The organism is Marinomonas profundimaris, from assembly GCF_000508165.1.
GTDB classification, from domain to species: domain Bacteria; phylum Pseudomonadota; class Gammaproteobacteria; order Pseudomonadales; family Marinomonadaceae; genus Marinomonas; species Marinomonas profundimaris.
Genome location: NZ_AYOZ01000023.1, coordinates 115,343 through 173,013 on the forward strand (window position 1 = coordinate 115,343; position 57,671 = coordinate 173,013).

The 57,671-nt window shown below is 46.8% G+C and carries 54 protein-coding genes (2 of these 54 running past the window's edge); 23 read left to right on the forward strand and 31 right to left on the reverse strand.

Translation table 11 applies throughout. The features are described 5' to 3' along the window. Together D104_RS29705 and D104_RS29710 are read left to right on the forward strand one after the other, a co-directional pair. Positions 1-154 carry the 3' end of a GntP family permease gene (locus D104_RS29705; protein WP_024024288.1) on the forward strand. 1,205 nt of this gene lie to the left of the window's left edge, so only the last 154 of its 1,359 coding nucleotides appear in the window; its start codon lies off the left edge, out of view; it ends in the stop codon at positions 152-154. Positions 155-238: 84 nt separating this feature from the next. Further along, complete coding sequence (locus D104_RS29710) at positions 239-1,396, forward strand: glycerate kinase family protein (protein ID WP_024024289.1); 1,158 nt, start codon at positions 239-241, stop codon at positions 1,394-1,396. Positions 1,397-1,423: 27 nt separating this feature from the next. Here the strand turns inward: D104_RS29710 and mnmE are convergent, their stop codons facing one another. The 4 genes from mnmE to rpmH form a co-directional block, all read right to left on the reverse strand. Further along, positions 1,424-2,803 (reverse strand): tRNA uridine-5-carboxymethylaminomethyl(34) synthesis GTPase MnmE, encoded by a 1,380-nt coding sequence (gene mnmE / locus D104_RS29715; protein WP_024024290.1) that lies wholly within the window; start codon positions 2,801-2,803, stop codon positions 1,424-1,426. A 149-nt stretch (positions 2,804-2,952) separates the two neighbouring features. After that, positions 2,953-4,608: a membrane protein insertase YidC gene (gene yidC / locus D104_RS29720; protein ID WP_024024291.1), complete on the reverse strand. Its 1,656-nt coding sequence runs from the start codon at positions 4,606-4,608 to the stop codon at positions 2,953-2,955. A gap of 94 nt (positions 4,609-4,702) precedes the next feature. After that, positions 4,703-5,101, reverse strand: a complete 399-nt coding sequence (gene rnpA, locus D104_RS29725) for a ribonuclease P protein component (protein ID WP_024024292.1) — start codon at positions 5,099-5,101, stop codon at positions 4,703-4,705. Between the two features lie 8 nt (positions 5,102-5,109). Continuing rightward, entirely contained in the window at positions 5,110-5,244 is a 135-nt protein-coding gene (rpmH, locus tag D104_RS37205) for a 50S ribosomal protein L34 (RefSeq protein WP_084035504.1), read from the reverse strand. Positions 5,245-5,754: 510 nt separating this feature from the next. Between rpmH and dnaA the strand changes: the two genes are divergently transcribed. From dnaA to gyrB, 4 genes are all read left to right on the forward strand, one after another. Beyond that, positions 5,755-7,311: a chromosomal replication initiator protein DnaA gene (dnaA, locus tag D104_RS29730; protein WP_024024293.1), complete on the forward strand. Its 1,557-nt coding sequence runs from the start codon at positions 5,755-5,757 to the stop codon at positions 7,309-7,311. 32 nt (positions 7,312-7,343) lie between these two features. Beyond that, a complete protein-coding gene (gene dnaN / locus D104_RS29735; protein ID WP_024024294.1) occupies positions 7,344-8,441 on the forward strand; it encodes a DNA polymerase III subunit beta in 1,098 nt (365 codons plus the stop codon). Between the two features lie 94 nt (positions 8,442-8,535). Next, positions 8,536-9,642 (forward strand): DNA replication/repair protein RecF, encoded by a 1,107-nt coding sequence (gene recF / locus D104_RS29740; RefSeq protein ID WP_024024295.1) that lies wholly within the window; start codon positions 8,536-8,538, stop codon positions 9,640-9,642. Next, a complete protein-coding gene (gene gyrB / locus D104_RS29745; protein ID WP_024024296.1) occupies positions 9,643-12,066 on the forward strand; it encodes a DNA topoisomerase (ATP-hydrolyzing) subunit B in 2,424 nt (807 codons plus the stop codon). Positions 12,067-12,163: 97 nt separating this feature from the next. On the opposite strand, the gene D104_RS29750 is transcribed toward gyrB, so the two are convergent. Next, entirely contained in the window at positions 12,164-13,063 is a 900-nt protein-coding gene (locus D104_RS29750; RefSeq protein ID WP_024024297.1) for a homocysteine S-methyltransferase family protein, read from the reverse strand. A 276-nt stretch (positions 13,064-13,339) separates the two neighbouring features. Between D104_RS29750 and D104_RS29755 the strand changes: the two genes are divergently transcribed. The 4 genes from D104_RS29755 to D104_RS29770 all read left to right on the forward strand — a co-directional run bounded on the left by D104_RS29755 (position 13,340) and on the right by D104_RS29770 (position 16,839). Next, positions 13,340-14,146 (forward strand): transporter substrate-binding domain-containing protein, encoded by an 807-nt coding sequence (locus tag D104_RS29755; RefSeq protein WP_024024298.1) that lies wholly within the window; start codon positions 13,340-13,342, stop codon positions 14,144-14,146. 69 nt (positions 14,147-14,215) lie between these two features. Then, positions 14,216-15,163: an amino acid ABC transporter permease gene (locus D104_RS29760; RefSeq protein ID WP_024024299.1), complete on the forward strand. Its 948-nt coding sequence runs from the start codon at positions 14,216-14,218 to the stop codon at positions 15,161-15,163. After that, positions 15,159-15,917: an amino acid ABC transporter ATP-binding protein gene (locus D104_RS29765; RefSeq protein ID WP_327026063.1), complete on the forward strand. Its 759-nt coding sequence runs from the start codon at positions 15,159-15,161 to the stop codon at positions 15,915-15,917. The genes D104_RS29760 and D104_RS29765 overlap by 5 nt, the downstream gene beginning before the upstream one ends. Before the next feature lie 37 nt (positions 15,918-15,954). Next, a complete protein-coding gene (locus tag D104_RS29770) occupies positions 15,955-16,839 on the forward strand; it encodes a LysR substrate-binding domain-containing protein (RefSeq protein ID WP_024024301.1) in 885 nt (294 codons plus the stop codon). A 77-nt stretch (positions 16,840-16,916) separates the two neighbouring features. Here the strand turns inward: D104_RS29770 and D104_RS29775 are convergent, their stop codons facing one another. After that, a complete protein-coding gene (locus tag D104_RS29775; protein WP_024024302.1) occupies positions 16,917-17,762 on the reverse strand; it encodes an SDR family oxidoreductase in 846 nt (281 codons plus the stop codon). Positions 17,763-17,846: 84 nt separating this feature from the next. Between D104_RS29775 and D104_RS29780 the strand changes: the two genes are divergently transcribed. After that, a complete protein-coding gene (locus D104_RS29780; RefSeq protein WP_024024303.1) occupies positions 17,847-18,272 on the forward strand; it encodes a winged helix-turn-helix transcriptional regulator in 426 nt (141 codons plus the stop codon). Between the two features lie 53 nt (positions 18,273-18,325). On the opposite strand, the gene D104_RS29785 is transcribed toward D104_RS29780, so the two are convergent. From D104_RS29785 to D104_RS29795, 3 genes are all read right to left on the reverse strand, one after another. Continuing rightward, positions 18,326-19,075, reverse strand: a complete 750-nt coding sequence (locus tag D104_RS29785) for a siderophore ferric iron reductase (protein ID WP_024024304.1) — start codon at positions 19,073-19,075, stop codon at positions 18,326-18,328. 24 nt (positions 19,076-19,099) lie between these two features. Continuing rightward, positions 19,100-21,238, reverse strand: a complete 2,139-nt coding sequence (locus D104_RS29790; RefSeq protein ID WP_024024305.1) for a TonB-dependent siderophore receptor — start codon at positions 21,236-21,238, stop codon at positions 19,100-19,102. A gap of 117 nt (positions 21,239-21,355) precedes the next feature. Then, a complete protein-coding gene (locus D104_RS29795) occupies positions 21,356-22,222 on the reverse strand; it encodes an AraC family transcriptional regulator (protein WP_024024306.1) in 867 nt (288 codons plus the stop codon). 251 nt (positions 22,223-22,473) lie between these two features. Between D104_RS29795 and D104_RS29800 the strand changes: the two genes are divergently transcribed. Beyond that, complete coding sequence (locus D104_RS29800) at positions 22,474-23,601, forward strand: MFS transporter (RefSeq protein WP_024024307.1); 1,128 nt, start codon at positions 22,474-22,476, stop codon at positions 23,599-23,601. Positions 23,602-23,674: 73 nt separating this feature from the next. Here the strand turns inward: D104_RS29800 and gmhB are convergent, their stop codons facing one another. The 7 genes from gmhB to def form a co-directional block, all read right to left on the reverse strand. Then, positions 23,675-24,232 (reverse strand): D-glycero-beta-D-manno-heptose 1,7-bisphosphate 7-phosphatase, encoded by a 558-nt coding sequence (gmhB, locus tag D104_RS29805; RefSeq protein WP_024024308.1) that lies wholly within the window; start codon positions 24,230-24,232, stop codon positions 23,675-23,677. A gap of 39 nt (positions 24,233-24,271) precedes the next feature. Next, the gene (gene ybaK, locus D104_RS29810; protein WP_024024309.1) at positions 24,272-24,745 is read right to left on the reverse strand and encodes a Cys-tRNA(Pro) deacylase; all 474 of its coding nucleotides are present in this window, start codon (positions 24,743-24,745) and stop codon (positions 24,272-24,274) included. Between the two features lie 27 nt (positions 24,746-24,772). Continuing rightward, positions 24,773-26,221 carry a TrkH family potassium uptake protein gene (locus tag D104_RS29815; RefSeq protein WP_024024310.1) on the reverse strand — a complete coding sequence of 483 codons (1,449 nt, stop codon included), beginning with the start codon at positions 26,219-26,221 and terminating at the stop codon, positions 24,773-24,775. A 99-nt stretch (positions 26,222-26,320) separates the two neighbouring features. Beyond that, positions 26,321-27,694, reverse strand: coding sequence for a Trk system potassium transporter TrkA (gene trkA, locus D104_RS29820; RefSeq protein WP_024024311.1), 1,374 nt, complete (start codon positions 27,692-27,694; stop codon positions 26,321-26,323). A gap of 385 nt (positions 27,695-28,079) precedes the next feature. Continuing rightward, positions 28,080-29,444 carry a 16S rRNA (cytosine(967)-C(5))-methyltransferase RsmB gene (gene rsmB, locus D104_RS29825; protein WP_024024312.1) on the reverse strand — a complete coding sequence of 455 codons (1,365 nt, stop codon included), beginning with the start codon at positions 29,442-29,444 and terminating at the stop codon, positions 28,080-28,082. Continuing rightward, positions 29,441-30,427 (reverse strand): methionyl-tRNA formyltransferase, encoded by a 987-nt coding sequence (gene fmt / locus D104_RS29830; RefSeq protein ID WP_024024313.1) that lies wholly within the window; start codon positions 30,425-30,427, stop codon positions 29,441-29,443. The genes rsmB and fmt overlap by 4 nt, the downstream gene beginning before the upstream one ends. Before the next feature lie 83 nt (positions 30,428-30,510). Continuing rightward, a complete protein-coding gene (gene def / locus D104_RS29835) occupies positions 30,511-31,026 on the reverse strand; it encodes a peptide deformylase (protein ID WP_031214952.1) in 516 nt (171 codons plus the stop codon). A 252-nt stretch (positions 31,027-31,278) separates the two neighbouring features. Between def and dprA the strand changes: the two genes are divergently transcribed. After that, positions 31,279-32,574 (forward strand): DNA-processing protein DprA, encoded by a 1,296-nt coding sequence (dprA, locus tag D104_RS29840; RefSeq protein WP_024024315.1) that lies wholly within the window; start codon positions 31,279-31,281, stop codon positions 32,572-32,574. 94 nt (positions 32,575-32,668) lie between these two features. Here dprA and D104_RS29845 read toward each other — a convergent pair whose 3' ends face one another. Beyond that, on the reverse strand, positions 32,669-33,088 hold the full coding sequence (locus D104_RS29845) for an RNA-binding S4 domain-containing protein (protein ID WP_024024316.1): 420 nt from the start codon (positions 33,086-33,088) through the stop codon (positions 32,669-32,671). A 44-nt stretch (positions 33,089-33,132) separates the two neighbouring features. Here D104_RS29845 and cysQ point away from each other — a divergent pair, with 44 nt between their 5' ends. After that, on the forward strand, positions 33,133-33,972 hold the full coding sequence (gene cysQ / locus D104_RS29850) for a 3'(2'),5'-bisphosphate nucleotidase CysQ (RefSeq protein WP_024024317.1): 840 nt from the start codon (positions 33,133-33,135) through the stop codon (positions 33,970-33,972). A gap of 79 nt (positions 33,973-34,051) precedes the next feature. On the opposite strand, the gene D104_RS29855 is transcribed toward cysQ, so the two are convergent. Beyond that, complete coding sequence (locus tag D104_RS29855) at positions 34,052-34,642, reverse strand: TetR/AcrR family transcriptional regulator (protein WP_024024318.1); 591 nt, start codon at positions 34,640-34,642, stop codon at positions 34,052-34,054. A 139-nt stretch (positions 34,643-34,781) separates the two neighbouring features. Between D104_RS29855 and fabF the strand changes: the two genes are divergently transcribed. Further along, positions 34,782-36,050, forward strand: coding sequence for a beta-ketoacyl-ACP synthase II (gene fabF / locus D104_RS29860; protein ID WP_024024319.1), 1,269 nt, complete (start codon positions 34,782-34,784; stop codon positions 36,048-36,050). Between the two features lie 79 nt (positions 36,051-36,129). Here fabF and D104_RS29865 read toward each other — a convergent pair whose 3' ends face one another. The 4 genes from D104_RS29865 to D104_RS29880 all read right to left on the reverse strand — a co-directional run bounded on the left by D104_RS29865 (position 36,130) and on the right by D104_RS29880 (position 41,409). After that, entirely contained in the window at positions 36,130-37,452 is a 1,323-nt protein-coding gene (locus D104_RS29865; protein ID WP_024024320.1) for a TRAP transporter large permease, read from the reverse strand. Further along, on the reverse strand, positions 37,445-38,002 hold the full coding sequence (locus tag D104_RS29870) for a TRAP transporter small permease subunit (RefSeq protein ID WP_024024321.1): 558 nt from the start codon (positions 38,000-38,002) through the stop codon (positions 37,445-37,447). Before D104_RS29870 ends, D104_RS29865 begins: the two co-directional genes overlap by 8 nt. 91 nt (positions 38,003-38,093) lie before the next feature. Beyond that, positions 38,094-39,119 (reverse strand): TRAP transporter substrate-binding protein, encoded by a 1,026-nt coding sequence (locus D104_RS29875; protein ID WP_024024322.1) that lies wholly within the window; start codon positions 39,117-39,119, stop codon positions 38,094-38,096. A gap of 400 nt (positions 39,120-39,519) precedes the next feature. Then, positions 39,520-41,409, reverse strand: coding sequence for a methyl-accepting chemotaxis protein (locus D104_RS29880; RefSeq protein WP_024024323.1), 1,890 nt, complete (start codon positions 41,407-41,409; stop codon positions 39,520-39,522). Between the two features lie 415 nt (positions 41,410-41,824). On the opposite strand from D104_RS29880, the gene D104_RS29885 reads away from it, so the two are divergent. After that, the gene (locus D104_RS29885; RefSeq protein ID WP_024024324.1) at positions 41,825-42,763 is read left to right on the forward strand and encodes a LysR family transcriptional regulator; all 939 of its coding nucleotides are present in this window, start codon (positions 41,825-41,827) and stop codon (positions 42,761-42,763) included. 11 nt (positions 42,764-42,774) lie between these two features. Here the strand turns inward: D104_RS29885 and D104_RS29890 are convergent, their stop codons facing one another. Then, positions 42,775-43,716 (reverse strand): LysR substrate-binding domain-containing protein, encoded by a 942-nt coding sequence (locus D104_RS29890; RefSeq protein ID WP_024024325.1) that lies wholly within the window; start codon positions 43,714-43,716, stop codon positions 42,775-42,777. A gap of 118 nt (positions 43,717-43,834) precedes the next feature. On the opposite strand from D104_RS29890, the gene D104_RS29895 reads away from it, so the two are divergent. Next, positions 43,835-44,035 carry a hypothetical protein gene (locus D104_RS29895; protein WP_024024326.1) on the forward strand — a complete coding sequence of 67 codons (201 nt, stop codon included), beginning with the start codon at positions 43,835-43,837 and terminating at the stop codon, positions 44,033-44,035. A 141-nt stretch (positions 44,036-44,176) separates the two neighbouring features. Here D104_RS29895 and gabT read toward each other — a convergent pair whose 3' ends face one another. Further along, entirely contained in the window at positions 44,177-45,454 is a 1,278-nt protein-coding gene (gene gabT, locus D104_RS29900; protein WP_024024327.1) for a 4-aminobutyrate--2-oxoglutarate transaminase, read from the reverse strand. A gap of 113 nt (positions 45,455-45,567) precedes the next feature. Continuing rightward, positions 45,568-47,031, reverse strand: coding sequence for an NAD-dependent succinate-semialdehyde dehydrogenase (locus D104_RS29905; protein ID WP_024024328.1), 1,464 nt, complete (start codon positions 47,029-47,031; stop codon positions 45,568-45,570). A 410-nt stretch (positions 47,032-47,441) separates the two neighbouring features. Between D104_RS29905 and D104_RS29910 the strand changes: the two genes are divergently transcribed. Beyond that, positions 47,442-48,110 (forward strand): GntR family transcriptional regulator, encoded by a 669-nt coding sequence (locus D104_RS29910; protein ID WP_031214956.1) that lies wholly within the window; start codon positions 47,442-47,444, stop codon positions 48,108-48,110. Between the two features lie 173 nt (positions 48,111-48,283). Here the strand turns inward: D104_RS29910 and D104_RS29915 are convergent, their stop codons facing one another. Genes D104_RS29915 through D104_RS29925 form a run of 3 tightly spaced genes read right to left on the reverse strand, consistent with a single transcriptional unit; the run spans position 48,284 to position 51,489 of the window. Further along, positions 48,284-49,552 (reverse strand): NAD(P)/FAD-dependent oxidoreductase, encoded by a 1,269-nt coding sequence (locus D104_RS29915; protein ID WP_024024330.1) that lies wholly within the window; start codon positions 49,550-49,552, stop codon positions 48,284-48,286. A 36-nt stretch (positions 49,553-49,588) separates the two neighbouring features. Continuing rightward, entirely contained in the window at positions 49,589-50,524 is a 936-nt protein-coding gene (locus tag D104_RS29920; RefSeq protein ID WP_024024331.1) for a 4-hydroxyproline epimerase, read from the reverse strand. After that, positions 50,512-51,489, reverse strand: coding sequence for a dihydrodipicolinate synthase family protein (locus D104_RS29925; RefSeq protein WP_024024332.1), 978 nt, complete (start codon positions 51,487-51,489; stop codon positions 50,512-50,514). The genes D104_RS29920 and D104_RS29925 overlap by 13 nt, the downstream gene beginning before the upstream one ends. A gap of 237 nt (positions 51,490-51,726) precedes the next feature. On the opposite strand from D104_RS29925, the gene D104_RS29930 reads away from it, so the two are divergent. Then, positions 51,727-52,059: a hypothetical protein gene (locus tag D104_RS29930; RefSeq protein ID WP_024024333.1), complete on the forward strand. Its 333-nt coding sequence runs from the start codon at positions 51,727-51,729 to the stop codon at positions 52,057-52,059. 58 nt (positions 52,060-52,117) lie between these two features. Here the strand turns inward: D104_RS29930 and D104_RS29935 are convergent, their stop codons facing one another. The 3 genes from D104_RS29935 to lpdA all read right to left on the reverse strand — a co-directional run bounded on the left by D104_RS29935 (position 52,118) and on the right by lpdA (position 54,354). Continuing rightward, positions 52,118-52,498 (reverse strand): helix-turn-helix domain-containing protein, encoded by a 381-nt coding sequence (locus D104_RS29935; RefSeq protein ID WP_024024334.1) that lies wholly within the window; start codon positions 52,496-52,498, stop codon positions 52,118-52,120. Positions 52,499-52,509: 11 nt separating this feature from the next. Beyond that, a complete protein-coding gene (locus D104_RS29940; RefSeq protein ID WP_024024335.1) occupies positions 52,510-52,809 on the reverse strand; it encodes a type II toxin-antitoxin system HigB family toxin in 300 nt (99 codons plus the stop codon). A gap of 135 nt (positions 52,810-52,944) precedes the next feature. After that, the gene (gene lpdA, locus D104_RS29945) at positions 52,945-54,354 is read right to left on the reverse strand and encodes a dihydrolipoyl dehydrogenase (RefSeq protein WP_024024336.1); all 1,410 of its coding nucleotides are present in this window, start codon (positions 54,352-54,354) and stop codon (positions 52,945-52,947) included. Positions 54,355-54,492: 138 nt separating this feature from the next. Here lpdA and D104_RS29950 point away from each other — a divergent pair, with 138 nt between their 5' ends. The 4 genes from D104_RS29950 to aroE form a co-directional block, all read left to right on the forward strand. Continuing rightward, the gene (locus D104_RS29950) at positions 54,493-55,056 is read left to right on the forward strand and encodes a TetR/AcrR family transcriptional regulator (RefSeq protein ID WP_024024337.1); all 564 of its coding nucleotides are present in this window, start codon (positions 54,493-54,495) and stop codon (positions 55,054-55,056) included. 83 nt (positions 55,057-55,139) lie between these two features. Then, a complete protein-coding gene (gene lpxM, locus D104_RS29955; RefSeq protein WP_024024338.1) occupies positions 55,140-56,078 on the forward strand; it encodes a lauroyl-Kdo(2)-lipid IV(A) myristoyltransferase in 939 nt (312 codons plus the stop codon). 120 nt (positions 56,079-56,198) lie between these two features. After that, positions 56,199-57,146, forward strand: coding sequence for an oxygen-dependent coproporphyrinogen oxidase (hemF, locus tag D104_RS29960; protein ID WP_024024339.1), 948 nt, complete (start codon positions 56,199-56,201; stop codon positions 57,144-57,146). A gap of 46 nt (positions 57,147-57,192) precedes the next feature. Continuing rightward, positions 57,193-57,671, forward strand: partial view of a shikimate dehydrogenase gene (gene aroE / locus D104_RS29965; protein WP_024024340.1) — the 5' portion only. The gene runs 331 nt beyond the window's last position; only the first 479 of its 810 coding nucleotides appear in the window; it begins with the start codon at positions 57,193-57,195; its stop codon lies off the right edge, out of view.

Below are 57,671 nucleotides of genomic sequence, written 5' to 3' on the forward strand. Positions count from 1 at the left end.
GGTCTCTCATGCCAACGATAGCTTCTTCTGGGTAGTCACTCAATTTAGCCGTATGAGCGTATCACAAGCTTATAGAGCTCAAACGATGGCGACGCTAATTCAGGGTGTTACGGCAATGTGTCTTGTGTACATTCTGAGCTTGTTCTTACTTTAATAGATTGTTTTCGCGCTTATTTTGATAAACGGATAGGCGCACTTCTTGCTTTGGTTTAAAAATCAAAAGCATAAAAGGACAAGTATGAAAATCATCATTGCACCGGATTCTTTTAAAGAAAGCTTAACCGCACTTGGCGTCGCGAATGCGATAGAAGTGGGTTTTCGCCACGTTTTTCCTGACGCGGAATACATCAAAGTGCCGATGGCTGATGGCGGTGAAGGCACGGTGCAATCCATGATTGACGCAACACAGGGGCAATTCATTGACCTTGAAGTCACAGGGCCGCTGGGCAGTCAAGTTATGGCGCAATACGGTATTTTGGGGGCGCCTGACGGTCAAGAACCGACCACCGCCGTGATCGAAATGGCGTCTGCTTCGGGGTTACATTTGGTGCCGCGTGATCAACGTAATCCTTTCTTAACGACCAGTTTTGGTACTGGCGAGTTGATCAAAGATGCACTCGATCGGGGCATAAAACACATTGTTTTAGGGCTTGGTGGCAGTGCAACCAATGATGCAGGTGTCGGTTTGGCACAAGCATTGGGCATTCAATTCCAAGACGATAACCATCAAGAACTGCCCTTTGGCGGCATGGCGCTCGCACAATTGAGCCATGTTGATTTGAGCCAAGCGCACCCTCTTCTAGCCGAGTGTCGCTTCGATGTTGCTTGTGATGTTGATAATCCTTTGTGTGGTGAACGCGGAGCATCCGCGATTTTTGGTCCGCAAAAAGGCGCAACCTCCGACATGATTGAGCAATTAGACAAGACGTTAGCGCATTTTGCCGATGTTCTGGTGCAAAGTGGTTTTGCTGATCATCGCCTCGATCCTGGCGCCGGTGCAGCAGGTGGTATGGGATTGGGCGCGAAAGTCTTTCTGAATGCTGAGCTAAAACCAGGCATTGAGATTGTCATGGACACCGTTGGTTTAGCGAATAAGTTACAGGGAGCAGACTTAGTGATTACTGGCGAAGGTCGGATTGACGGTCAAACGGTCTTTGGTAAAACCCCCATGGGCGTTTTAAAACAAGCCAATGCTCAGAAAATTCCAACCATTGGCATTGCGGGCAGTTTGGGCAACGACGCCGATGCCATTTTGGCTTACGGCATGTTGGCGATATTCCCGATTATCCCCGCACTGGACAGTCTCGATAATGTGCTATCTCAAGCGGAGAGTAATCTGATCAATACATCACGCAACATTGCGTCGATTCTTAAACTAGGTCGTAACTTACTTTAATCTGCCTTTTTTTGCTGAGGAAATAGGTTACTTCCCGATACAAAACGAGCCAAAGATGCGGCCAAGCAAGTCATCACTGGTAAACGCGCCGGTGATTTCACTTAACGCTTGTTGCGCTTCTTTTAAATCTTCCGCGAGCAATTCCCCTGCGCCGTAGCCGTGAAGTTGTTCATCTCCGGCGTCTAAAAAGCGTTTTGCCTTGTTGAGTGCTTCGATATGTCGACGACGAGCGATAAAACCGCCCTCTGTTGTGCTGTCGAAGCCCATAACGGCTTTTAGGTGATCGGTAAGATCATTAACACCCTCACCTGTTTTTGCTGACAAGGAGATCACAGGGACGCCTGAGACTATTTCGATCCCCGTGCTCTCTTTGGTTAAATCGACTTTATTTCGAACCAGCGTTAAATGTTCGGTGCCGCCAAGCTTGTCGATGAAATCGGGCCAAATCTCGTTTGGGTCTTTGCTGTCGATGGATTGGCTGTCGACCATCATTAAAATACGATCGGCTTTGCTGATTTCATCCCACGCGCGCTGTATACCGATGCGCTCAACTTCGTCTGGACTGTCACGTAAGCCCGCGGTGTCGATAATGTGCAGCGGCATGCCATCTAGGTGAATGTGCTCGCGCAAGACGTCACGTGTTGTGCCTTCGATGTTGGTCACGATGGCGGATTCTTTCCCGGATAAGGCGTTTAGCAAGCTGGATTTTCCGGCGTTTGGACGACCTGCGATTACGACGTTCATGCCTTCTCGAATCAAGGCGCCTTGGTTGGCTTCTTTTAAAACGGTTTGCAGTTTGGCTTGAATCCCAGCCAATTCCGCGGCGACTTTTCCGTCACCGATAAAGTCGATTTCTTCTTCTGGAAAATCAATGGCCGCTTCCACGTAAATACGCAGATGAATCAAGGCTTCGACCAGTTCGTCCACGCGTTTTGAGAAGGCACCTTGCAAGGAGCGTAACGCGCATTTCGCGGCTTGTTCTGACGTGCTGTCGATCAAGTCAGCGATGGCTTCCGCTTGCGTTAAGTCCATTTTGTCGTTTATAAAAGCGCGTTCTGAGAACTCGCCTGGACGCGCCAAGCGTGCGCCAAGGGCAACACAGTGGCTCAATAGCATGTCCATAATCACTGGACCGCCGTGACCCTGCAGTTCAAAAACGTCTTCGCCTGTGAAGGAGTTCGGTCCCGGGAAATACAAGGCGATTCCTTCATCGAGTTGTTCTTGATCCGTCGTTTTGAAAGGCACGTAATGGGCATAACGCGGTTTCGGTTCAAAGCCGACAATTTGCTTTGCGATGGCAAGGCTTTTGGGGCCAGATAAACGAATAATTCCTACGCCACCTCGGCCGGGAGCGGTGGCTTGTGCGGCGATCGTGTCTTGGTCTGTGGCGTATTGGAAATCGGTCATAATCAAACTCTGTGCGATGAACGGGAAAAAAGGAATGAGTAGTAATTATCGCCATTGTCCATTAGCAAGGAAATCATGGCAATCTAAACGTAAAAAAGGCCTCCCATTGGGAAGCCTTTTTTATCGAAGAGCAGATTAACGCGAGTGCGTTACGCTTCTCGTTCGATACGTTTGGTAATGATGTACTGCTGAATGATCGACAAGCTGTTGTTTGTTACCCAGTACAAAACGAGACCAGCTGGGAACCACAAGAAGAAGAACGTAAATGCGATAGGCATAATCTTCATGATGCGAGCTTGCATTGGATCTGGAGGCGTTGGGTTCAACATTTGTTGTCCCATCATACTTAGGCCCATCAAGATAGGCAGTATGAAATACGGATCCATTACTGCTAAGTCATTGATCCAAAGGAAGAATGGAGCGTGACGTAATTCAACCGATTCCATCAATACCCAGTACAAAGAAAGGAAAACCGGCATTTGCACCATGATTGGTAAACAGCCGCCCAACGGGTTAATTTTCTCTTTTTTGTACAGCGCCATCATGGCTTGCGACATTTTCTGGCGATCATCACCGTACTGTTCTTTCAGCTTGGCAATTTCAGGACCAAATTTGCGCATTTTTGCCATTGAACGGTAGCTTGTGGCTGACAACTTAAAGAAGATGGCTTTTACACAAACAACGATCAGGATGATAGAAATACCCCAGTTGATTACAAAAGACTGAATAAGCGTCAGTAACCAGAACAAAGGTTTTGCTAAGAACCACAACCAGCCGTAATCAACGGTTAGGGCGAGGTTTTCGGCTGTATCTTCAAGGTGATCTTGTAGTTTTGGTCCAACGTAGAACGTTGAGCTCAATGTTCCTTGCTTACCCGGTGCGATTTCAACAGGAGAGCCCGTAAAGCCGATGATGTTGTAGTCACCGTTTGTACGCGCTTGCAATGTTACTTTTTGACCTTGTTCTGGAACCCAAGCGGAAACAAAGTAATGTTGCAGAACCGCAACCCAACCTTTCGTTGTGGTTGTTTTCACCGGTTCTTCTGCCATATCAGAGAAAGAAACCTTGCTGTATTTGGTTTGCTCATCCGAAATTGCACCACCCAAATAAGGCTGTAAGCCCATGCTGGTGGCTTGGCTTGGGTCTGGTGTGTTGTCACGTTTTATCTGTGCAAACAAATTACCACGCCAAATAGAAGACGTGGTGTTGTCTACGGTGATCAATTGACGAATACGGTATTTGCCTTGCGTGAAGCGGAAGGTTTTTGTGTATTTCACGCCTTTTGCATCGGTGTAATACAGATTCACATCAAGAGAATCTTCGCCTTTCGCCAAGGTGTAAGACGTTTTTTCTGATTGGTAAACAGGGCGACCTTCTGTTGAAGCGTCAGGACCATTTTGACCAACCAAACCACTTTGCGTGACATAAGTACGCTCAGTGCCGTCTTCCAATATGACCAAAGGATCAGGTTTACCTAATTCTTTTTTGTACTGAAGAAGCGCCGCTTCAACCAGATCACCACCGACTGGATTGATCGCAACACGTAATGTATCTGTGGTGACTTCAATCAATTTCCCCGGTGCGATTTGAGTCGCATTTTGTGGAATTTCGGCATTGGCTTCGGTTGTGCTTTGAATTGCCAATGGCAAATCATCGCTCGTTTGAGTGTTTGTCTCAGATTGAGACTGAGTGCTTTGAGCTACGCTTTGAGTGGACTGAGGACCATAATCTTGGCTCCACTGTAAAAACAGCAGGTAGCCACTGATAAAAAGCGCACCCCATAAAAAGTAACGTCTGAAATCCATGGTATTCAACTAATTTGTTTGGTTGGACAATAGGTTCACAGAACCCTTATAAAAATCACGCGCTATTAAACCAGCCTTTGGCAGTTTTTTCAGCCTATTTCTGCTTAGAGTGATCGCGTTTTTTATTTTGAGAAGGTTTTAGTGCTTTTTTCGCCAATTGATCCCATGCTTTTTCTAAGCGTTTGTGCAGATCTGGGTTTTCTAACTCTTTAATGCCTTGTCGAGCTAGGAAGACAATATCCAGACCTTCAAGGGGAGTTTTATGATGGCGAAAGGAATCGCGTACCAAGCGTTTGATACGATTCCGGCCTACCGCACGTTTATCCGTTTTTTTAGACACAATAAGACCCAACCGAGTTTGGTTATCATCTCGTTTTCGTGCCAATAAAAGGAATTCGCCTGCGAAGACTTTGGAGGAGGTGTCGTTAAAGACAGATTGATAATCCCCGGCATTCAGAAGTCTGACATGCCGGGGAAAACAATAGTCGGTCATCAGCGGTTTTATGCGCTTAGTACCTTGCGGCCGCGGGCACGACGGCGAGCGACGATTTGGCGTCCGCTTTTAGTAGCCATACGAGCACGGAAACCGTGGTTACGTTTGCGTTTTAATACGCTAGGTTGGAAAGTTCTTTTCATCTTTATTCTCTCACTGAATGCAGTGTTTGAGTTTTGAGGGTTAGCGACCGCCAAGCCTCTTCATTTGATTGTCAAATCAGGGCGCGGATTTTAGAGCCTTTCTTCAGTAAATTCAATGCTTAGAGCGCGCTAATTAGTAAATAATTCACTGCACAATTGATTAACTACTTACACACAGACTTCTACCCTAATAGTGGATAAAAAATTCAAATATAAATTTTTCTATCCACAGGACAGTGAAAATAATAAATTATGTGTATAAAAATCAAAAAGATAATTTAACTTTTGCTTGTGCGTAAAGTGAAAATAAGCTTAATTTTATGTGTGTATAACTAGCCTATTTATGCACACCGTTAATATTTATCACCCGCTGTGCGTAACTTTACCTGTTATTAACATTTTTTTATTTCTGCTGTCGGAGGGCTTTTTTCTATTTATATGTGGATAACTTAAAATAGCCGAGGTAAAATCTGCCGCTTGTCTGTCACTCAACCAGGGAGTACGTCTACAGTGTCTTTGGAGCATTGGAATCTTTGTCTGCAGCGTTTGCAGGGTGAGTTTTCCACATCTCAATTCAACACCTGGATTCGTCCATTGCAGGCTGAAATGATGCCGAATGGAGAGTTGTGCCTAAGTGCACCGAACCGATTTGTGTTGGATTGGGTGAGTAACAAATATCAAACGCGCATAAAAGAGCTGTTGTCTGAGTTTGCTGGCGATGATCTTGCCCCAGCCTTAAAGCTGGCGGTTAAAGCTCAAAACTTTGCCCAAATAAATTCGACATCTCCTCCTCCCCCTCCTGTTCCAAGCGAACCGATTGCCAGCCCTTTGAATAATGAAGTGGCTCGAGAATCCGGTTATCGTCCCGGTTTTGGATTAATGGATGACGAAGAAGGGTCGCCACCAGCGGGTCTGGAATTCGAAGCCCCATTAACCCTGTCTGCTAATGGCAGAGGCTTGCGTGGCGAGCTTGAACCTTACGAACAAGGGCAGCTTCCTTTAGCGGCACCGAAACGTAAAGTTCAGGTAGAAGGCGGGATCAATCATGGTGCGAACCTAAACAACTCCTTTACCTTTGATAACTTTGTCGAAGGTAAATCGAACCAACTTGCTCATGCGGCGGCGTTACAAGTCGCTGAAAATCCAGGCGGTGCGTACAATCCACTCTTTATATACGGTGGCGTTGGTCTGGGTAAAACTCACTTAATGCAAGCCGTGGGTACAGAGCTGATGCGTCACAATCCGAATGCCAAGGTGGTTTACCTGCATTCTGAGCGTTTCGTTGCCGATATGGTAAAAGCGCTGCAATTGAACGCGATTAACGATTTCAAACGTTATTATCGTTCTGTGGATGCCTTGCTGATTGACGATATTCAATTTTTTGCCGGCAAAGACCGTACGCAAGAAGAATTTTTCCACACTTTTAATGCGTTATTAGAAGGTGGACAGCAGATGATTCTGACGTGCGATCGCTATCCAAAAGAGATTCAAGGTCTGGAAGACCGTCTTAAGTCTCGATTTGGCTGGGGGTTAACGGTTGCTATTGAACCGCCAGAATTAGAAACACGAGTGGCGATTTTGATGCGTAAAGCAGATGAAAGTGGCATCAAGTTGTCTTATGATTCTGCTTTCTTTATTGCTCAGAAAATCCGCTCTAACGTGCGAGAATTAGAAGGTGCGTTAAAACGTGTTATCGCCAACTCCCATTTTACAGGGCGAGCGATTACACCGGATTTTGTTCGTGAGTCGTTAAAAGACCTTTTGGCCTTGCAAGACAAGCTGGTGAACATTGATAATATCCAGCGAATTGTGGCGGAATACTACAAGATTAAAATCAGCGATCTACTGTCGAAGCGTCGTAGTCGATCCGTTGCGCGTCCTCGCCAAGTGGCGATGTCGTTAGCAAAAGAATTAACGAATCACAGCTTGCCAGAAATTGGCGACGCGTTTGGTGGTCGCGACCACACGACAGCGTTGCATGCGATTCGTAAGATTAAAGAACTGCAAGATACCGATTCGGATATCCGAGAAGACTACAAACAATTGATGCGAATTCTGACCACCTGATGGTCTAAGACTTTGAGTTTACGAGGAAAATAATGAAATTTTCAGTCGTCCGCGAGACACTTCTTAAGCCACTTCAACTAGTGGCAGGCGTTGTAGAGCGCAAGCAAACCATGCCTGTCTTGGCCAATGTATTGGTGGAAGTTAAAGATCAAATATTAACCCTTACCGGTTCGGATTTAGAGGTAGAGTTAATTGGTCATGTACCATTAGATGAATGCGAAGAAGGCCGTATTACGGTGCCTGCTCGTAAGCTAATGGACATTTGTAAAAGCTTACCTGACAGCGCCGTGATTGAATTCACACTGGATGAGCAAAAAGCCGTGATCCGCTCAGGCCGTTCACGTTTTAGCTTATCGACGCTTCCTGCTGATGAGTTTCCAAACATTCAAGACATGCAAGGTGATTTGACGGTTTCTATTTCTCAAAACAGCGTGCGTCGTTTGATCGACCGTACTGGCTTCGCCATGGCGAACCAAGATGTACGTTATTACCTAAATGGTATGTTGTTAGAAGTCGCGGATGGTCAGTTGCGTGTTGTTGCAACCGATGGTCACCGTTTGGCAACCGCTGTTGAAGATGCACAAGTGAGCGGTGATGTTGCTCAGGTAATCGTACCGCGCAAAGGCGTGTTGGAATTGAACCGCTTATTGAACGACACAGATGAGTTGGTTGAACTTGTTATAGGTACAAACCATATTCGCGCGAAAGTGGCGGATTATGTGTTTACGTCTAAATTGGTCGACGGAAAATTCCCTGATTACCATCGTGTTATTCCTCGAAATAACGAGAAAATCGTCATTGCAGACCGCTTAGAACTGCGTCAGGTTTTTCTTCGTGCATCGATTCTATCGAACGAAAAATACCGCGGCGTACGTTTGATTTTGTCCAACGGCATGTTGCAAGTGTTTGCCAACAACCCAGAGCAAGAAGAAGCCGAAGAGTCCGTATTGGTTCAATACCAAGGCGACAACATGGAAGTGGGTTTCAACGTAGGCTACTTGTTGGATGTATTGGGTGTTGTCGATACGCAAGAAGTGCGTTTGTCATTAAACGACTCCAACAGCAGTGCCTTGATTGAAGAAGCAGACAGCCATGCAGCACAATACGTTGTGATGCCAATGCGTTTGTAATCACGTCAAGAATATCGTTCTATTACCCGCTTGGCAGTTTAGAGAATTTAATAGCCAAGCGGGTCTTCCCTACCCTAAGTAAGGTTTATTTGTTATGCCGCTGGTGCGTTTGGACATCTCTCATGTTCGCAACCTTTCTAGTGTGCGTTTTGAACCTTCGCCTCAAGTGAATGTGATTGTCGGACAAAACGGCAGTGGCAAAACCTCCGTATTAGAAGCCATTCATTTGCTGTCGTTTGGTCGATCCTTTCGTAGCCATAAACACAAAACCTACATTCAATACGACAACGACGCTTGTGTTGTGTTTGCCCAGTTGCATCAAGCGCAAGGCAGTCCGATTCCTGTCGGCTTACAACGTCATCGAGATGGTCAGATTGATGTGCGTATTCAAGGTCAACGCGCGCAATCGGTCATTGAGCTCGCTGAACGCCTTCCAGTGCAACTGATTAACCCTGATGCATTCCGATTATTGGAAGGTTCACCGAGTATTCGACGTCAATTTATCGACTGGGGCGCTTTCCATTTTGATAAAGACTTCATTCATGCATGGCGAGGCTGGCAAAAAGCATTAAAACAGCGGAATACCTTGCTCAGACGTGGTAAAATCTCCAACAGTTTATTAGCGGCTTTTGATCAGGAATTGATCCGCTTAGGTGAGCAAGTCAATGAGTCTCGAAAAGCGTATGTGGAAAAGCTGACGCCGCATTTTACGACCGTTCTGTCCTTGTTATCGACAGAACTTTCGGTGGATTTGCAGTTCTTCCAAGGTTGGGACGCACAGAAAAGCTTACAAATGGCCGTAGAGGCTGGGCGAGAGCGAGACATTGAGCTGGGTTACACGCATACCGGCCCTCAACGAGCGGATTTGCGGGTTAAAACGGCCACAGGCGATGCGTTAGATTCGCTCTCTCGTGGTCAACTCAAGCTGGTTGTTTCCGCGCTAAAAATCGCCCAAGGACAACTTTTGATCGAAATGGGCCGCCCTCTGGTATTTTTAGTGGATGATTTACCAGCAGAGTTAGACGCCAATCACCGACAGAAACTGTGTCAGTTATTGGAGTCGTTAAACAGCCAAATTTTTATTACCAGTGTTGAGCCTGACACAACGGATTTTACTTGGGCTGACACAACGGACGTTCGCCAGTTCTCAATGAACAATGGCGAACTGTCTTTATTGAGCAAAGGTTTGCAGGAGAGTTAAATGAGTGAAAATAATTACGATTCGTCCAGTATCAAGGTGCTCAAAGGGCTAGATGCCGTTCGTAAACGTCCCGGCATGTACATTGGCGACACTGACGATGGTACCGGCTTGCACCACATGGTGTTTGAAGTCGTGGATAACTCCATTGATGAAGCGCTTGCTGGGCATTGTGACACCATTACAGTGCTTATTCACCCAGATGAATCCATCTCTGTATCGGATAACGGCCGTGGTATTCCGGTTGATATCCATGAAGAAGAAGGCGTTTCCGCCGCCGAAGTTATCATGACTGTCCTACACGCTGGTGGTAAGTTTGATGACAACTCATACAAGGTTTCTGGTGGTCTTCACGGTGTGGGTGTGTCGGTTGTAAACGCCCTATCTGAAGCGCTGACACTGACCATTCGTAAAAATGGCAAGGTCTACGAGCAGCATTACGCTCACGGAGTACCTCAAGCGCCATTGGCGATTGTTGGGGATTCTGACGGCGCCGGCACAACGGTGCATTTCAAACCTTCTGCAGATACCTTTAATAACATTCTTTTTGTCTACGACATCCTAGCGAAACGCCTACGTGAATTGTCTTTCTTGAACTCTGGCGTTGCCATTCGCTTGAAAGACGAACGTACCGGCAAAGAAGACTTCTTCAACTACGACGGTGGTTTGCGTTCTTTTGTTGAGCATTTGAATACCAACAAAACGCCAATCAACGACATATTTCACTTTATCTGCCAACGTGATGACCTAGAAGACGGCATCGCGGTTGAAGTGGCGTTACAGTGGAACGAAGGCTTCCAAGAAAACATCTACTGTTACACGAACAACATTCCACAACGCGACGGTGGTACTCACCTTGCGGGTTTCCGTGGTGCGTTGACTCGTACGCTAAATAACTTCATTGAAAAAGAAGGCCTAGCGAAAAAGCAGAAAGTCGCGACAACAGGCGATGACAGCCGCGAAGGTTTAACCGCGATTGTGTCCGTAAAAGTACCGGATCCTAAGTTCTCTTCTCAAACCAAAGACAAACTGGTTTCCTCTGAAGTGAAAACCGCGGTAGAACAAGAAATGAGTAAACGTTTCGCGGAATACCTACTGGAAAAACCAGGCGAAGCGAAAATCATCGTGAACAAGATGATCGATGCGGCTCGTGCTCGTGAAGCTGCGCGTCGTGCGCGTGACATGACTCGTCGTAAAGGCGCGTTAGACATCGCAGGTTTACCGGGTAAATTGGCCGATTGTCAGGAAAAAGACCCAGCGCTTTCTGAAATCTACCTAGTGGAGGGTGACTCTGCGGGTGGTTCTGCAAAACAAGGTCGTGATCGTCGTACTCAAGCGATTTTGCCGCTCAAAGGTAAAATCCTAAACGTCGAAAAAGCCCGTTTTGACAAGATGTTAGCGTCTGTTGAAGTTGGCACTCTGATCACTGCACTAGGTTGTGGTATCGGGCGTGACGAATTCAACGCAGACAAACTTCGTTATCACAGCATCGTCATCATGACCGATGCCGATGTCGATGGATCGCACATTCGTACGTTGCTTTTGACCTTCTTCTTCCGTCAAATGCCTGAAATCATCGAGCGCGGTCATATCTTCATCGCGCAACCACCGTTGTTCAAAATCAAACGTGGCAAGCAAGAGCAGTACATCAAAGACGAAGCGGCCATGGATCAACACCTGATTGAAGTTGCGCTGGATGGTGCTCACATGCATGTCAACGCCGATGCGCCAGGGATTCAAGGTGAGCCTCTCGCAAAATTAGTGCGTGATTACATCCACATTGAAACCGACTTAGATCGTCTTTCACGTGTGTATCCAAAAGATGTAATGAGCAAGCTTCTGTACTGCAAACCGCTGACACAAGAAAACCTAACCAACGAAGCCGCTGTGCTGGAATGGGTAGAAGCGATTCGTGCCCAAATGCCACAAGATGCACGAACGGGCTTCCGTTTTGACTTCTCTGTAGAAAAAGACGACGAACGTAACATTTTCTTACCAGTGGTCGACATCATGTCCCACGGTGTGTCGAACCGTTACCGTTTTGAAGGCACTTTCTTTAACTCTCCAGAGTACAAGCGCATTGTGACCATGTCTGAAACGGTAGGTGAATTGTTCGGCGAAGAATCTTACATCCAACGTGGCGAACGTCGTGAAGCGGTGAAAACCATCAGTGACATGAAAGCATGGCTGATGAAAGAAGCGTCTCGCGGCATGACTATCCAACGCTACAAAGGATTGGGAGAGATGAACCCTGAGCAACTTTGGGAAACCACCATGGACCCAGATGCGCGCCGTATGCTTCGCGTAACGATCGACGATGCCGTAGCGGCGGATCAGATGTTCACGACCTTAATGGGTGACGAAGTTGAACCGCGTCGTAACTTCATTCAAGAAAATGCCTTGAATGTAGCGAACCTAGACGTATGATTTTCTGATCTAGACATCAAAAAAAGCCCCATTTTTCCGAGAAAAAATGGGGCTTTTTAGTATTTAGGCGTTTATTGGGTTTGAGTTCAGCATTTTTTCATAGGCTTTTTGACAGCGCTTTTATATGTTCTGGCCCAATACCGCAGCAGCCACCAATTAAGGTTGCGCCCTGCTCTTTCCAGCGCTGTGCCCAAAGCAGATAGGAATCCGGTGTGAGATCCTTGCGCAGCTCATCTAGTCCATCATTTGCGGTGGCGTCTTTTGGCTGTGGCGGAAACGCATTGGCATAAGCGCCTAGTTGGATATCGTTGTCTAAATGGGACAGCACTTCTTTTGAAATTTCAATCGCATCGGCAATGATTTCAGGCTGACAGCAGTTAAACAGGATAGCATTAACCCCAGCCTTAGCCATGGCTTCAACGGCGTCTTTGACCGTTTCGCCAGAGCGTAAGCGTGGTTGATCTGTTGCTGTTGAATCTTCAAGGGTGAACGAAACCCAGTAAGGTTTCTTTTGATGGTCAATTTCATCGACGAGCTGCTTCATTTGCTGTGTTTCAGCCAGCAAACTTTGGGTTTCGTTTAGCCACAAATCCACTCGTGGCGCGAGTGCTTCGATGATGGGACGAGCAATTTTTTCTGCACGATCGGCTTCGTATAAATCCGCTCTATATGAACCGAATAATGGCGCGAGAGAGCCTGCAATAGCGACGTCTGCATGCATTTCTTGTACGGCTTCTTGGGCAACGCGAGCCGATTCTATTACAAGCTCGGTGACGCGTTGCTGAAAGACGTCTTCACCAATATGAAAAGGCACCAATGCGTAGCTATTAGTCGTGATAACACGGGAACCCGCTTCGATAAACGCTTTATGAACGTCTTTAACGATCTCTGGCGCTTCCATCATGGCCAATGCAGACCATTCTGGCTGCTTAAAAGGCGCGCCGCGACGCGCTAACTCGCGACCCATGCCGCCGTCTAGAATAGTGATTAATTGCATAACCGTTCCCAGTATTTTGAATCATGCTAGTTTAACCATGAGGACGATGGATGGAAATTAATTTGATTATAAAATCAGGGTCAATTTTGCTTTATTATGTCTATAATGGCGATAACCATGAAAAAACACGTCCTATCAATTAAAAAAGCTTGGTCTTAGGGGCGAATTCAATGGTTATTCTAAAGTACGACTTTCCGCTATATTATTCCGTAAAATCCCCCAATACGTCGTGTCCGCTATGCTTTTCACGGTACCGGAAAAAAAACGAGGAATGATATGAAACGTGGTCTTAAGAAAGCGCTGTCCGGTTTAGCATTGGTTGGCGCATTGTTCTCTGTTAACGGTTACGCTGCCGAGCCCGCCATTGACCGTATTTTGTCGAGTGGTGAGCTTAAGGTATGTTTTGAAGCAGGGTATATTCCTTTCGAGATGAAGACCAAAGACGGCCGCTTTATCGGTTTTGATATCGATATTGCCAAGCATATGGCACGTTCAATGGATGTGAAATTCACGCCCGTAAATACGGCTTGGGACGGCATTATTCCTGCGCTACAAACCGGTAAATGTGATGTTATTATCGGCGGAATGGCAATCACGCCGCAGCGTAACCTGAAGGTAATGTTTGCGAATACCTACATTGAAATCGGTCAAACGGTTCTGATCAATTCCGGTTTAGCTGGCAAAGTGACGTCCTATCGTGATTTGAATGACCCGAAATACACACTGTCATCTCAAATTGGTACAACCGGTGCGCTGGCGGCAAAGAAGTATTTCCCGAAAGCGACATTAGACCTGTTTGAAACCTCTGCGGATGCGGTGCTTCAAGTCGCGAACGGCAAAGCGGACGCGTTTGTTTATGACTTACCATACAATGCCCTGTATGCCTCTCAGCACAAAGACAGCGTTGTACACTTAGATCAGTCTTTTACCTATGAACCGTTAGGTTGGGCGATTCGTCAAAATGATCCCAATTTCCTCAACTTCTTAAACAACTACCTTGTTCAGATCAAAAAAGAAGGCACTTACGATCGTATTTACGACAAGTGGTTCAAATCTGACTCGTGGGTAGACAGCATTCAATAACCCTTTCACTCATTCAGAGTGCTTCAAAGAGCCTATGTTAATAGGCTTTTTTTATAGCTAAGAGAGCTCATGCAAACACAATCTTCACGTTGGCTTGGACACGGCTTATACCTAGTGATCATGGCGGTATTGATTTCTGGCGTGTATTTCGCTGGTCAGAAAATTGACTACACATGGCACTGGGAACGTTTGTGGCCTTACGTTATCAATACCGAATCCCAAGATATTGTTGCCGTAACAGACGGCACTGCTGTGGTTGATAAGTCTGGTCGCTTATCCATTCAACCAGACTACGGTGATGACCCTCAAATCATTGATGTCTACGACACGTTGGTTTCTCGTGACGGAGACCTTATCTTCCAAGGCGATACCATTGCGCGTATTGATGGTTGGCGCTTTGGTCCCATAGCCGAAGGGTTATGGGTCACCATTAAAATTTCATTTATCTCGCTTATTTTTGCTGTGTTACTAGGCGTTATGTTTGGCTTGATGCGTGTGGCGCATGGACAGGTGTGGCGTAATTTGGCGATGACTTATGTCGAAGTGATTCGTGGCACGCCACTGCTTGTACAAATTTTTATCGTTTACTTTTTTATCGGTACCGTTTTTGATTTAGATCGTTTTACCGCTGGCGTTGCGGCACTGTCTATTTTTACTGGTGCGTACGTCGCTGAGATCGTGCGAGCGGGAATACAATCGGTTCCTGTTGGTCAAATGGAAGCTGCTCGATCCCTTGGCATGAACTATGTACAAGCCATGGCTTATGTCATTATGCCGCAAGCCATTAAACGTACGTTACCACCGCTCGCAGGGCAGTTTATCAACTTGATCAAAGACTCTTCACTGGTGTCGGTGATTTCCATCACGGACTTGACCAAGGCAGGACGCGAAGTCGTTAGTGGCAGTTTTGCACCGTTTGAAGTCTGGTTTACAGTGGCGATTTTGTATTTGGTGGTGACTGGTGGATTGTCTTTACTCATTCAACGTTTAGAAAAGAGGTTATCCGCCAGTGATTGAACAAGCGAAAGTGCCACCTAGCCTACAACCGCTTATTCATGCGAGTAAGGTAAACAAGGTTTTTCCCAATGGCTGTCATGCGCTAAAAGACGTGTCTTTAGAGGTGCTGCGTGGTCAAGTGGTGGTCATTATTGGACCAAGTGGCTCGGGTAAGTCGACCTTTTTACGCACTTTGAATCAATTAGAGCCTATAACGTCTGGGCAGATTGTATTAGACCAAGTCGATCTCACGGATAAACACACTGACATTAATATTGTGCGTAAAGAAGTGGGCATGGTGTTTCAATCCTTTAACTTGTTTCCTCATAAAACGGCGTTGGGAAATGTGATGTTAGCGCCGATGAAAGTGCTTAAACAAAGCAAAGCCGAGGCACAAAAAACGGCTGAGAGTTTACTACAGCGTGTTGGACTGGCAGATCGTATGGATAATTACCCGTCACGTCTGTCGGGCGGTCAACAGCAGCGAGTGGCCATAGCGCGTTCGTTGGCGATGAAGCCGAAAGCGCTGTTATTTGATGAACCGACCAGTGCGCTAGACCCAGAAATGGTCGGAGAAGTGTTGGATGTGATGAAAGGCCTGGCCCATGGAGGGATGACCATGGTGGTGGTGACGCACGAAATGGGCTTTGCTCGTGAAGTGGCGGATCGTGTGGTGTTTATGGAAGACGGAGAACTGGTTTTAGAAGAAACCCCTGAGCGTTTCTTTCATTCTGATCATCCGCGCTTGCAACGCTTTTTAGGTCAGGTACTCTAACGCTTCGTCTTTCTAAGAGCGATGGTTAACGTCCCGAATGAACCAAAAATCACTTCCTCCGCTAAACTGGTTACGTACCTTTGAAGTCTCTGCTCGCAGCCTCAATTTCACGAAGGCGGCGCAAGAGCTCCATTTGACTCAAGGTGCCGTTAGTCAACAAATACGCTTGCTCGAAGGTCATCTCGGCGTGGCTTTATTTACTCGTCTTCCTCGTGGATTAACCCTCACAAATGAAGGTATGTCCTATCTTCCCGTTGTGCAGGATTCTATTTCCCGATTGGCGGCAGCAACGAATGAACTGTTTAGCCAAGATCAGAGAATACCGGTCAAAATCCGTGGTAGTTTGTCTTTTTTTGTTCATTGGTTAGCTCCAAGATTAACGGAATTTCATCGTCTGTATCCTAATATTGATATTCGCTACATTAGTTCTTTATGGGTAAAAGACTCGGAAGCCGATGATGACTTTGAAATTCGCTGGGGAAATGGTCAATGGCCTGGTTATGTGTCTCAGCGTTTAAGTTGGGACAGTTTATTTCCGGTGTGTTCGCCTGATTTGTTAGCACGTTTACCGCTTAATACAACCTTCGATCTTACTGAGCATACGTTGCTGCATGTATTAGGGTACGAAGAAGGATGGGGATATTGGCTGTCTATGGTGAATGAAACCGACGTCGACCCGTCAAGAGGCATGCAATTAGACACCTTATTAGCGTCGTTGCGTTTGGCTGAACTTGGTGTAGGCATTGCGCTAGCGAGATCTTCCATGGTGGAAGACATGTTGGCCGATGGACGGCTGGTGGAGCCTTTTGAGCTACGTATTCCGGCCAGTGAATCATTTTACCTTGTCCGTAAATCCGGTACAGCGCTGTCCCTTGAAGCGATGTCATTTTTTGATTGGTTAGAGCGTCAGGTTCACCTATAAAAAGCGGTGTGATGTGGTTTGAGAAAATTAAGGCAGAGTACTCTGCCTTAATATCCCAATCTCAACCATGTTGTTAACTACAAACTTGCTTTGATACTGTCTTCGATCGAGGTTGTCGGACGCCCAATCAGTGTTGACAGTGTTTTGCTGTCGTTGAATAGTCCACCTTTCGACGCACCAACTTCAGAGTCCGCCAAAATCGCTGCAAAGCCTTCTGGGAGGCCTACTTCCACAAGAATTTTGGCGTATTCTGCTTCTGGTACATTGTGATAAGAAACGGCTTTCCCCGATACCTTGCTGATGGTGGCGGCGTAATCGCTTAATGTGAAACTCTCGTCGCCCGCTAATTCGTATATTTTTCCGGCTTGTTCTTCTTTCAACAATACCGTTGCAGCGGCTTCTGCATAGTCTGCGCGTGCTGCCGTGGACAGTTTTCCACCTTCTGCACATCCAACCACGCCGTGTTCTAACGTCGCCGCTACGCTCATTGTGTAGTTTTCTGAGTACCAGCCGTTGCGCAATAAAACATAAGGCACACCAGATTCGGACAGCAGTTTCTCTGTGGCAACGTGTTCCTCGGCCAATATAAGCGGTGATTTATCCGCGTTCAAAATACTGGTGTAAGCGATGAGAGACACACCGGCTTTTTTCGCCGCGTTGATGACATTACGGTGTTGTGCTGTACGCTGGCCGACTTCGCTAGAAGAAATAAGCAGGACTTTTTCAACGCCTTCAAACGCGTTAAGTAATGTGTCTGGCTGAGAATAATCCGCTTGACGAATTTGTACGCCTTTTTCTGCGAGGTCTTTTACGCTGTCTGGGTTACGAACCGCGGCAATGAGATTACTCGCATCAGTCTTTTCCAATAAAGCATTAATGGCCAATCGACCCAGTTGACCGGATGCACCTGTTACTAAAATCATGGTTTTCTCCTTTGTGTTTTATGTTGATGAGTCGTAGAATAATCGACTAACAAACTTTTAGTAAGTACATACAAAAAGGTAAGTATGAAGAAAATTTTAGACATGCCGAAACCAGCTGAAAAAAAAGGTCTGTCGGCGCATTTTGAGCGCGGTGATGTTTTCTCGGATAAATGCCCTTCTCGCGATGTCCTGAAACACGTCACGAGCCGCTGGGGAGTTCTGATCTTTATTGCGTTAAAAGACGGTAAGTCGCATCGCTTTAGTGAGTTGAGACGGACCATTAATGGTGTGAGTGAAAAGATGTTAGCGCAAACGCTCCAAGCGTTGGAGCAAGATGGTTTTGTGCTGCGTATCTCCTACCCTGTTGTTCCGCCGCATGTGGAATACAGCTTGACGGACAGTGGTAAGCAGGTTGCGGATCGAGTGGTAAATTTGGCGGACTGGATAGAAGAAAATATCGTGACTATTTTAGCCAATCAGTCGCCGCGTTCGAATGAGATTCAGGCATAGAAGTTTTAATTAGTTGATAAATATGATTTTTTTGTGAGAGTGAGTACTTACATTTATTCACATTGAATTACATTTTGATCGCGTTTCTTTTTCTTATGAAGTCTTGGGCAATTCGAACAGAGCTCGCCTTCATCACGACGAAAATGCAAGCAACAGGTATGACGAACAAACATTGGGGCTTCGTTTTCTTGGTGTTTCAGCCCTTCTAAGGCTTTTAATGGCAGGTTCATGGCGCTTGCCCACAATGTAAAATCGCCTTTTAAACGACCTTTATGTTGGTCTGGTAACAGGCTTGAGATTGCAATCAGGGCACTCATTAATTGATCTGCAAGCAGGCCTTGATAAAGTGCGGCTCTGCCTCCAAATGTTTTGACATGAGCGTTTTGCAGCGAAGAAAATAAGGTGTTGAGCTGCTCGCTGGCGGTTTGGATCAGTGTTTCATGACTACCTTCTTGCCATGCGCCATCAGGCAATAAATAACCGCACACCATTTCACCCTGTTGCTTTTGCTCTATTTCCTGTAAGCGCAAAGGCACGGTTTTGAGCTGATACACACAAATCATGGCGAGATAAATGGGTTGCCAGCACGCTAATCCCCAGCAGCGTATACGCCAATAAGGCGCACCCGTTTCCGGATGTGCCCCTTGTAATGTTTGATGCAATGTCATGAGCGCAGAATCAGGCTCTTTTACCGACAAGTAAGGCGTGCTTGGCTTGTCGTGTTGAGAGTCCGATTCCTGTCCGTCTAGGACGGCAATGTAAGACTTTGCTACCTTGAAAAGACGATCTAACGGTCTTTCCATTGTGTGTATTTCCTTTTAAAAGATTTAGAAGTCATAGCGAGCGCTGACGTCAATGGATCGTTCGTCTCCGAACCAGCAATTAGAAGCATCATAACAGCTGTAATACGTTTCGTTTAGTGCATTAGACACGGCGAGTTTGACACTAGCACCTTGCCACTTTGAGGATAACATCGCTAAGTCATAGCCAATCGATAGATCGAGCAAAGTGTAGGATGGTACTGTGTTGGAGTTCGCTGCGTCCAGCTGCATTTGGCCAACATATCGAAAACCTGCGCCAAGCGATGTGCCAGCTAAGTTACCTTGCTGCGGCGCGTAGGTTAGCCAAGCACTGAGTTGTTTTTCCGGTACCCAAATTGGCGCTTTACCTTGAATGCCACTGTTGTCTTTGGTGACTTCGACGTCTTGGAATGTGTAAGCGGCTTTAATATTCACATCGGATGTAATCGCTTTTTGCAGTTCTAGCTCTAATCCTCGGGAGCGGACTTCACCCACTTGGATTTTATCGTAGGCGGAACCATTCGGATCGCGGGTTAATACTTTGCTTTTGAGTATTTCGAAAGCGGCTGCGCTGGCAACTAGGCCATGGCGGCTGTATTTAATGCCTGCTTCCCATTGCTCCGCTGTAGAGGTATCAAATGTGTTTCCATTTCGGTCTGTGCCTGTAATCGGCTCAAAGCTTTGGGCATAGCTAATGAAGGGGGAAATGCCATTATCAAATTCGTAAAGAGCGCCCATTCGCCCGCTAAACTGATCTTGATCTACGCTTGTGTCAGTGCTGCTACCATATTTGATGCCGGTCTCGGTTGCTTTGAATTGGTCATAGCGCCCACCAGCAATGAATACCCATTGATCTAGACGAATTTGATCTTGCAGATAGAAACCAGTTTGTTCCTTTTTGATCCTAAAGTCGCTGCTGTAGCCTGACGCGGCAAAGTCGAGGTCGCTTTTTAGTATTTGATAGTGATCTGGATTATAAAGATCGATGCTTGGTGCGACAGCGTCTTCATATTCGATATCGGACGTCAGGGTAAAGTAATCCACACCGACTAAAATGTTGTGTTCCGTCGTACCAACATCAAAAACCCCCGAAAATTGGTTATCGACATTTAAGCCTGTAGAGGCCTCATCGGTGAGGTATGCTCGACGATTTAATGTTCTTTCATCACTGTCTAAGCTCGAAGAATACGTGTTTTCTTGGTAGGCTTTTGCTGCGGTGAATCGAGTATTTTGCAAAAAACGCCACGTATTATTTATTTTGTGATCAAGCTTATAGCCGAGTAGCAGAACATCTCGCTCATAGGTATCCCAGTTAGCGTCTCCCGCATAACTGTCTGAAGACAATTTACCGTTAATATTGTCATAGGCCGTGCCTTTCGAAGGCAAAGAGGAATAAATGCCCATGCTTGGGTCTTGTTGGTAATACATATTTAGGTTCAGTTGCGTATCGTCGCTTATTTTAAGATCCAATGATGGCGCAATCATGATGCGTTTTTCGTCCGAGGTGACGGCTTGCCCTTCTTTTTCGCGAATTAACGCCACGACACGATAGTTCATTAGTTCATTCAGTGCGCCTGTGGAATCGATCGAGATATCACGCTTGTTGTCACTTCCTAAGGCCACTTCGACACTACTTTTATCAGCGGATTGTGGCGCTTTACTGATGAGATTGACCATTCCACCAGGCGGCATTGCACCATACAAGGTTGACGTTGGGCCTTTAAACACTTCGACTTGCTCTACCGCTGCCATGTCTATTTGTGGTTGTAAATTCCAGTCGTTAAAGAGCAATTGAAGTCCGTCGTAATACGCTTTGTCGTTTTGAAAACCACGAATATTGAATAAGTCCAACCGAGTTACTGCTCCGCCACGCAGTTCGGTGTTAATACCTGATGTATATCGAACGGCTTCAGCCACTGTTTCTATTCCACGTTGCTCTAAGCTGTCTGCATCGATGATAGTGATGGCTTGTGGTGTCTCTTCTGGGTCTAACTGTGTTTTCGTCGCGGTATTACGGTATGTCTGTCCCTTTACTTCTAAGGTTGTTAATTGATCCGTATTGTCCGAATTTTTTTCATCTGTACCTATTTCAGCGATGGAAAAAGACGATGCACTGGCGATGGCCAAAGCGAGTAAAGTGGGTTGAATGTGTAAAGCCGGTTTCATAGTCGCTCCGATGATTGAATGAGTTTCATTTGAGAATGGATCTCATTCTATGGATGCTGAATATTGAAAACTTAACCTTTTGGTGCATCTTCTTGAGTAAGTATTTGTGGCATAGGGTTACCTTGGTTTGATCGGCAGCCAATATTCCATGTAGCTTTGGGTGCTCTTGGGGTCGTAATTGGGTTCGTACACTTCCAACTCATAACCGGATACGCCGTCGTAATTCGACTCAGGAAGCCAGCGATGAATAAACCATTCAACCGCTTGTTCAACGGCAACCACTTTTCCGTGCACAGGAATCACGGCGTATTCTTGTGCCGGTACATGAATGGTGTCGTAATTGTTTTTAGGCTGATTTAAAAATCCTGCCCAATAGCGCATCTGCCCTGGGTTCTTAGGGTGGTAGTGCGTGTCTATAACGCCGATGGGCTGAGCATCGTTGTCGACGTTTTTGTCTATGATGTCCCACAGTTGTGGAACGCGTTCAAGAAAATCTGGTGCAGAAGAAAAAGGCCCGCGTATCCAGCCATTCACCCCATGAAGCTGAAATGCATCTCGGCTCTCGATACGGATTTGGGTAAAGGCTTTGGGTTTGTCTCCTGCAACGGGTTTTTCAGTGCGGTATTGTAGGGGCGTTCGCAAACCTTGGCGTTGTCCTCTCAAGCGATATTCGCGCGGTGTGCAGCCAAACATGTGCTTAAACGCACGACTAAAACTGATTTCCGAATCAAAGCCACAATGCAGGGCAATGTCCAAATGTCGCTGCTTGCTGGACAACAAAAGCTCTGCAGCTTTGCTTAAGCGTAATTCTCTAATGTATTGCGCGACGGTTAGCCCTGTCGCTTCACCAAAAACGCGTTGAAACTGCCAGCGAGACCAACAACTTTTCTCAGCCAAACTTGCGACATGAATCGATTCATCCAAATTGTCATGGATGTAATCTAATACTTTTTCAATGCGTGTGAATCTGGGTTGGAGCGCCATAGGATAAGAATAATCAAATAATAATGATTATCATCTAATTCGATCTGCATTACCAATGCTCTGCGTGGATCTCCGTTGAATTGTATCCGCAATTGGAATTTATATTATCGCGTCTATTATTTAATCAATTAGCATGATTAAATCCAATTATGCTCACTCGCTGTGTCTTTGCTGTGTCTTTGATGAGTTGGATAACACGACATCGCTCGCAGTCGTCAGGCTTATTTCAATAATAAAAAATGGATTTCACAATGAAGGAATTAACACGTACTGCACTTTACTGTGCCATGTTTCTTGCTGTGGGTGCGGTCGCGGGTTTGCTTGGACCGAGCTTAATTTATTTGGCTGGACTGATCGATGCGTCAGTGGCCGAAATTTCCATTGTTTTCACCGCCCGAGCCATTGGTAATATTTTGGGCGCGCTGCTGGCCGGACGTATGTTTGATCGCTGGCAAGGTCATCATTATATCATCGTGATGTTGCTTTGCATGATCTTTGGATTGGTGCTGGTGCCCTTTTCTACGAGCTTGCCAATGCTGGTGGTGTTGTTCTTTTTATTGGGTGCAACGGAAGTGTCTGCCAACGCGGGTGGCAACATGATGATGTTGTGGCTGCATAAAGAAAAAGTGGGTTCTTATGTTACGGTGCTGCATCTGTGTCATAGCGCAGGCAGCATGCTGGCGCCTTTGATTCTGGTCTTTGCGGTATGGACGGGGCTCGATTATGGCGCAGGTTATTGGATGGTGGCTTTATATGCACTGTGTTTGCCGTTGCTATTATGGCGACAACCTAGCCCAACCTTTGAAGCAAGAGCGAGTGAAGTCGTCCCTGCGACGAAACAAAAGGCGACGTTTATTGCTTTTCTTACGGTCATATTTTTGTACGTTGGGTTTGAAATCACCATTGCCGGTTGGATTAGCACTTACGCGGTTTTATCTGGTGAAGATCAAAACAGCGCGGCAATTTTGGTGACGTGGTTTTTCGTTAGCTTGTCGTTGGGGCGTTTGTTTTCGGTACCCCTATTGCGTTGGATCAGTCCGACACAAGGCATTTATGGATTGTTGGTGATCAGCCTATCTGGCTGTTTGATGATGCTGCTGTCCGATGCGTCTTTGGTGTGGATTGCGTTGTGGCTTGGATTGGGTTGCTCGGCTTTTTTCCCCATGCTCTTTTCCTATGGCAATAGCATTATGTCGCTGGATGGCAAACGCACAGGCATGGTTTTTGTGTGTTGTGGTTTGGGGGCGTTGGTTGCTCCGTCATTAACGGGCCCAATTATCGATGTGTTCAGTGTGGCGGCGTTTCCCTATTTACTGCTTGTGTTAGCAGCGCTCATGGCATTGAGTTGGCAGAGATTGTCTGTGATGACAAAAGGCTGATTGATGTATGAGTGTGATTTACTATAAGGTGAATAACGGGTTAGTGAATGGTTACTAACCCGTTTCGTTATGACTAGCTGTATTTGTGCAATGTCGAAATGGTAAAAGCGGCAAGATCTGTGTAGATATCAAACGGGAAATCGATCGTCTTGTATTGAGTCTGGCGACCTTTCCCTGTTAATACCAATACGGGTGAACAACCGCGCGCATTTCCTGCCTCAAGGTCTCTCAGTGAGTCTCCAACCATAATTGCTGGAGACTCTTTGAACGACATTCCGAGTTTTTCTTCGATGGCTTCAATCATGCCGCTTTTCGGTTTACGGCAAGTGCAATTGTCAGCAGGGCCATGAGGGCAATATTCAATGCCTGAAATACGACCGCCCTCTGCTTCCACTAATGCGGTCATTTTATCGTGCATGGCATTTAACGTGTCTTCGTCATAATAACCACGAGCAATTCCAGACTGGTTCGTGACCACAAAAATTTGAAAGCCCGCTTTTGATAACGCCGCGATGGATTTAATGCTGCCAGGAATCGGCTGCCATTCTTCGACAGATTTAACATACGCGTCTGAGTCTTGGTTGATAACGCCGTCTCGGTCTAACAGAATGATGGGTTTACTTTGCGCCATGAGCGTCGCCTTATTGTCACGATGAAGGGAAAAATTAATTTATTTGTTTTCGCCAATGTCTGCGAATAATGCATTGCGGCAGGCAGCGCTTAAATCACTGGCTGAAATGCCAATGTCTAAACCGCGTTGTCCGCCGCTGACGTAAACCGTTTCGAAGGCTTGTGCGCTTTGGTCAATACAAGTGATCAGGCTTTTCTTTTGTCCAATCGGGCTAATGCCGCCAACCAAATATCCGGTCAGGCGTTCGGCTTCTTTTGGCTCGGCCATACGAAGCTTTTTCACACCCAATGCGGCGGCGGCCCGTTTTAGATTTAACGTTCCCGTTACAGGAACAATAGCGACAAAAAAATGTTTTTCGTCACTGACCAATAGCGTTTTGAACACAGAAGCCGGATCGAGCTTAAGTTTTTGCGCGGCCTCTTCACCAAAATTTGTGCTGTGTCGATCGTGTTCATACTCATGAACACTGAAGGCTATTTTTTGCTTCTTTAGCTGGTTAATTGCCGGTGTCACCTTGGTGGATTCCTCTTTGCTTAGTCGTTATTTCTGCCAGAACATCGGCGTAAATAACACCAATAAGGTAAAGACTTCCAAGCGGCCTAACAGCATAGAGAAACACAACATCCATTTTGCTGGATCGCTTACGTTGGTAAAGCTCGACGCCACATCACCAAGACCAGGACCAAGGTTGTTGAGCGTTGCCGCAACCGCTGACCATGCCGTGACTTGGTCCAATCCTGTTGCCATCAAACCAATCATGAGCACAACGTAAACCAACAAATACGCGGAGAAAAACCCCCATACCGCCGACACAACGCGTTCCTGAATGGCCTTGCCACCGACTTTAACGGGAATGACCGCGTTCGGGTGAATCAAGCGTTGGATTTCTCGCATGCCCTGTTTGAGGATCAATAGGATTCGAATCACCTTCATACCGCCACCGGTTGAACTAGCACAACCACCGACAAAAGACGTAACGATTAACAAGAACGGTAGGAAGTGTGGCCAGCTGGAAAAATCGGATGTACCAAAACCAGACGTCGTGGCGATAGACACACTTTCAAAGACGGCAAAACGTAGCGACGTTCCCCAGTCATAAGTGGATGTCATCGCAAGCACCAACGTAGAAAGAATAACCGTACTGGAAAGAATCAATAAAAAGAAACGTGCTTCTGGGTCTCTGAAATAATGCCAAACACTTTTGTGACGCCACGCATAAAAATGCAGTGCAAAGTTGAAGGCAGAGACAATCATAAAGAAGGTACAAATCATCTCAATGGCAACACTATTGAAGTAACCAATACTGTCATCGTGCGTTGAGAAACCACCGATGGCCACGGTCGAAAAGCTGTGACAAATCGCATCGAATAAACTCATTCCTGCGATCCAATAACCCAGCGCACAGACACTCGTCAACGTCGCATAAATGTACCAAAGCGCCTTGGCGGTTTCAGCAATACGGGGCGTGAGTTTGGTGTCTTTTACTGGTCCTGGTGTTTCGGCTCGATACAACTGCATTCCACCGATGCCCAACATCGGCATGATGGCTACCGCCAATACGATGATACCCATGCCGCCCAACCACGTAAGCAACTGACGATAAAACAAAATGGATTTAGGCAAATCATCAATGCCTGTCAGGATGGTCGCTCCGGTTGTCGTGAGCCCTGAAATGGACTCAAACAACGCATCGGTAAAAGTTAGGTCTGGGTGATCCGCTAAGAAGAAAGGCACGGATCCGAACAAGCCTAGAACCGTCCAAAACAATACGGTTACCAAAAAGCCGTCGCGAATTTTTAGTTCGCCCCGCTCGTTTCGAACCGGAAACCACAGCAAGAAACCGCCTAAGATGTTTACGCCGAATGCATAAAGAAACGCATAGAGTGCACCATCATCATAAATCAGAGAAACCATAATGGGTGGAATCAGCGACACACTGAATACCATTACCAATAAGCCAATGACACGTAAAATGACACTAAAATGCATACTTACTTCCTAGAACCCAACGACATTCATCTGTCAGGCCATTGTTAAAATTCAGGCGGAAACCTTTTTGGGCTTCTTGCTGTCTGCGTAGGCGACCGTTTAAAAGAAGGTTAAGCCGACTTGAAACAGTTGCTCTACCGCAGGGATTTGTTTTTTATTCGTGACAAAGATAATCACGTGATCTTCTGCTTGTATGACCAATTCACTGGTGGCGACGATCATGTCGTCTGCACGAACGATGGCGCCAATTGTTGCGCCTTCAGGCAAGTTCAAATTGGCAATGCTGCGTCCAACCACTTTCGAGGAGCGGTAATCACCATGCGCAACCGCTTCTAATGCTTCGGCGGCGCCTTTACGCATTGAGTGAACGTTCACCACATCGCCACGTCGAATATAGCTGAGCAGCGAACTGATCGTCGTTTGTTGCGGCGAAATCGCAATGTCGATCATGCCTTCTTGAACGATGTCGACATACGCAGGGTTGTTAATGATGGTCATAACGGTACGAACCCCCAACACTTTCGCCAGCATCGACGACATGATATTGGCTTCGTCGTTGTTGGTCAGTGCACAGAATACGTCGGTGGATTCGATGTTTTCTTCAAGCAGCAATTCCTGTTTTGAAGCATCGCCATTTAATACGATGGTGTTGTCCAATGTCTCGGACAAATAACGGCAGCGTTCTGGATCACGTTCGATGATCTTCACGCGATACTCTCTTTCAAGACTTTGAGCCAAACGCTCACCAATGTTGCCGCCGCCGGCAATGATGATACGACGATATGGAACGTCCAGCGGACGCAGTTCACTCATGACGTCAAGCACATCGCGTTGAGCCGTCAAAAAGAAAACTTCGTCGTTGGCTCGAATGTAAGTATTACCATCCGGTGAAATGGATTTACCATCGCGATAAATGGCGGCGATACGGGTTTGGATTGATGGCATGTGTTCTTTTAAGAAGCTTATTGGCTGATCGATCAGAGGGCCGCCCTTTTCGGCTTTTACCACAACAAGCTGCACTTTTCCGTCAGCGAACTCCATAACCTGCAACGCACCAGGGTAGCGAATCAATCGACTTAAATGTTTTGTTACTTCTTTTTCTGGGCTGATACGAACATCCAATGGAATGGCTTGATCACAAAATAGTTCGGGGTATTTTGCGTAAGCGCTTGAACGTACTCGACCAATTTTCGTTGGTGTCTTAAAGAGAGTATGCGCCACCTGACATGCGATCATGTTGGTTTCATCTTGGTTGCTTACCGCGATGAGCATGTCGGCATCATTACAACCTGCTTGGTCGAGCACATCGGGATGTGAGCCACTGCCTTCTACCGTTTGAATGTCGAGGCGGTCTTGCAATTCTCTAAGGCGATTTAAATCGGTATCAATGACGGTAATATCGTTGTCTTCACTTGCTAAGTTTTCTGCAAGTGTCGCGCCTACTTGGCCCGCCCCTATAATGATGATCTTCATAGTCTGCCTTAGAGCGTGATGTGTGTTTCAGCTCTTTGTTTAGTGTATTAATTCAAATGACAACGTTGAGTATTTTGCTTGATCGAGTGTGCATATTTTTTACTCGAATCAGGTAGTGCAAGTTTACCCACATAAAGACAATTATTTAACTTGAACTTGGAAAATACTCGTAATTTATTTGACTGATTTTGTAATGATGGCTATCCATAACTTTTAACGTAATCAATCATTCCACAGCCGCATGTTTGATTGAGAGCCGTTAGAGAATGAACAGGCAAAAAAAAGCCCAATCAACTGTGTTTCATGTGAAACAATTGGCTGGGCCTTTCGAGAAAATAACTTATTTCTCAGTCGTTTGTCTTAGCTGATCTGTGCCTACGGCATTTTAAGCAGGTATTTTTTTTAGTAGACAATAATAGAATCCATCATGCCCTTCTAAATTCGGGAACAATTGACGTCCATGGCTGACAGGAATCCCCCACTCTAGCGCGCTTTCTTCCGACAGCGTGTTTAATGGCACTTCGCTTGCATCTTGTTGGTTGGCTAGGAAATGCGTAATCTGCTGTTCGTTTTCTTCTGGCATTAATGAACAGGTTGCATACAGCATGAAACCACCTGATTTCAATGTAGTCCAAACGCTATTCAGAATCTCTCGTTGAATTAACACCAGCTCGTCAATATCTGCAGGTTTACGATTAATCTTAATGTCTGGGTTTCGGCGAATCACACCCGTTGCAGAACAAGGCACATCCAATAAAATTTTATCGAAGTGCTCACCGTCCCACCACGTATCCAGTTCACCGGCATCGGCGCAAATTAACGTCGCGGAATAACCAAGGCGCTCTAAATTCGATTCGATTTTTTCCATGCGCCAGGGTTCAAGTTCCACCGCGGTTAATACCAAGCCTTCCGCCTTTTCTAATAAATGGCCTGTTTTTCCACCCGGCGCTGCGCACGCATCGAGTACTTTGTCTCCTGCCTTTGGTGACAAAATATTGGCTGAAAGTTGAGCTGCTTCATCTTGTACACTCACAAAACCTTCTTCAAAATTAGGTAGCTCTGTTACCCGTACTGCATTTCTTAGATACAGTGCAGAGCTTGAAAATGCCCCTTCTGTTGCTTTAATGCCTTTTTCTAAAAGTTGGGACTTATATGTTTCACGTGAAACGCGGCTCTCATTGACACGAATACACATGGGTGGATGCGTGTTACTGGCTTCAATGATTTCTTCAAGCTGGTCTGGCCAATGCTTATTCAAACGCTTCACAAACCATTTTGGTTGATTGTATTCAACCGATGGCATGGCTTCTAATTCTTCTTCGATCTCATCGACTTCACGTTGGTAACGACGCAAGACCGCGTTCATTAGTTTGGTTGCCCAATCCTTTTTAAGCAGTCGGCAGGCTTCTACGGTTTCATTGACAGCGGCATGATCTGGCGTGTTCATGTAGGTCAATTGGTATAAACCTAAAAGCAGCGTTGCGTATAAATCTGTGTCCTTTTCTTCAAAAGGATGAGCCAGTAAATGCAAAGCGATGCTGTTTAATTTTGGGTACTGACGACAAACACCGAAGCACAACTCTTTTAATAATGGGATGTGCTCACTGGCAACCTCTAATTGATGACGAGCAAGTTGCGTACTTAACGAACCTTGCTGAAGCAAAATATTGGTGATGACTTCAATCGCCACTTGGCGAGCACTGTGCTGAATAGAAAGGGTATCAGATGACATATTGTTAGTTTGACTCATAATGATGGCTCGATAAGACCAAGGCGTTGGCCAATGGCTAAGGCGGCTTTGTGTTTACCGTTTAGGGCGTCTTGGATTTTCATGCGTTTACCGCCCGCGAACTGAACGTCGGTAATCAATACAGAACCTTGTCCTGTGGCGACAATAACCCCTTCTTTACTGACGACCAAAATTTCGCCTGGTGTGGAATCTTCATCGCTGACACTGGCATGCTGCGCGGCGTGAATTTTCATGATACCAGCAAGGCTGTTGGTGTAAGCGACAGGCCAAGGTGATAAACCACGGATCTGACGTTCGATCAATTCAGCGGGTGCTGACCAGTCGATGTCTGCTTCTTGTTTTGTTAGCTTTGCTGCGTAACAGGTTAGGCTTTCATCTTGCGTTTCTGGTGTGAGCGTATTGGCTTTGAGCTGCTCTAATGCGTCTATCAATGCATCGCCACCCATCGCCGCTAAACGATCGTGTAGCGTCGCTGAGGTGTCTGTCTGTTTGATATCGCAATGGGCTTTCAATAGCATGTCGCCTGTATCCAAGCCAACATCCATTTGCATGATAGTGATGCCGGTTTCATTATCGCCAGCAATCAAGGCGCGATGAATAGGCGCCGCACCGCGCCAGCGAGGCAGCAATGATGCGTGAACATTGATACAACCAAACTTAGGCATATCCAGTACGATTTTCGGTAAGATGATTCCGTACGCCGCTACAATCATAATGTCAGCATCTAGCATTGCGAGTTCGGCTTTGTCTTCTTTAAGCTTAAAATTCAGCGGTTGGTAAACAGGAATGTCGTTCGTTAGTGCGAGTTGTTTTACGGGGCTTTGAACGAGCTTTTGGCCACGACCTGCAGGGCGATCAGGTTGGGTGTAAACCGCAATAACTTCATAGTTGTTCTCTGTTTGCTTATCGAGAACAGCTTGTAGGCTGGCCGCTGCAAATTCAGGCGTGCCAGCAAATACAATACGCAATGGGGATTTGGACATGAAAGGTTCCTTAACAAAAAATCAGGCCATAGCCTGATTTTGTAATTCGTTTATCAATGATCTAGGCAGAAAAAGCGATCTTCTTAACCTTGTTTTAGGGCCAACTTATGTGCTTTTTCTAATTTGCTTTTAATGCGATTACGTTTCAAAGGCGATAGATAATCCACCATCAGTTTGCCATCAAGGTGATCCACTTCATGCTGTACGCAAACCGCCATCAGTTCATCTACGACCATTTCAAATGGTTTGCCGTGACGATCCAACGCTTTGACTTTGACTTTAGCAGCACGGTAAAGGTGTTCATAAAAGCCAGGTACAGACAAACAGCCTTCTTGGAATTCGTTCGGTTCGTCGTCTAACACTTCGAACTCTGGATTAATAAACACGATGGGTTCATTGCGCTCTTCAGAGAAATCCATCACAACAAGACGGTGATGATAATCCACTTGTGTTGCCGCGAGACCCAAACCATTCTCGTCATACATGGTGTCTAGCATGTCGTCGATTTGAGTTTGTAGCGCATCAGTAAACTGGGTAATTGGCTTCGCAATTTTGCGTAAGCGTTTATCTGGGTATTCAAGTACGGTTAAAACAGCCATGATCTTTTCCAACGATGTGTCTTTGTTCATGAGAGGAGACGCTCTCTCCTACTCTTTTCATTCTGTATATTGTAACGCAACTCTGTCTATTGAGCAGTCTTCTCGTGGCGGTTTTTTGGTCAATATGATTGAATGGCTTTCATAGCCACAGCCTATTTCGACTTGGCTAGGATATTTTGGGCCAAGGAAAGCCCCGTTCTTAATCTCACGATGACAATAGGTTGTCGTCTTGATACGCAAGGAAGCGTTTGTATGGATACATCTTATTCGGCTGGTTTAACGAAAAGCGATTGGTTATGCCTGAGCTTTTTGTCTGGTATCGGCCCTGCTCGCCTGTCTCGTTTATACACGTATTTAACCCAGCTCTATCTGATTCAACCTCAATCCAGCACATCACAAGACCCAAATGAAACCGCGCCACTGTTTGATCATTCTCAGGCAGATGAGAGGACGGATGACCTTCTGTCTTATGAATTGCTGCGCGCGCTAAAGTGGCCAGACATTACTGCTCGAGAAGCAATGGATTACTTTTCAAATGGCACGCTGACGCAAGAACAAGAAACAAAGCGAGAGCAATCGCTAGCTTGGTTGGCCGAACCAAACCACCACTTGGTGTTGCAAGAAGACATGCATTACCCTGAGGCATTGAAAGAGATCAGTGTCGCGCCGGCATTCTTGTACGTGGAAGGCAGTCGAGACGCTTTGTTATTACCCAAGATCGGTATCGTGGGTGCGAGAAAGTGCACGCGTCACGGTCGAGAGGTAACATTAAAACTAGCGGAGCAATTATCACATCATGGTATTTGTGTGGTCAGTGGCGGCGCAATGGGGATCGATACCGCTGCGCATCAAGGTGCCCTCGACAGCAAAACTACCCCAACCATTGCCGTCATGGGAACGGGCTTGTTGCATCGGTATCCCGCTCACAATAAACCTTTGTTTGAGCGCATCTTAGAACAAGGTGGCGCCTTAATAAGTGAATACCCACTAACGACGAGTCCTCGCCCTCACCTTTTTCCACCGCGTAATCGAATCATCAGTGGAGTGAGTATGGGCGTTCTTGTGGCGGAAGCGTCAATCAAAAGTGGTTCGCTGATCAGCGCGAGTTACGCCGTACAACAAAACCGTGACGTGTTTGCATTACCCGGTCGCTTATCTGACAAACAATCAGAAGGTTGTCATCAGTTACTTCGACAAGGGGCGACCTTGGTTCGATGCGTTGAAGATATAGTGGAAGAGTGCTCTCCCCGTCTTTTGGCATTTGATAACACGGCTGAAAAAGGCACGCCCGAAAAAGACACGAGCCCATATTACACTACGACGAACGGAACATCATTCGGTCCGTCAGGACGACAACCTATGCCGGAATCCATTTCAGATGAAGCAAAGGCGGTGGCGGATCTCATGGAAAAAGAAGCCATGCCAATGGACTTCGATGCCTTGATTCGACACACCAATCTGAGTGCAGGTTTATTGATGCAGGTATTAATGGAGTTGGAACTATCAGGTTGTATCGAGAACCGAGAAGGTCTTTATGGGCGTTGTTGATAAACCGTGTTAATCATTTGTGATTGAAGGTAAATAAAAAAGAGGCGCGTATTTCGCACCTCTTTTTTACAGCTTGTCATATGTTAGAGATGCTTTAATCGGATCCGCTAAAAATATCATTTTTGAGCTGCTTAATATCGCGGCGCTCTTTTTTATTGGGTTTGTGGTCTGCCATGATTCGACCGCCAAACGATTTGTGCTCTAGCGCTTTGCGTTCTCGTTTTTCAATGGACTCTGGGGTTTCTTCATACAAGAGTTGCGCTTCTGGTGCGCCACGGCGTTGACCGCTAATGGCTTTGATTTCCAGTACCTTTTCATCCCAACCGACGCGTATGCCGATCAAGGCACCGACTTCGACATTGCGACTGGCTTTGCCCTTGCTGCCGTTATAAGACACTTTTCCGCCATCTATTGCGTCTTTGCAAAGAGAGCGGGTTTTATAAAAACGTGCGGCCCAAAGCCACTTATCTAAACGAACGGCTTGTGGTGCCGACTGCTTTTCTGGTTTACTCATAAAGAATGCGTTGACCCTATTCTGTTGTCATATTTGAGGCTGTTATGCAGGACATTAGTAAACACCCAATTTTCCAAGCTCTTCAAAAAATAATACACGATGCCGCCGATGTGATCATGGACATTTATCAACGTGCCGATTTGGGCATTGAACAAAAAATGGATGATAGCCCTGTGACGGCGGCGGACCTAGCTGCTCACAAAGTGATTCTAGCAGGTTTGCAGGCGCTTACACCGGATATTCCCGTCTTATCCGAAGAAGCGGTCGTCTCGTTTGAGGAACGCTCACAATGGTCTATGTTGTGGATTGTTGATCCACTCGATGGCACCAAAGAATTTATTAAACGCAATGGTGAATTCAGCATCAATATTGCCTTGGTTGAAAATGGCGCGCCGATTCTTGGCGTGGTGTATTTACCAACAACCAGTGAAGGTTATTTTGGTGTAACGGATTCTTGGAAAGATTTGCCGATTGGTGCGTTCAAATGGCAAGGCGATGAATTTGAAAGTATCAAGTTACGCGAGCCAAGGGATCCCATTGTTGTCATGACGAGTCGCAGTCATGGACCGGCGTTGCCATCCGATTTAAAGGCGTATTTGAAATCGGCGTATCAACAAGTACGAGAGTTGCCTAAAGGCAGTTCAATAAAAGGCTGTCGAATTGCGGAAGGCATTGCGGATTTGCATCTACGCCGTGGCCCAACCAGTGAATGGGATACTGCCGCACAACAAGCGATTATCGAAGCCGCTGGCGGCATGCTCGTCACGCCAACCGGAAAGCCATTTCGTTATAATCAACGTGAAACGCTGCTCAACGGCCACTTCTTTGTATCAGGCCCTGAGCTTGCTCCAAGCGTGATGGATTGGTACAAGAAAAAAGACTAAGGTGCTCGCCTTGGTCTTTTTTCCTTACTCCTCTCTTGTGTCACGTGAAACATTTACTAAGTCAGCACTTACATTTCATCTAACTAACGGTACTTAATCCCGAGTTCAGGCGATTAACAATCCGTTTTTGAGCGCGTTTCAAAAAATCGCTTTGCAGCGGTTGCGCAAAAGACCGTGCGATGGCGACGGTTCCCACTAAAGACACCACGGTTTCTTCCGCTAACGCATTGGCGTCTTGGCTACCGCGTTTTTTCAAAATTCCCGCAAGGCGATTCACCAAACTGTCGAAACACGCTTGGTAGGCTTGGCGGACTTTTTCTTCTTTGTGTGCCGCATCCGTGACCAGAAACTCCAAGGGCGATGGGTGTTCTTTATCGCTTTTGCTCCAGCTTAAGTAGCGACTCACTAGCGCTTTTATGTGGGTTTCTTTGCCTTCGGTTTGTTTGTCGTCTCGAGCCCAAAAAGCATGAGACGTAGCAAATTGCATCGCCGCTTCGTACAGACTGCTTTTCGCTGAAAAATGCGCGTAAAACGCACCGTGAGTCATGTTGGCTTGCTTCATGATCTGCGTGAGCGTGACACGGTCAAAACCCTGTGAGCAAAATAACTTCGCGGCGGCGTGTAAAATCCGTTGGCGTGTATGTTCTTTATGTTGAGGTGTGTAAGGCATTTATCTGACCTCCTACTCTCTGACTAAATGGAAACCTATGTGTGCATCGTAGCAGAGGATCTGAATATTATCTTGATCATATAAAGACTCTCTCTAGCATGAGGACTTTCTTTGTGCTGAATATAAAGAGGGTTTTCTCATGTCGCTTAAAGACAGAATCGTTATTACAGGAATGGGGATCGTGTCGCCATTAGGATTGGGAGTATCGTCCGTATGGGATCGATTGATTCGTGGTGAGTCTGGCATTCGAACCTTACCCACTACGCTATCGGAAGGATTAAACACACACATTGCCGGACAAGTGCCTAGCCACACGGAACAAGAGAACGGATTGAACGAATCCGACTATCTGTCACCAAAAGACCGAAAACGTGTGGATCTGTTTACACTTTTTGCCCTCGCTGCGGCGGACGAAGCATTGGCGCAGGCCAAATGGCAACCCACCAGCGAAGCGGATAAAGAAGCGACGGCAACCATCATCGCAACAGGAATTGGCGGATTACCAACGATCACGCATGCGCAATCGGTATTAACCAATCAAGGTGCGCGCCGTTTATCACCCTTCACCGTGCCGGCGTTTCTTGCCAATCTTGCTGCAGGCAACGTCTCGATCAAATACGGTTTCAAAGGGCCACTTGGTACACCAGTGACAGCCTGTGCTGCTGGTGTGCAAGCGATAGGTGACGCGATGCGCCTGTTGCGTACGGGCGAGGCGAAAGTCGCCTTGGCGGGTGGTACAGAGGCGTGCATCGATCCGTTGTCGCTGGCGGGTTTTGGAGCGTTAAAGGCATTGTCGACGCGCAATGACGATCCGACAAAAGCGTCTCGCCCGTTCGATAAAGACCGTGAAGGTTTTGTGATGGGCGAAGGCGCGGGTTTGGTTGTGTTGGAAACGCTTGAACATGCGTTAGCGAGAGGCGCGACGCCCTTGGTGGAAATTGTTGGTTACGGCACCAGCGCGGACGCTTATCATCTGACGTCTGGTCCAGAAAGTGGCGAAGGCGCGGCGCGTGCTATGCAAACGGCGCTGACTATGGCGGGAATTACCGCCGAAAAAATTGGCTACGTGAATGCGCATGCCACGTCGACACCCGTGGGCGATCGCGGTGAGATCAATGCGTTGCGTCGAGTCTTTGGTGAAAACGTCACTGACGTGGCGATCTCGTCGACGAAATCGGCCACTGGTCATTTGCTCGGCGCAGCGGGTGGCGTTGAAGCCATTTTCAGTGCTCAAGCATTAAGAACGGGTACGTTACCGCCGACCTTGAATCTACAAGAACCAGAGGAAAGCATGGCGGACTTGGATCTTATCCCATTGGTTTCACGTGAAAAAAACGTCGAGTACGTGTTGTGTAATGGCTTTGGTTTTGGTGGCGTAAACGCGGCGCTGATACTCAAACGCTACTAGGCTTTACATAGAAACACAAAGCAAAGAACGAAAAAAGGCGACTCACTGAGTCGCCTTTTTTTATGACCGTAATGTTTATTTAGCCATCCATTAGTTTGTTCGGCAACCAGGTCACCAGCTCTGGGAACATCATGACGATGATCAGAACCAGCAGTTTTAACAGAACAAAAGGCAGGATGGATTTGTAAATATCCAACATGGTAATACCCGGCGGTGCGATGCCTTTTAGATAAAACAAGGCAAAACCATATGGCGGCGTTTGCACGGCAATCTCGATGTTCAAGATCATCAAAATACCAAACCAAATCGGATCGTAACCCAACGAAACGGCAATCGGTGTGAAGATGGGTGCACACATTAGAACGATGATGAATTCATCAATAATGAAACCAAGCAACAACATGATCAGTTGGAATAACATGATGACCATGATCGGCGGCAAGCCTAAATCTTGCGTAAAGCTGGCCACCATGTTTTGAACGCCCATTAATAAATGGAAGTTACTAAACACAGACGCGCCCACGATGATCCACATTGCCACACTGACTAGCAACGCGGCTTGCATGCCGGCTTTCTGTACCATACGAGGTTTGAAGCGCTTAAACAGAATCGCCAAAACGATAGCGCCGACAACACCGATTGCACCCGATTCGGTTGGCGTCGCAATACCCATGATAATGCTGCCCAAAACCGCCACGATCAAAAGTAATGACAATAGGCCGTCACGCGCCGTCATGAACTTTTCTTTTACCGTTGGCTGCACGTCTGGAATTTTGTCCATGGGCGCACGGTTTGGGTTCAATTTACAGGAAATCACCACGTAAGCGATCAATAAAATGATGGTAATAAGCGCAGGAATCAACGCACCAATAAACATGCGCCCAACGGAGTTTTGTGTCGACGATGCAAACATGATCATGGGAATGCTGGGCGGAATCAAAATCCCTAAGCCGCCACCGGCCATGATGACACCTAAGGCAAGGCGTTTGTCGTAACCGCGTTCCAGCATGGGACGCAGTGCAATACTGCCCGACGTCATAATGCCAGCACCGATAATGCCAACCATGGCACCGATCATCGAACACACGACGATCACGCTGATTGCCAACGAACCACGTACGCGGCCGATCAGCATTTGGCTTGCGCTGAACATCGCGTCACCGATACCGGATCGAGTGAGCAATTGACCCATATAAATGTACAAAGGAATGGCCAGCAAGATGAAACTAAAATGCGTGTCTTCTAGCGTGGTGGGAATCACATTAAACAGTGCATCGCCCCATGTGGCGTAGCCAACCCCCATCGCGATGCCGCCAAGCGCCAAACCAACGGGCGCACCCAAGGCAAAAGTCACAAGAATACAAAGCAGTAAAACGCCCGTTAGAACTTCAATGCTAATCATTTGGCGTTTCCTCTGTGTTTCGTAAAGAATCTGGTAATAAGTTTTTTCCGGTGATCAAGTGATAACACTCTTCTATCCAGTCGCTCGAAAGTTGTAACGCCAACAAAATACTCGCGACGGCCATCATGACCCAATAATGATGCATCTGCGGCGCCCATTCGCTTTGTCGGCGATAATTGAACTCGATGGCTTCTTCAAATTTACCGATGCTCATTTTGCAAATGATAAGGACAAAGAAAATGGCGAGCGTAAAAGACAGCATGTTGAAAATATTACGAACGCGAGGTGATACCTTGTTGTAGAGAATATCGACATTAATATGAGCGCGTTGTTGTTGCGCATACGCTCCGCCTAACGCGGCAATGTAGCCAAACAAAAACAAAGAAAGGTCATAAGCCCAAATGGTGGGTTTATTCAAAAAGTAGCGAGAGAAAACCTCAAAAGCGACGACAAAAGCTAAAACCGGCATAAGAAAAGAAATAGATTTACCGATAAAGCTCACCAAGGCATGGATCACTAAACAGTAACGCCTGATAGCTGTTTCTATCATTATTTTGTACCTTTGAAGGTGGGAAATGGAAAAAGAAAAGGAGATCAAATGTTACCATGATCTCCTTTTTGTATAGCGTTACGAACTGATATTAGTTGGCTTCTTTACGAAGTATGTCGATCAATTCTTTGCTGTATTTGTCAGCGGCAGAGTACTCATCCCATAGACCTGCGCCAGCGTTCGCCCAAGCAGCTTTGTCGGCATCACTTGGAGCAGTGCTCCACTGAAGGCCTTTCGCTTCCATTTCGGCAACGGCTTGAGATTCCCACAATTTAGACTTGGTCATTTGCTCGCGAGCATGAACGGTCGTCGCAGCAGAAACGATTGCTTGAAGATCAGGTGTGAGTTTTTTCCATGCGCTGCGGTTCACAATAATAGGCAACACTTGAGCGCCTGCTAGAGGAAGTGGGTACATGTACTTCGCGACTTCAACATGGTTACCGTCACGGTGATCGATCATGTTCGAACCAATAGAGCCGTCGATTACGCCAGTAGAAAGGCTGGTGTAAATCTCGGACCACGCGAGAGACACAGGAGAAGCGCCTAGGTTGCGTAGGAATTTACCGTAAGCGCCTGGCGCACGGATTTTCAAGCCTTTGAAATCTTCAATCGAATTGATAGGGTCTTTTGTAATGACATAAACCGCAGGCTGAATGTATGGGTCAAGCCATACTAGACCCTGTTCGCCATAGGCTTTTTTCAGAATGGGCGCCCAGCCTTTTTCTTGGAAAAGCGTTGTCAGTTCAGCGGCATCACTGGTGCCACCAGGCAGACCAATTTCAACCAAGCCTGCAGGAAGTTCACCAGCGTGCATTGATTGGAAAGGTGCGCCCATGGTGATTAGACCGGTTTTTACGGCACCCAAAATACCAGAAGTACCCACACCTTCACCAGAATACAATACTTGCACTTTGATTCGGCCATTGGACATAGTCTCAATGTTTTTTGCTAATCCTTCGTACACTGCGCCATACGCTGTGCCACGGCCGTATAGGTTTGCGAAGCGCCAGTTATAATCTGCAGCGTGCGCAGTAGAAGCGACAGCGCCTAGACCTAGCGTGACAGCCAAAGAACTCGCAACCAATCGTTTTTTTACTTTTAGTATCGCTTTAATCATTGAGTTACCCCGAGAGCAAAAGTGCATGAAAAGATCACATCCTGTGATGGTGTGAAGTCGTGTATTCGATACTTTCAAAAAGCCTACGTGCATTAAAGCGCGTAAAACCTATCTAAAGTTTTGTCAGCACCAAACAATCAAAAAGGGCAAAAACCTTATAAATCAGTGAACTAACGCATAGACGACGCACAAAAACGATACGTCATGTTCTATTTTGGTGCAATCCATAGATTAGGTGATCACATCAATAAGGTGAATAATATTGATCTATCATGTTGAAAACGTGCATTATTTTTGCTTTTTTCAATGCAGGAATAAGCGGTTTAAAGGAGGGGAATTATTCGCACCAAATTAGGGCTCTCTAAAGAATCAGACAAGCCCTAAATTGGGAGTGGATCCGTTATGCCACGTCGAAACGTTGTATTTGGTTCGCTAATTCTTGGGTTTGGTGATGCACATTTTTATTGGCCATTTGGATAGATTGTGTGGCGATGTGGTTATCTTTTATATCGTGAGCAATGATGTCCATGTCCTGTGCCATTTGCGTGGTAGTCAGCGCCACCTCTTTAATCGCTTGGGTGATTTCCAACGTGTTGTTCATTGCTTCTTGTGTGTTTTTTTCGATTTCATGAATGGTAATCACGGCGTTTTCGCCCTGCTCTTTACTGCGACTGACTTTTTCAAGGCTGAGTGTCATGGCGTCGATCACCGCTAAGGTTTCTTTCTGAATATTTTCGACTTTGGAGGTGATTTCTCCCGATGCTTTGACGGTTTGCTCTGAGAGCGTTTTGACTTCGTCTGCGACCACAGCGAAACCGCGCCCTGCTTCGCCAGCACGAGCCGCTTCTATCGCGGCATTAAGTGCTAATAAGCTGGTTTGCTCTGCAACACCAACGATCAGCTCAATCACCACATCGATTTCTTTTGACAGTGTGCCAAGGCGCGCGACGCGTTCATTCGTATCTTGGATCGTGTCGGCCACGTCACTGATGCTGTTCATCGCGTTCTGCATGGCATTAACACCGCTTGTCGCCGAGTCATAAGCGACTTTTGTGCCCGTTTGAACCGATTGTGTCATCGCTTGTACCGTGTCCGCTGTGGCGGAAATCTCTTCGGTTGAAGCGGCCAATGTGTTGCTGCGATCACGAATGCGCTCGCTCCCGCTGACAATGGTTTGAATGCCAGTGTCCAATTCGTCTGCGGTGAGAATGAGTTTTTCGTTGCTGTTGAGCAAATGACGAATCAACTGACGCAGTTCATCGGACATTTGATTCGACGCAATAAACAGTTGCTGGAACTCATCTGGTTTGGTGATAAGTGTATTCTGTTGACGAGAACGGAGCTTGCCTTGTGCGACTTCTTTTAAGACGTCCAGCACGGCTTTCAGGTTGCGATTTAAGGAATGAATCACAGTCGATAAAATGAGCCCAGTGACTAAAGCAAGCAACACACAGGCTATCATCAAAGAGCGACGAGCTTGGCTGGCGGTGTCTAAGGAACGAGTTTGCGCTTGTGCCAGTAAGGTGTTTTGTAGGTAGTCGGCGCTTTTGTCCATGGATTGAGTGTATTGGCCGCTCAAAATTTCAAGCGTGCTTTCTTGTGATTTGACCGCGACCGAAAGACGAATAACAGGGGATAAAGCGTCTTCATACGTTTGCACCATGGGATTAAATACATCGCCAAAGCCGATGTTATTGATGGTGTCTTTTAGTACGTTAACGGACGTCATCAATGCCTCTTGATGGGCGGCATCGCTGTAAACAAGAAAATCTTTTTCCCGGTTTCTAACGTCTTTAAAACTGGCGGCAAAGCTCGCCAATGTGCTCAGTTTTTCGGCGAGTTCCGTAGCGGCCTGATTCAATGAGCCGAGTGCGGCGGATTGATCGTTGAGCCCAAGCGCTTGTCGAGTCTGTAAATAGTCTTCAATAGCGGCAATGTAATTGGGTAATATGGTTTTGTTTTGATTCAGCAACGACGTGCCTTGAGAGTCGATCAAAGCGGCTCGAATTGGAAATCCTTTCGCAATGGTGTGTTTAATATCATCAAGTTCTTGGTTTAGTGGTTCCACACCGTCTGGTGTTAATGTGGCCATTTTTCGCTCGAATTTTAAGAGAGACACTTCGAGGTTTTTGACTTGAGTGGTTAATCGACTCAGATCACTGGCATCATCTGATGCGTTCGACATCAATGACAAGTTATAGACGGAATAGGCGCCAAAACCGGCGTACCCAATACACACAAGCATCACAATCGCGATGAGTTTCTGACGAACGGATAAAGCAAATGGCATGTAACGCTCCTCTGGCCGCCTTGAAGAAGACAAGCAATCAAAATGAAAAAAGGCCTGTTTATCCAATAAGATAAACAGGCCTAAAAACGTACTGGAAGAACGAGATGAAGCGCGTCACGATTACGCTTCCTCTCTAAGGTTTGATCGAGCGGTTACCCATCTTCCTTGAACGCAGAGAAACCCGACCATAACAAGTGCTCTGCTGTAACCGCACCTCTACCTTAAAGAAGCACAAAGCGTGATGAAAGTAGGATAAACCGACGTAAAGTTAGAGAATCAGCGAACTTATTGTCTTCAACATTGAATATGATGACGTAAAGGCTATGAATCAGAGCGGATGACAAATTTGTTTGTTCAAAGCCGGCTCGAAACCCTAAAATGCCGCTTAAGCTGAGAACGACTATTGGGAGAGACGATGAATGTAAAAAACTATTCACTGGGTCAAGTGGGTGATTACGAGATCAAGCAGTTGAAAGTGTTTAAAACCGTGGTGGATTGCGGCGGGTTTTCGGCGGCAGAAACGTCACTCAACATTGGTCGATCCACCATTAGCTTGCACATATCCAATTTAGAGTCGCGCCTGAACCTTGTTCTGTGTAAACGTGGGCGTGGTGGTTTTTCTCTGACAGAGGAAGGTGTCATTATTTACAAGATGACCGAAAACCTGCTCGATTCACTCGACACGTTCCGAACCACAGTGAACAATCTTAACGCCAGCTTAACCGGAAAGCTTCGCCTTGCCCTTTCCGACAAAATTAGCCTTGATCCGCGCAGCCACTTCCCTGAGATGATTCAGCGATTTTCCTCGCAAGCGTCCGACGTGATGGTGACCACCAACGTGTCTTCCATGTCCAATATTGAACGCATGATATTGAATGACGAAGCAGACATCGGCTTTATTCCTTATCACCGCAAACTGGATGGCCTTAATTACGTGCATTTATACAGCGACGATTGTTATCTCTATTGCGGGAAAAACCATCCATTGGCGACGATGTCCGTCAAAGACCAAGAGTTGCAGGCCGACGAATACCCAGCGACACACGCAGGATTAAAACCCCACGAAGCGGTGAGCGAACAAATTTCACACATGAACCTTACTGCGATTTCGTATTTCTATGACAGTCGGCTGGCGTTGATTTTATCCGGAAAATTTATTGGCTTTTTACCGGAACAATACGCAGAACCGTATCTCGACCGAGGTGATATTGTGGCGGTTGCACCAAGTGAACGCTCTTATACGCTAGGCGTTGCGGTGATTTGCAAAAAAACCACGCAACCGAACAAACCAAGAGAGCTATTTCTTAAAGTACTGCACCAAACCGTAGAAGAGCTGATCGCCGCGCCTTATTGATTGGCAAGTACTTAAGGCCAAGGCAAGGGTTGATGCAGAGCGGTTTTTACTCTTTGCTCGTGACGATGGCTTGTTTCGAGCTGTAACCACGCTATAAAGGCTTCAATTCTCGCTTTACGTGGTGAGCTTTTTGCGTAGTGGGCATAGAACTGAATTTGCGTGTTAAGTGCCTTTGGATGTGCTTGCACCAAGGCGCCTGATAACAGATCGTCTTCAACCATGAATCGTGGGCATAGAAAAATACCATGCCCCGCTTTTACCGCGCTAATGCCCATATACCAAGAGTTTACTTCCGCCCAAAGCAAGCTCTTGCTACGAATCGGGCAAATGCCCAACTCATCAAACCATGAGTTCCAGCAATAGGTCGAATCCCCTACTTCAATCATCCAGCACTTTAATAAATCGGATGGCTGCGTGAACCCGATGCGCTCGGCCAATTCTGGGGAACACACAGGAATAATGTCAGACGTAATAAGCAAGCGCTGAATGGCGTTTTCTTGGCGATTCACCAAGCAATCAATGCTGACATCAATATTGCCCCCATGAATGTCTTCTTGCTCATCGGCGGAAAACAGCTTCACACTGATTTCTTGATGGCGATCCGAAAAGCGCCACAATTTTGGCATCAACCATAAGGAAACAAAACTTTGTAAGCCAGACACTTGAAGTATGCCTTCGAGAGGTTCCAGCTTGACGCTGTCTAAGCCTTCGCCAATGTGTTTAAACGCCTGCTCTAGGTGCTCCGCCAATTGTTGACCTTGGCTGGTGAGGCGCATGTCTCTGCCTGAGCGATAGAAAAGCGGCACTCCCAAGTAATCTTCCAACAAACGAATCTGCTGGCTGACCGCCGCTTGCGAGACGTTAAGTTGCTGTGCCGCTTTAGTATAACTGAGCGTTTGGCTTGCCACTGAAAAGTAATGGCTCGCCTTAAGATGTGTAATGCGATTGCTCATAAGCAAGTATCCAAAATAAAATCCATAAGATTTTCTAATCTAACCTGTAAGAATATAGCGTTCGTGTTTTTCTCGGTTTAGCACCACACTAAACGCTTAACAAATGGGAGGAAAAAGCATGTGGACGCTATTGGTATGGTTGAATCATAAAATAAAAGAAAGCTATGAATACCTTAAAACAGGCTATGAAGTAAAGAAAGCCAGACGAAGAGCAAAAAGAGACTTGGCCCTGTTAGGGCGCTTACCCGCGTATCTTCAGCGCGATATGGGGTTGCCGCCTTATACGGAAAGCGAAGATAGTAAAAAGCACAGACTGTAAGTTTATCTAATGATTTTTGAGGCTGAGTGCTAGAAGTACGTATAAAAAGTACGTATAAAAAAAGCCACCGTGTTACCACAGTGGCTTCGGGCAAGAATCATTCTTGCAAGCGGAAGGTGTTACTCATTTCAAAAAAGCGACTTAAACCAGTTCTTTAAAGCAGCGTTTGAAGATGTCCATGCCTTCGTCGATGATGGCCATTTCGATCGTCAAGGCAGGTAGGAAGCGAATCACGTTGCCACGAATACCACAAGACAACAGCACAAGGCCGTTTGCAGCGGCTTTTGCGGATAGTTTCTTAGCCAATTCTGGATACGGTTTGCTGACATCGCCATCGTGTACAAACTCCATAGCAATCATGGCGCCAGCATGACGAACGTCGCCGATGATCTGCGGGTATTCGGCTTGCATTGCGGTTAGGTGCTTAACGAAGTAAGCGCCTATTTCTACTGCGCGCTCGCACAGCTTCTCTTCTTCGATTACATCGAACACGGCAAGACCTGCCGCACAACCGACAGGTGAACCGCCGTAAGTACCGCCAAGTCCTCCAGGAATCGGCGCGTCCATGATCTCGGCTTTGCCCACAACCGCTGCGATAGGGAAACCGCCCGCGATGCCTTTTGCCGCGGTCATAAGGTCCGCTTCGATGCCCGCTTGTTCGTGGCAGAACATCGTACCGGTACGAGCAAAACCAGATTGAATTTCATCCATGATCAACAAAATACCGTGATCGTCACACAGCGTGCGCAGTTTCTGTAGGAAGCTCGCAGACGCTTGGTAGAAACCGCCCTCGCCTTGTACTGGTTCGATGATAATAGCCGCTACGCGAGAAGGCTCAATGTCGCAAGTAAAGCGTAGGTTTAAGTCTTCCAGAGCTTGTTCTTCCGTGATGCCCAAATAATCGTTCGGGTAAGGAATATGGAAAATATCGCTTGGGAAAGGACCAAAGCCAATCTTGTAAGGGTTCACTTTGCCGGTTAAGCCCATGGTCATGTTCGTACGACCGTGGAAACCACCGTTGAACGCGATAATGCCAGGGCGACCCGTGTACGCACGCGCAATCTTCACGCAGTTTTCAACCGCTTCCGCGCCTGTTGTCACGAAGATGGATTTTTTCGGCGTGTTACCGGGCGCCGCCGCGTTTAGCTTTTCCGCTAACGCAACCGCAGATTCGTATGGGCTGACCATCACGCAAGTGTGAGTGAAACGTTCTACTTGCGCCAAAACGGCCGCTTTTACTTTTGGGTGATTGTGCCCTGTGTTCACCACGGCAATGCCGGCGCCAAAATCAATATGGCGTTTGCCTTCCACGTCCCAAATTTCAGCGTTTAAAGCGCGATCAACGTACACTGGCGCCATGTTACCTTGACCACGTGCGATAGCACTTTCTTTGCGTTTTTGTAGATCAGCGTTGTTCATTTTTCTTCACCTTATCAATAGATGGCTCTAAATGTCATGGTGAAAACCGCGGGCTTTGTGCGGTGTTTCACCATAAAGAGTCTGTGTTATGTCGTAAGTTATTTCGCAGCGGGTTACGCTAATCCACCCATGCACATGTATTTGATTTCAACGTATTCGTCGATGCCGTACTGAGAACCTTCGCGGCCACTTCCAGACTCTTTCACACCACCAAATGGCGCGACTTCGCTGGAAATAATACCTTCGTTAATGCCTACCATGCCGTATTCCAAGGCTTCAGAAACACGCCAGATACGCGCAATATTTTGGGAATAGAAGTAAGACGCCAAGCCAAATGGGGTATTGTTTGCCATGGCAACAGCTTCTTCTTCGGTTTTGAATTTAAACAAAGGCGCAACAGGGCCAAAAATCTCATTAGAGAAAATGTCCATGTCTTCGGTCACGCCCGTTAAAATGGTTGGCTCGAAGAAGCGCTCGCCCGCTGTCGACTTGTTTCCGCCGATGAGCGCTTTCGCGCCTTTGGCAACGGCATCGCCCACCAATTGTTCGACTTTGCTGATGGCCGCGTTATTAATGAGTGGCCCAATAGAAACACCGTCAGAAAATCCATCGCCGGTTTTGAATGTTGCCACACGCTTCGCCAATTTCTCGGCAAACGCATCGTAAACGCCTTCTTGGATCAAAAGACGGTTCGCACACACACAAGTTTGACCTGCGTTACGGTATTTCGACGCGATGGCGCCTTCTACGGCGGCGTCTAGATCGGCATCGTCAAACACGATGAAAGGCGCGTTGCCGCCCAATTCCATCGACGTACGTTTCACGGTTTGCGCACACTGAGACAGCAACAATTTGCCCACAGGTGTCGAACCGGTGAAAGATAATTTGCGAACCGTTGGATTGCCTGTCAGCACGCCGCCAATGGCTTTGGCGTCTTTACCGACAACGACGTTTAAAATACCTGCTGGAATACCCGCTTGATGCGCCAGTTCCGCCAGTGCAAGCGCACACAACGGTGTTTCGTCAGACGGTTTGATGACAATCGCACACCCTGCCGCCAGCGCTGGACCGGCTTTGCGTGTGATCATCGCGATAGGAAAGTTCCATGGCGTGATCGCAGCGACAACGCCTATCGGTTGTTTGATGGTCAAAACGCGCTTGTCTTTGGCAAACGTCGGAATCACATCGCCATTCAAGCGACGCGCTTCGTCCGCAAACCAATCAATAAAAGACGCGCCATAAGCCACTTCGCCTTTGGCTTCTGTAAACGGTTTGCCTTGCTCTAACGTCATCAACGTCGCGAGGTCGTCTTGGTTGTCGAGAATAAGTTGGTTCCAACGACGTAATAACGTCGCACGTTCTTTTGCTGTGCGGCCTTGCCATTCTTTTTGGGCCTTTTCTGCTGCTTCCACCGCGAATGTGGTGTCATCTGCACCCAAATCTGCGACATCAATAATGTGCTCGCCATTTGATGGGTTAAGCACCGCGAATGTCTTACCTGACTTGGCATCGACCCACTCGCCACCAATGTAAGATTGGCTTTTTAATAGAGAGGGCTGAGATAGTATTGCTTTCATAAAAGACTCCAGACTTGGCTACGGAGGATGGTTAGTAGTGCGGTGTTAATTAACATAGCACTTTTAATATCAATCGATAGTAGGCAATGGCAACCGTTTGAAAAATGAGAAGCTATCAACTCAATGTTTGATAGCATTCAAACATTGTCGGCAATAAAGTATCGGAACACGATAAAATCGCTAATCCGATAGGAATTTTGTGCGATGACAAGGGGGGCGTGAAATACCCCTGTGTGGGTATAAGTCATTTCTTAGCAATATCGATAGGAATCGAACTGAATTGCACCACACGCTACGTAATCAAGCTATTTGAGGTATAATATCGTCATAATTTGAAAGGCAGTTGGTCGACGAAAAACATTATATTCATCAATAAAAACAGCTAATTAAGACAACAAGAGGACATGACATTGGCACAAAAAAGAGCGGTTATTCGTCAGAGCTTGCCAGACGTTATTGTTGCGGATTTGCGCCAGCGTATTTTGTCTGGTGACCTTGCTGAAGGGGAATTAATTCGTCAGGAACTCTTGGCAGAAGAATACGATGTCTCTCGAATGCCCATTCGCGAAGCCTTAAAACGTTTGGATGCCGAAGGGCTGGTGGTGTTTACCAACAACCGCGGCGCCACTGTGACCTTGCATACGCTTGATGAAATCGCCGAAATTTTTGATGTGCGCATGCTGCTTGAAGTCGACCTTTTCACTCGCGCCATTCCTTTAATGCAAGCCGCACACTTCACAGAATGCGAGCAACTGCTCAAAGACATGGAAGCGTCTTATCAAGCGGGCGATGTGGCAGCTTGGGGGCCATTAAACGCGCGCTATCACAACGTTCTTTATGCCGCGGCTGGCCGAAAACTCACTTCGAATTTACTTGAACGCGCCAGCCTACAATCCAACCGTTACGTGAGTTTGCACATTGATCAACTAAAAAACGCAGCGCACGCACAACAAGATCACAGTGAATTATTGTCCTTGGCTCGACAAGGTGACATCAATGGCGCCGCAGAAAAGTTACGTTCTCATATTGAAAGCACCAAACTGCAAGTGCTTGAATGGATTGCCGCCGCACGCAGGTAATCTTCCTTATTATGACCCCCTCCCAACCTCCCCCTTGTCAGGGGGAGGAGCTAGCCTTGAAGTATTTATTTCCTTCCTTTGTCAGGTGGAGGGGCTAGACTTGAGGTATTTATTCCCTCCCCTTATCTTCAAGGGGAGGGTTAGGGAGGGGTTATTCTTGATAATTTACCCAATTAAAACCGCTTTGCCGAAAATGGCGTTAAATCGATGTCTGGCGTTTCGTTATTTGCCAGCATAGCGACTAATTCGGCGGTGCCTGCCGATTGGGTTAACCCCAAATGTCCATGACCAAAGGCGTAGAGAATTTGTTTAGATCGGCTGGAATAGCCAATCACCGGCAAGCTGTCTGGCATCGAAGGCCGAAACCCCATCCACTGCTTCCCCCCTTCAATATTCAACCCCGGCAAGAACTCAGCGGCTTTATTCAGTAATGCATCGGCGCGTTTGTAGTTGGGCTTTAAGGCTAATCCGCCCAACTCAACCGCACCGCCAACACGAACACCATTTCCTATTTTTGTCACCACAAACCCATGGTTACTGAAGGTTATGTGTGTTTTTAAGTCAAATTCAGCATTGGATAAGGTAGTGTTGTACCCTCGTTCTGTATCCAGTGGCACATTGTCACCAATCGATAATGCCAATTTTTTTGACCAAGCACCTGCGGCGATCACCACTTGGCGAGCTTCATAATCTGCCGCGTCGCTTTTTAGTGTGACCGTTCTATCTTGGGAATCGAGGTCGTCATGTAACACCATGGAATGGATTGTCGCGATGGCGATTTTACCGCCAAGCCGTTCAAACTCATTGGCTAAATGCTGAGTCCATTCCGCCGGATCACAGACGTTTTTCCATTCTGGCGTAAACGCCGCGTGGGTGAATCTTGGGTGAATGCCAGGTTGGACTTTGGCAATGGCGGTGGGGGTGAGTAAAAATTCGTAAACCACACCGTGTTGTTGGCGTGTTTGCCAGTCTGCCAAGCTGGCGTTAAATTCGTCTTGGCCTTCGTAAAGTTGCAACTGCCCTTCTCGACGAATAAATGACTCGCCATTCACCGCTTGAATTTGTCGCTCAAGGGCGATTTTTGAGAAGTTCATTAAGCTCGCTTGTGCGGCCAAGGCGGCGTGGTATTTGTCCTGCCAACTGGCGCGCCAAAAACGCAACATCCAAGGGAGAATTTTCAGTGCGTAGGCAGGGCGAAGTGACAAGGGGCCAAGCGGATCGATTAGCCACTTTGGTGCTTTGCGCATAATGCCGGGTGTTGCCAACGGAATAACATCAGCAAAGGCAAACGCGCCCGCATTGCCCGCCGAGGTTTCGGCGGCCACGCCTTTTCGGTCCAGTACCAGTACTTGCCGACCTTGTGCTTGCAGCTTCAACGCAATGCTAATGCCGATGATGCCAGCGCCAATCACAATCACATCATGATTTGTTGTCTTATCCATTTGTTCACCGTTTTATCAAAATCCATTTATCCGTATTTAAGACAGGCGAATGCCATTTTTCAAGGGATCGTTCGGGTTAATGATGAGAGTCGCTTCCTTAGTAACAAACGCCTGACCCGTGATGATAGGAATAACCGCGCCCTCTTTTGACGGCAAATAGCGCAACCGATAACTGCTGCCAATGGTGCTTTCTTGGAGAATTTCCTCGTCTGGTGCAAGACGACCATCGGCGGCGAGACACGCCAAACGCGCGGAGCTTCCGGTGCCGCATGGCGAACGATCGTAAGCGTTGTCTGGACAAAGCACAAAGTTTCGGCTGTGGCCGTTTTCCGTCAATGCTGGCCCATAAAGCACAATGTGATCGAGGATCTCGCCATCTGTACCTGTTAGCTGCTTCTCTTGAATCGCATGACGAATTTTTATGGCGATTTCGGTGAGGTTACGAAGATTGCTTGGAATCACAGGAATCGGACTGTTATCTACAATAAAGAACCAATTTCCGCCATAAGCGATGTCGCCAAAAATTGTACCTATGCCTTCAATGTCGAGTTCAACGCCTTTGTGTAATCGGTGGCTTTCGACGTTTTTCACTGTGACTGTATTGGCATCTGACAGCGTCACTTCTACGACACCAACCGGCGTTTCGATTTTGTGCGTGCCGACGCCGATTTTTCCCATGTGAGCCAGCGTTGCCGCGACACCAATCGTACCGTGACCACACATTCCTATGACGGCGGCAGCGTCGAAATAAATCACCCCAGCGACGCATTCAGGATCGACCGGTTCGACCAGCATCACCCCGACCATGGCTTCTTGTCCATAAGGCTCAGACACCACAGAGCGATAAAATTCTTTATGCTCCGTGGCTAAGGTCTTGGCGCGTTCGGCCAAAGAACCAGAACCTAAATCTGGCCCACCAGACACAATAACGCGAGTGGGTTCACCTTCCGTATGACTGTCTATGACTTGCATGTATCTATTACTCCACCTTGTTTTACCCATCCCGCAAACCAGTCTTTGAAGAGCGCGTATTGATCTTCACAGTAACGACGTTGCGCGGCGTTAAGCTCGTCCGTTTCGTTGAAATGTAAGCGATACTCTTCTTCGCCGTTTAAGACTAGCAAATATTTGAAAAACAACACCAATTCTGGCCCTTCATCAAAACTGGCGAGCACAGAAAAGGCTTCTTCTAATTCTTGTGCGCGAACGCGTGCTTCCGCGTTGCCTTTGGCGGCCAGCCGACATAAATTAGCCAGCAACAAGACTTCGTTCGGTAACGCGGTGCCAATGCCCGTGATCGCACCGACGGCGCCGCATTTCACAAATCCGTGATACACCGCCGTGTCGACGCCGATCATCAACAACACGTCATCGTCTTGTGAAGTGATGTTTTCTGCCGCATAACGCAGCGCTTCTTTGCTACCGAACTCTTTAAAACCGACTAGGTTCTTGTGCTCGGCACGCAACGCAAAAAACAAATCCGCGCGGGTCTCAAAACCATACACCGGGCTGTTATAAATAATCGCAGGAATCGACGGCGCCGCGTCCAGAATCGCCTTAAAATGATGCTTTTGCGCCGCAATGACGGAACCACGAGACAGCACCCGAGGAATCACCATCAAACCCGCCGCGCCGACTTTCTCGGCATGGGCCGCCAACGCCACGGCGGATTTGGTATTAATCGCCCCAGTGCCAACCACCACAGGAATGCCCGCGTTAACCAAACGCTCCACGCCTTCCATGCGCTCCGCATCTGTCAGCAACGGCCAATCGCCCATGGAACCGCAATACACCACCGCCGACATGCCCGCCGCGATCATCTCCTTGCCTTTCTTCACCAAGTTATCGAAATCTGGCGTGCGATCCGCCTTACAAGGCGTCATCAACGCCGGCATAATGCCGTTGAAAGCACTTACATCAAAAACGTCATTTTTCATCATTCGATACCTTTTCTAAGAAATTGAAGGGAGTTAGTGTCTATTTATAAAAATGTATTTTGTATCCAAAATATACCCAGTGCAAAAAGTAGTCAATAATTTTTCTATTAAGGTGTAATTTCTACAAAGTGTTATTACAGATCTACTTGCTGGCTCTTGGTGGAATGTGTTCTATATGTCTGATCAAAATGTTTAATTAAGTTGGAAAAGATGTGTTTGTCCTATTTAGAGCAGTTTATGCGGCAGTGGAAAGCGTATTTGTTGAACGAATTAGCCGCTCACGGGCTTGGTTATATGGAAACAGACGTTGGTGATAGTGTGGATATCAAAGCCAATTCCTTGGCCTATTTTTGTTGGCTACGGACGACTTCTAGAGCGGATAATGGTTTCGGTGAATCAAGAGACGCAATCGCTTGGAAAATGCTAGAAAGGCAGTTGAGAGATCTCGCGAGGAAAGCCGAAAAAGGCAGCGCCAGCCTAGTTTCTAAGCTGCATCTCGATGAAAGGCAAATTCAGGTCTCTCTTAGTTTTAGTTACGACGCTGAGCAGCATATTGTGTACGTGAGTTGATATGTATTTCGGACTAGGTTTTGTATTCCATGGCGGGTAAGAATAAAAGCCGTTTTGATCAAACGGCTTTTTCATTGTCTAAGCGGTAGTCTTTAATTAAACATTCTAAAGGGATGTGCAGGCCTTTATTCAAGCTGCGGATCATGGTTAGACTTAAGCGTCTTTTCTTGTTTAACACTTCGCTGACCCGACTACGTTGACCTAGATATTCGATTAGATCTGTATCCTTTAAATTCATTTGTTCCATGCGAAATTTGATGGCTTCTATCGGATCGGGTGGATCGATAGCGTGATGCTTTTCTTCGTAGGCTTCAGCAAGTGCAGCTAAAATTTCCATTTCATCACCATCCGGCGTATTCGGTTTAGCGTCACGTAGGCTACGCATGCGCAAGACAGCGGCGTCTAGATCATCATCGTTTTTAATAGGATTAATGTTCATTTTTTTACCTCTTAAAGTGAATCAATATCCACTTTGTCATATTGCTTGTGAGTGCCTACGAACAGTACGTAGCAGTGAGAGCATCCGTAATCTATTTCAACGACTAGGCGGTATTTATTGCCGTGAATATTAAAGATTACCTTGTTATTTTTTATGACACTCGCATGACGATATTGTTCTTTTATGTCATGTGGCGTCTTCCAAACAGCATGCTTTGTCTCATCATGCCATGCTTTTAGAGGTTGCTCCGAATCCTGAAACTCCTTCTGTTCCCAAAATTCTCTTAGTGTTCTTTTGGTGAATATTCTCATGTGACTACTCTTCCATGTAAGTCTTTTCCCATTATGGGAAACGGAATGTAACATTGCAACTTTTTTTCCAAACGAGAAAAGCCGACTGGTTAGCCGGCTTTTTATTAAGTGATACATGAAGGGTGTCTAAAAACGTTATTTGGTTTTCTTCGCTTTCTTATTCGGCAGGTCGGTAATGGTCCCTGCGCCAAGCTCCGCTGCTAAACCAACGGTTTCGTGGAGGCTTGGGTGGGCGTGGATGGTTAAAGCGATGTCTTCCAATGTTGCGCCGAATTCGATGGCTAAGGTCAGTTCCCCGAGTAGCTCTCCAGCGTGAGAACCAACAACGCCAGCGCCTAAGACGCGTTCGGTGGCTTCGTCATAGATGAGTTTGGTTTTGCCTTGCGTCACGCCGGAAGCAATGGCTCGGCCGCTGGCAGTCCACGGAAAAACGGCGGTTTTGACGGCAATGTTTTGTTTTTTCGCTTCGGTTTCGGTTAAGCCAACCCAAGCCACTTCTGGAAAAGTATACGCAATGGAAGGAATGGCGAGCGGTTGGAAATCTACCTTGTGACCCGCGACGACTTCGGCAGCGGTGTGGCCTTGATGAGACGCTTTGTGTGCGAGCATTGGGCCATGAGTCACGTCGCCAATGGCGTATATATTGGGTACAGATGTTCTGCACTGATCGTCAGTCAATACAAAGCCGCGTTCGTCCAATTTTACGCCGATGTCTGCAATGCCCGCGGTTTTACCGTTGGGTGATCTGCCTACCGCCACTAATACCGCATCCACGGCGAGTTGGCGCTCGCCCTCTTTGTCTTTCAAGGTGACATTTAGCGCTTTTGGTGTGGCTTCAATGTTGGTGACTTGTGTTTGGGTCAAAAACGTCATGCGGTCTTGATTGGCCTGTTCGAATACGCGAACTAGGTCTTTGTCTGCCCCCGTCATGATTTGGTCGCCAAGCTCAGCGACGGTAATTTTCGCGCCTAATGATTGATACACCGTCGCCATTTCCAAACCAATAATGCCGCCGCCAAGCACCAATAGATGCTCTGGAATGCGTTCGAGCTGCAGCGCGCTGGTGGCGTCTAAAATACGTGGGTCGTCGTACGGTACGAAAGGCAATCGAATGGCGCGAGAACCCACAGCGATGATCGCGTTCTTAAAGTCTAATTTCTCTTCTTTACCGTCTTTTGTGACAACAATAGAGCGGGCGGAGTCAAACTTGCCTTCGCCATGAAGCACGGTGACTTTTCTGCCTTTGGCCATCATGGTGAGGCCGCCCGTTAAAGTGTCTACGGTGGATTGTCGGTGGTGTCGAATGGCGTCAAGGTCGATGGTGGGTTTGGTGAATTGCACACCATGAGACGGCTCGTCGGCCATGAGTATTTTTCCAGCCACGTGCAACAGGGCTTTCGATGGAATGCAACCCACATTGAGACAAACGCCGCCAAGCGTATTGTGGCGCTCTATCATGGCGACGTTTAATCCTAAATCAGCCGCTCGAAACGCCGACGCATAGCCGCCAGGGCCACTGCCTAAAACCACAAGATCGTATGTCATTCTTCACTCCTAATTGGGTGTTTGGAAAAGGTAAAAACAATTACCTATCACTAGATAGGTGAAATATAACTGGTAGATTTACGCTAGGTCAATAAAATACCTATCACTAGATAGATAAATCGAAAAGAGACGTTCTTAATGATAGCTGGAAAAAATGACACCAAACGCCAAATTCAAGATGTTGCCGAGCGCTTCATTATCCAAGGTGGCTACAATGCGTTTAGCTTTCGTGCCATTGCGGAAGAGATTGGAATAAAGAGTGCAAGTGTTCACTATCATTTTCCGACTAAGGCAAATCTTGCTTCTGCAATTTTGGCGCGTTACACCTTGTTGTTTTCTGAACAACTACCGAACCCAAATAATGAAAAAATAAATGCGTCGTTGTTGCTGAATGGATTCATCGATGGCTTCAAAGCCAAAGTCGTCGATCAGCGCAATATGAGCTTGTGTACCATGTTGACCGCCGATAAACACATTCTGCCAGAGGAAGTGAGCGCGGAATTGGCGGCGTTTTATAATGTGAAGCTTGCATGGCTAACGCAGGTCTTTATGCGATTGGAACAAGTTACTGAAGATCAGGCGTTGGTGCTCGCCAGCCAATTACTGGCAAGCCTACATGGCGCATCGGTTTTGGTACAAGGCACCAATCAACCGGACTTTTTTGATCGAGCCTTGTCCAACTGGAAAAGCCGCTATTCTTAAAAGGCGGGGTGATTTATCAATTCAAGCGACACCATGATTGATGTATCATCAAACTTCCACAGTTTATGCGAAAAATTTGCTCAATGAGTTCAGCCGATAAGCACTTATATCATCCTACTTTTCAGTGGCGGTTTCTTCATCCTCGCTTTTGGCTTACTTGGCTTGGCGTTTTCTGCGCGTTGCTCATTGCTTTTTTACCAGTATGCTGGCGCGACAAATTGGCCAGCAAAATTGCCTGTTCACTGTTGCACACAAAAAGCGGGGCGTTAAAGCGCGCACGTATCAATCTTGAGCAGTGCTTTCCTGAAAAACCGTTAGAAGAACGCGAGCATTTGCTAAAAAGAAGTTTTGAAACCGCTGCGCAATTTTTTATCGCTTATGGTGAGTTGATCATTCGCAGCAAGAAACACTGTGAAGACCGTTGTGTGGTGTCGGGCGAAGAGCATTTGTTCCCTTTATTAGACAGCGGGAAAAAAGTGATTGCGCTGGTTCCTCATTGTTGGGCGATTGATTACGCGGGCATTATGTTAACGGCCAAAGGCTACAAAACGGTGGCGATGATTCGTACGCAGAAAAATCCGATTTTAAATTGGTTGATTCATCGTCAACGCATTCGCTACGGCGCGCGCGTGTATTGCCGAACCAGCGGCATTAAACCCTTTATGAGAGCCATCAAAGAAGGCCATTTAGGCTACTATTTGCCAGATGAAGATTTGGGCGCACGCCACTCGGTTTTCACGCCGTTCTTTGCGTCTAATAAAGCCACCATGAAAGGCTTGGGTAAGCTTGCTAAAGTCACGGACGCGACGGTAGTGCCTATGCTGCCAGCGTACAATACAGAAACGGGGAAATATGAACTGTTCATTTCGCCTCCGTTGGAAAACTTCCCAAGTGATAGTGAAGAGTCTGACGCTTTGATCATGAATCAGGCGTTGGAAGCCATGATTGGGGAACACCCTGAACAGTATATGTGGGTGCTTAATTTGTTGCGCACACGCCCCGACGGCTCTCGTCTTTATTAGCGTTAATCTTCTCTTCATAGTTCCTTCGCGAAAGTGGCCATTTCAATGGTAAACTACGGCTTAAAATTTTAGGTCGTTTCTTGCTTTTTAGACGCAAGATGCGACGCGATGGAGCCTTTTATGTCAGTAACTTCTCCTGCAACGGTGACGAATCTCGATGTCCAAGCCGTTAAAGACTATCTTTTGTCTCTCCAAGACCACATCTGTTCGATGTTAGAAACCGTCGAACCGTCTATTCGTTTTAAAGAAGACGCGTGGGACAGACCCAACGGCGGCGGTGGTCGAACGCGTGTTATTGCGGGCGGCGATGTGATTGAGAAAGGCGGCGTGAACTTTTCGCACGTCATGGGCGACAATCTTCCGCCTTCTGCGACCGCAGAGCGTCCTGAGTTGGCGGGTGGACGATTCGAAGCCATGGGCGTGTCTTTGGTGATTCACCCTAACAACCCGATGGCGCCGACGTCGCATGCGAATGTGCGCTTGTTTATCGTCTATAAGGACGGAATGGCGCCCGTTTGGTGGTTTGGTGGTGGTTTTGATCTGACGCCTTATTATGGCTTTGACGAAGACTGTATCCATTGGCACCAAACCGCACACGATGCCGTTGAACCTTTTGGTGAAGGTTATTATTCGCGCTTTAAAACCTGGTGCGACGACTATTTCTATTTAAAACACCGTGGCGAACCTCGTGGTATTGGCGGTTTGTTCTTCGATGATTTTAACGAAGCCAGTTTCGAACAGTGCTTCGGCATGATGAAAGCCGTGGGCAACGCCTATACCGATGCGTATTTGCCGATCTTAGAGCGCCGTAAAGACTTACCATTCACCGAGCAACAGCGAGACTTCCAACTGCATCGTCGCGGTCGTTATGTCGAGTTTAACTTGGTGTTTGACCGAGGCACGCATTTTGGTTTGCAAAGTGGTTTGGGTCGTACGGAATCCATTTTGATGTCATTGCCGCCGGAAGTTCGCTGGACATACGAATACCAAGTCACAGCGGAGAGCGAAGAAGCCAAATTGACAGAATATTACCTCACGTCAAAAGATTGGCTCGTGGCAACGAAATAAAGAAAATACAACGACATCGCGCTTAGAATAAACAAGAGGACATATTTTGGATCAATACGCCGTGGTAGGTAATCCGATTGCTCACAGCAAATCGCCAAGCATTCATACGTATTTTGCGGAGCAAACCCAGCAAACGTTGACGTATTCGACCCTACTGGGCGACGATATTGAATTTGAAAACCAAATAAGAGCCTTTTTGGCGAGCGACGGAAAAGGCCTTAATGTTACCTTGCCTTTTAAAGAGCGTGCTTATGCTATGTGTGACGTATTAAGTAAACGCGCGGAACAAGCTGGTGCGGTGAACACAATCGTGATGAGCGAAAATGGCGACCTATTCGGCGATAATACTGACGGAATCGGCATGGTTCGCGACATGATCGACAATCACGGACAGACATTAAAAGGCAAGCGCGTCTTGGTTTTGGGCGCCGGTGGCGCGGTGCGAGGTGTGCTTGAACCTATTTTGTCCGAGCAACCAAAATCTGTCACCATAGCCAATCGAACGGTTGAAAAAGCACACGTGTT

Coding starts and splice junctions, on each gene's coding strand:
- D104_RS29710 (WP_024024289.1), top strand. CDS start 239: ATGAAAATCATCATTGCACCGGATTCTTTTAAAGAAAGCTTAACCGCA.
- mnmE (WP_024024290.1), bottom strand. CDS start 2,803: ATGACCGATTTCCAATACGCCACAGACCAAGACACGATCGCCGCACAA.
- yidC (WP_024024291.1), bottom strand. CDS start 4,608: ATGGATTTCAGACGTTACTTTTTATGGGGTGCGCTTTTTATCAGTGGC.
- rnpA (WP_024024292.1), bottom strand. CDS start 5,101: ATGACCGACTATTGTTTTCCCCGGCATGTCAGACTTCTGAATGCCGGG.
- rpmH (WP_084035504.1), bottom strand. CDS start 5,244: ATGAAAAGAACTTTCCAACCTAGCGTATTAAAACGCAAACGTAACCAC.
- dnaN (WP_024024294.1), top strand. CDS start 7,344: ATGAAATTTTCAGTCGTCCGCGAGACACTTCTTAAGCCACTTCAACTA.
- recF (WP_024024295.1), top strand. CDS start 8,536: ATGCCGCTGGTGCGTTTGGACATCTCTCATGTTCGCAACCTTTCTAGT.
- gyrB (WP_024024296.1), top strand. CDS start 9,643: ATGAGTGAAAATAATTACGATTCGTCCAGTATCAAGGTGCTCAAAGGG.
- D104_RS29750 (WP_024024297.1), bottom strand. CDS start 13,063: ATGCAATTAATCACTATTCTAGACGGCGGCATGGGTCGCGAGTTAGCG.
- D104_RS29755 (WP_024024298.1), top strand. CDS start 13,340: ATGAAACGTGGTCTTAAGAAAGCGCTGTCCGGTTTAGCATTGGTTGGC.
- D104_RS29760 (WP_024024299.1), top strand. CDS start 14,216: ATGCAAACACAATCTTCACGTTGGCTTGGACACGGCTTATACCTAGTG.
- D104_RS29770 (WP_024024301.1), top strand. CDS start 15,955: ATGAACCAAAAATCACTTCCTCCGCTAAACTGGTTACGTACCTTTGAA.
- D104_RS29775 (WP_024024302.1), bottom strand. CDS start 17,762: ATGATTTTAGTAACAGGTGCATCCGGTCAACTGGGTCGATTGGCCATT.
- D104_RS29780 (WP_024024303.1), top strand. CDS start 17,847: ATGAAGAAAATTTTAGACATGCCGAAACCAGCTGAAAAAAAAGGTCTG.
- D104_RS29785 (WP_024024304.1), bottom strand. CDS start 19,075: ATGGAAAGACCGTTAGATCGTCTTTTCAAGGTAGCAAAGTCTTACATT.
- D104_RS29790 (WP_024024305.1), bottom strand. CDS start 21,238: ATGAAACCGGCTTTACACATTCAACCCACTTTACTCGCTTTGGCCATC.
- D104_RS29795 (WP_024024306.1), bottom strand. CDS start 22,222: ATGGCGCTCCAACCCAGATTCACACGCATTGAAAAAGTATTAGATTAC.
- D104_RS29800 (WP_024024307.1), top strand. CDS start 22,474: ATGAAGGAATTAACACGTACTGCACTTTACTGTGCCATGTTTCTTGCT.
- gmhB (WP_024024308.1), bottom strand. CDS start 24,232: ATGGCGCAAAGTAAACCCATCATTCTGTTAGACCGAGACGGCGTTATC.
- D104_RS29815 (WP_024024310.1), bottom strand. CDS start 26,221: ATGCATTTTAGTGTCATTTTACGTGTCATTGGCTTATTGGTAATGGTA.
- trkA (WP_024024311.1), bottom strand. CDS start 27,694: ATGAAGATCATCATTATAGGGGCGGGCCAAGTAGGCGCGACACTTGCA.
- rsmB (WP_024024312.1), bottom strand. CDS start 29,444: ATGAGTCAAACTAACAATATGTCATCTGATACCCTTTCTATTCAGCAC.
- fmt (WP_024024313.1), bottom strand. CDS start 30,427: ATGTCCAAATCCCCATTGCGTATTGTATTTGCTGGCACGCCTGAATTT.
- def (WP_031214952.1), bottom strand. CDS start 31,026: ATGGCTGTTTTAACCGTACTTGAATACCCAGATAAACGCTTACGCAAA.
- dprA (WP_024024315.1), top strand. CDS start 31,279: ATGGATACATCTTATTCGGCTGGTTTAACGAAAAGCGATTGGTTATGC.
- D104_RS29845 (WP_024024316.1), bottom strand. CDS start 33,088: ATGAGTAAACCAGAAAAGCAGTCGGCACCACAAGCCGTTCGTTTAGAT.
- cysQ (WP_024024317.1), top strand. CDS start 33,133: ATGCAGGACATTAGTAAACACCCAATTTTCCAAGCTCTTCAAAAAATA.
- D104_RS29855 (WP_024024318.1), bottom strand. CDS start 34,642: ATGCCTTACACACCTCAACATAAAGAACATACACGCCAACGGATTTTA.
- fabF (WP_024024319.1), top strand. CDS start 34,782: ATGTCGCTTAAAGACAGAATCGTTATTACAGGAATGGGGATCGTGTCG.
- D104_RS29865 (WP_024024320.1), bottom strand. CDS start 37,452: ATGATTAGCATTGAAGTTCTAACGGGCGTTTTACTGCTTTGTATTCTT.
- D104_RS29870 (WP_024024321.1), bottom strand. CDS start 38,002: ATGATAGAAACAGCTATCAGGCGTTACTGTTTAGTGATCCATGCCTTG.
- D104_RS29875 (WP_024024322.1), bottom strand. CDS start 39,119: ATGATTAAAGCGATACTAAAAGTAAAAAAACGATTGGTTGCGAGTTCT.
- D104_RS29880 (WP_024024323.1), bottom strand. CDS start 41,409: ATGCCATTTGCTTTATCCGTTCGTCAGAAACTCATCGCGATTGTGATG.
- D104_RS29885 (WP_024024324.1), top strand. CDS start 41,825: ATGAATGTAAAAAACTATTCACTGGGTCAAGTGGGTGATTACGAGATC.
- D104_RS29890 (WP_024024325.1), bottom strand. CDS start 43,716: ATGAGCAATCGCATTACACATCTTAAGGCGAGCCATTACTTTTCAGTG.
- D104_RS29895 (WP_024024326.1), top strand. CDS start 43,835: ATGTGGACGCTATTGGTATGGTTGAATCATAAAATAAAAGAAAGCTAT.
- gabT (WP_024024327.1), bottom strand. CDS start 45,454: ATGAACAACGCTGATCTACAAAAACGCAAAGAAAGTGCTATCGCACGT.
- D104_RS29905 (WP_024024328.1), bottom strand. CDS start 47,031: ATGAAAGCAATACTATCTCAGCCCTCTCTATTAAAAAGCCAATCTTAC.
- D104_RS29915 (WP_024024330.1), bottom strand. CDS start 49,552: ATGGATAAGACAACAAATCATGATGTGATTGTGATTGGCGCTGGCATC.
- D104_RS29920 (WP_024024331.1), bottom strand. CDS start 50,524: ATGCAAGTCATAGACAGTCATACGGAAGGTGAACCCACTCGCGTTATT.
- D104_RS29925 (WP_024024332.1), bottom strand. CDS start 51,489: ATGAAAAATGACGTTTTTGATGTAAGTGCTTTCAACGGCATTATGCCG.
- D104_RS29930 (WP_024024333.1), top strand. CDS start 51,727: ATGCGGCAGTGGAAAGCGTATTTGTTGAACGAATTAGCCGCTCACGGG.
- D104_RS29935 (WP_024024334.1), bottom strand. CDS start 52,498: ATGAACATTAATCCTATTAAAAACGATGATGATCTAGACGCCGCTGTC.
- D104_RS29940 (WP_024024335.1), bottom strand. CDS start 52,809: ATGAGAATATTCACCAAAAGAACACTAAGAGAATTTTGGGAACAGAAG.
- lpdA (WP_024024336.1), bottom strand. CDS start 54,354: ATGACATACGATCTTGTGGTTTTAGGCAGTGGCCCTGGCGGCTATGCG.
- D104_RS29950 (WP_024024337.1), top strand. CDS start 54,493: ATGATAGCTGGAAAAAATGACACCAAACGCCAAATTCAAGATGTTGCC.
- lpxM (WP_024024338.1), top strand. CDS start 55,140: ATGAGTTCAGCCGATAAGCACTTATATCATCCTACTTTTCAGTGGCGG.
- hemF (WP_024024339.1), top strand. CDS start 56,199: ATGTCAGTAACTTCTCCTGCAACGGTGACGAATCTCGATGTCCAAGCC.